The sequence below is a fragment of the Ochrobactrum teleogrylli genome (assembly GCF_037482325.1).
Taxonomy (GTDB): Bacteria; Pseudomonadota; Alphaproteobacteria; order Rhizobiales; family Rhizobiaceae; genus Brucella; species Brucella teleogrylli.
The window spans coordinates 1,326,521-1,375,000 of record NZ_JBBHKQ010000001.1; the positions used below are offsets into that span (position 1 = coordinate 1,326,521).

The window sequence follows — 48,480 nt, forward strand, 5'->3', positions numbered from 1 at the left end:
TTGGCAAAAGCCTGCTTGAACATGCGCCCCGGCAGGGCAATGGAAATATACTGATCGGACGTGACGACATTCGACAGGACAGCGGTTCCTGCGACGGTCGAGATCAGACTGGCATCGGATTTCGCGCGATGGATCAACGGGTCGATCAGGCGATTGAGAATGCCTGCATGCTCGATCACCGCGCCAAAGGCGAGTGCTGTGATGATGAGCCAGATGGTCGTCATCATGCTCGCCATGCCACCCCGGCTGAGAATCATGTCGATATCGGGATCGCCGACGGAGCTCGTATAGCCGGTGGCAAGCGCCAGCCATGCGCCTTTCAATAGGGCGAGCGCACTGGGAAGTGCTGCATCATTGGCAAATGCGATCACCCGTTGTGGGTCCATGATGACGCCCTGGATAGCGCCTGCCAAAGCGCCGCTGAATATCGCCACGACCGGAGATACCCGCGCTACCGACAGCACGAAGACCAGCAGCAGGGGCAGGAAAGCCCAGAGCGAAACCTGAATCTGGCTGTCGATCTTTGTGAGAAGCGAGCTTGCGTCAAAATCGTTTTGCTCACCAAGAAAGCCGAACAGCACAATGGACAAAAGCAAAGCGGGGATCGAGGTCCAGAGGGATTCCCGGATGTGGTCGAATATTTCCGAACCGGCGGAGGCGGCCGCCAGATTGACCGTGTCGGAAAGCGGCGATGCCTTGTCGCCAAAATAAGCGCCGGAAATGACGGCGCCCGCTGTGATTGCGGGGGAAAGGTCCATATGAGCCGCGACACCCATAAGCCCGATGCCGATAGTGCCCGCGACGGTCCATGAACTGCCGATGCTGAAGGCCACCACCGCGCAGACAATGGTGGTCGTCGCGTAGAAATAATCGGGGTTGAGAAGCTTCAGCCCGTAATAGACCATGGACATGATCGTGCCGCTGAGCGCCCATGTGCCAATCAACGCGCCAACCGCCATCAGGATGAGAATGGCGGGCAAGCCGGTCGCGATCCCGTCAACAACGGCGGCGCGGACCGCGGCCCAGCTCGATCCGTTCTTATAGGCAACACCGGCGGCGATCAGCCCGCAGACCGCAAGGGCGATCTGGTTGGGGCCGGACGAGGCCGCATCACCAAACAGATAATAGGAAAGGGCGAGGAAAACGATAAGCGCAATACATGGAACAAGTGCATCCAGCATGGATGGAATATGACCGCCAGTGGTCGGCGCCGGTTCGTTTTCGCTCACCTTGTGGTCTCCCCTGATAGCGACTTTAGTAGATTAAACGCTGAAAACTCCGGTCTTCCCTCAAAGACCGGAGCTTCCAATATTTCATTCAATGCCAGGTCAGTTTTGAAAAGCCTGTACTGACAATGGTTCCTTTTTTGCCATCGACAATGCCGGGAATGTCGGCCAGCGCGCCGATGGCGGCGGATTTTCCGGTCGCCTTGGCAAAATTGCAGGCGGCATCCACCTTCGGTCCCATCGAACCTGCCGGAAACTGATAGTGCGAAAGGGATTCCGGCGTCGCTTCGTGGATGCCCTTTTGCGTCGGCTTACCCCAGTCGGTAAAGACCGCTTCGGCGTCGGTCGCCATGATGAAGAGGTCGGCGCCAAGTTCACGTGCGAGAAGCTCGCTCGCCAGATCCTTGTCGATGACGGCCTCCACGCCGCCAAGCGAGCGTTCCTTGCCTTTCTCATACATGGTGGGAATGCCGCCGCCGCCCGCGCAGATGAGAATGGTGTTCTTTTCAAGCAGCCATTTCAACGGGCGAATTTCGAAAATCCGCTTCGGAAGCGGCGAGGGCACAACCCGTCGCCACTTGTCGCCGTCCTGCTTGAAGGTCCAGCCTTTTTCGCCACGGATACGGTCGGCATCGTCCTTGGAATAGACCGGGCCGACGAACTTGGTCGGGTTTTGGAAGCCGGGATCATCGCCATCCACCTCAACCATGGTAAGGACGGTTGCGATGGGAATGTCGAATGGCAGAACATTGCCAAGTTCCTGTTCCAGCATATAGCCGATCATGCCTTCCGTCTGGGCGCCAAGCACGTCCAGCGGATAGGCTTCGTCGGGCTTGTAGGCGGCGCCCTGCAAGGCAAGCAACCCCACCTGCGGGCCATTGCCATGGGTGATAATGACCTGATGGTCTTTGGTGACCGGCGCGATGGCTTCGACAGCGGTGCGGATATTCCTGCGTTGCACTTCGGCTGTCATCGGCTCGCCGCGCCGCAAAAGGGCGTTGCCGCCCAATGCGATGACGATGCGCATTCTCAATCTCCAATCGTTGCCACAAGCAGGGCCTTGATGGTGTGCAGACGGTTCTCCGCCTGTTCGAATGCGATATTGGCGTGGGATTCGAACACTTCGTCAGTCACTTCAAGACCGTCCGTAATGCCAAACTGATCGGCAATCTGCTTGCCGACCACGGTTTCGGTATCGTGGAAGGCTGGCAGGCAATGCATGAACTTCACCTGCGGATTGCCTGCGGCTTTCATCAGCGCAGCATTGACCTGATAGGGCTTCAGCAGCTTGATGCGTTCGGCCCAGACTTCCTTCGCTTCGCCCATCGAGACCCAGACATCGGTGTGGATGAAGTCCACGTCCTTGACCGCCGCCTTGACGTCATCGGTGATGGTGACCTTTGCGCCCGATGCTGCGGCGAGGTCTTCTGCAATCTTGCGATATTCGTCAGCGGGCCACAGTTCCTTCGGCCCGCAGATGCGGACATCCATGCCCATCAGGCTGCCGACGATCAGAAGAGAATGACCCATATTGGACCGCGTGTCGCCCACATAGGCATATTTGATCTGGGGGATCGGCTTGTCGCTGTGTTCCCACATGGTCAGCACGTCGGCCAGCATCTGGGTTGGGTGATATTCATCGGTCAGGCCGTTATAGACCGGCACACCGGCATATTTGGCCAGCGTTTCAACACCGCTCTGCGATGAGCCGCGATATTCGATGGCGTCATACATACGCCCCAGCACACGCGCCGTGTCCTTGAAGGATTCCTTGTGGCCGATCTGCGATCCGGCGGGGTCAAGATAGGTGACATTGGCGCCCTGATCCGAACAGGCGACCTCGAAGGCGCAGCGGGTGCGTGTGGAGGTCTTTTCAAAGATGAGGCAGATTTCCTTGCCTGACAGGTGCTTTTGCTCGGTGCGGGCATATTTGGCGCGCTTCAGATCGCGCGCTAGATCGAGCAGGAAGCGGAATTCGCGTGGCGTGTAATCCTGCACCGTGAGGAGGGAACGATTGCGCAGATTAAAGCTCATGATACGTCTCCAAAACTATATTATGTTGCGATGGAAGTCCGGTTCTCAGACCGGATCGCGCCATATGGGGCAGGTCATGCAATGCCCGCCGCCCCGACCACGGCCAAGCTCGGAACCGCGAATGGTGATGACTTCAACGCCCGCCTTGCGCAGCAGCGTGTTTGTGTAGGTGTTGCGGTCGTAGGAAACCACCACGCCGGGCTCCAGCGCGACGACATTGTTGCCGTCGTCCCACTGTTCGCGCTCGGCTTCGTAGGCGTTGCCGCCAGTTGCCACCGAGCGCAGTTTCTTCAGTCCCAGCGCTTCCGCCGTCACTTCCAGCAGGTGCTTTGTTTCGGGACGAACGGCTATTTTTCCGTCGTCGCCCGGATAAATGCTGAAGCAGCGAATCTGGTCCACGACTTCGCCAAAAATCGTAACGAGGTCGCGGTCGCAGAAACTAAACACCGTATCGAGATGCATGGCCGCACGGCTTTTCGGCATCACACAGGCGATGACGCGGGTGGCGGCATTGGCGGCAAACAGCGCTTCCGCCACCTGACCGACAGCCTGATAAGTTGTGCGTTCGCCCATGCCGATCAGCACAACGCCATTGCCGATGGGCATGACATCGCCGCCTTCCATCGTGGCGTTGCCGTGGTCGGTGTCGAAATCGCCCCACCAGATTTTGAAATCGCCGTCCTTGAATTCCGGATGATATTTGTAGATGGCGCGCTGGATCAGCGTTTCCGGCTGACGGGCTGGCCAGAACATCGGGTTCACGGTCACGCCGCCGTAAATCCAGCAGGATGAGTCGCGCTGGAACAACGTGTTGGGGATCGGCGGAATAATGAATTCCGTACCGCCCAGCACGTCCAGCATCAGTTCCTTGCCCCATATGTCCGGCAGGTCGGAAACGGCCACGCCGCCGATGAGAAACTGGGCCAGGTTTTTCGATGGCAGTTCATCCAGCCAGGGGCGCATGGAATTGGCGACATTGCGCCCGATCTGATTAGGCAGAATACGCCGGTCGAGAACGAATTGGCGTGCTTCCTTGTCGTCCAGCGTTTCGGCGAGCAGGTCCTGCATTTCCAGAACCTCAACGCCGCGCTCCCGCATTTTGAGCACGAAATCGAAATGGTCCTTCTGGGCCTCGTGCACCCAGATCACGTCATCGAACAGAAGGTCATGGCAATTGGCTGGCGTCAGTCGTTGATGGGCGAGCGATGGGCTGCAAACCATCACTGTGCGTAGCTTGCCGACTTCCGAATGCACTCCAAATTGTCTCATCTCGATGCTCCTGTTTGAAAGGGTGATCTGGGCGGGAAGATTTTCCGGTAGCCGGCAAAAGATCGTTCCCGTGGATGAATGCGTTAGAATGGGGTGATAACTCCCGTCCACATCAGATAGATGGCGACGAGGGCGAGCAGGGTTATGCCTGCCGCGATCCAAACTTCATGTCCCTCAAAGATCGGTTCTCCATGTTCCTTGCGGGCTTTCGCGTAAACCAGAATGCCGGGTGCGAAGAGCACCGTGCACATCAGGAGAAAGCTTAGTCCCGCCGCGTAGACGAGCCAGACGCCGTAGAGCGTCGCTATCAGGCTCACCCACAGGTCTCGCCGTCGCGACTTGCTGTTGGCGCCATATGTCTCGCCGCTGAGCGCGAGTTTCAGTGCAAAAGCGCCGGAAAACACATAAGGCGGCAGAATGGCGACCGATGCGATGAAGTAGAAGAACTGGTAGGCGCTTTCGGAAAAATAGGTCAGCAGCAGGAAGAACTGAATCGCGAGGTTCGTTGCCCAGAGCGCATTGGCTGGCGACCCGTTCTTGTTCTCGACCGCAAACCACTTTGGAAATGTGCCGTCGCGACCGCAGGAAAATGGGATTTCCGCGCAGAGCAGGGTCCAGGACAGGAAAGCCCCACCCACTGAAATCAGAAGGCCGATATTGATGAGCAGCGCGCCCCAATGACCGACAAGCGGCTCGAAGACGCCTGCCATGGAGGGCACTTTCAACCCGGCGAGTTCCGGCTGGCTCATCAGCCCGGTCGAGAGCAGCGATACCAGCACATAGATGCCGAGTGCGCCGAGAAAGCCGATCACGGTCGCGCGGCCCACATCCTTGCGGTTGGCGGCGCGGGCCGAATAGACGCTGGCGCCTTCAATGCCGATGAACACCCACAGCGTCACCAGCATCGTGCTTTTGATCTGGTGCGTAATGCTGCCAAGTGTGGCTTCCTCACCACGGCCCCAGAAATTGAAGGTGAACTTGTCCCAATGGAAAGCAACGATGGCGATCAGGATGAACAGCATCAGCGGCACAAGTTTGGCTATCGTCGTGACGATATTGACGAATGACGCCTGCTTGATGCCGTAGAGGACAAGCGTATGGATCAGCCAAAGGCAGATTGACGCGCCGATGATTGATGGCAGGTTGGAACCGTCGCCGAAAACTGGGAAAAAGAACGACAAGGCCGAGAAGATCGCCACCGCATAGGCAACATTGCCGAGAAAGGCGCTGAGCCAGTATCCCCAGGCGCTGTTGAAGCCGATAAACGATCCGAAACCGGCCTTAGCATAGGCGTAAGGTCCGGCATCGAGATCGGGACGACGATTGGCGAGCGACTGATAGACGCGCGCCAGCATCAACATGCCGATGCCGGTGATGATCCAGCCGATAATGATTGCGCCCGGCGATGCCGCGCGAGACATATCCGATGGCAGATTGAAGACGCCGCCGCCGATCATCGATCCCAACACAAGCGCAATCAAAGGAAACAATGTCAGTTTGTGCGGCTCTTTTTCTGCCGTGACTTGCCCACTCTGCGTATCGGCCATGCAATTCTCCAATCGTGCGCGATTATGAGCATGAAACGAAATTTCACAGACAATGATGTGATCGCTAATCTCACGTCATTGATCAAGATCAATGGTATAATTATTATTTATCAAATGCATAGATGCGGGTTTAGTAAGTGATATTAGCGTAAATAAAATAAAGTCAATAATTTTTTAAATTAAAATAGATCGAATAGACCTAGTTTTGCTGTTAATCAGTTAAACATATTCAAAAATATTTCTCGTACTGCGCAGGATGCTTGATATATATTTAAATTACGCAAAACTCCTTGGACGCCAATGGCAGTTAAGCCATGCGCCGGTTGTGGTGGATCAATCTCTCTTTTTTAAAGAGCCGATGAGCCGCGAAGCGGTCCCGGCTCATTCTTCAATAAGGTTTGTTTTTCATGCGATCCCCGCGATACGCATTTGATCTACACCGCGACCAGATCCAAAGTTCGCTATTAAGCAAACGATAAATCAGGCCAAGCTAACGGAGAGCTATGGCAGAGCTGGATTTTATCAATATGGTTTTCTTTAAAAAATTCCGGTGGTGCCGCGTTTCAAGGCCGGCCGCGCAAATGGGTTGCGCAGAGCGCCCACATTGCGGGGATGGCCGCCAGCGCAAGGGCGCCGACGATGGAAAAGAAGACGCCATAGCCGAAATACTGGGCGGCATAACCCGCCGCCACACCGCCCGCCATGCTGATCAGCGCATCCATGCATTGGAACAGCGTGAAATCCACTCCTGCCTGGCGCGGGTCAGACCACAGCATAAATTGCGCATAAAGCGCAACGAAACCCAGCGCTACCACACCGGATGAGCTGATAATCGCAACCGCGATCAATTGCACGCTGGCGGTCTTGTCGCCGGCATGTATGGCGAAAAACAGGAAGCACAGAGCCTGAAGCAAGAGCGCTACAGCCAGTATCTTGCGCATGCCGAAGGCGCGCACCAGACCGCCACCGGCAAGTGCTGCGGCAAGGCCGACAAACATGCTTCCGGCGCCGTTCAGCAATCCGACGGTGGTGAGGTCGAGACCGCTATCGATCAGGAAGGGTCCAAGCATTGCGAGCCCCGCCTTCTGTGCGATGACATAGACCGCTGCCGCCGCCAGTCCGCGCCGGATATCACGCCGCCGCAGTGCTGCCGCCAGCGACGGCACATGCGGGCGTGTTTCCGCGACAGAACCTTTGCGGGCGAAAAGCGCGAAGGGCAGGCCGAGCAGCACGAGGATCAGCGCCATTGTCCAGATGGCGATACGCCAGCCGAATGCACCGACGAGAACGAGAAACAATCCGGCGCCGATCGCCGAACCGAGATAGGCGCCGCCGACCTGTGCGGCATTGCCCCAACCGTAATTGTCTTCCGACAGGCTTTGCACGGCATAACCGTCGCAGGCGATATCGACGGTGGCCGTTGCAAAGGCGATCAGCATCAATATGCCGAGAAGCGGATAGATCTGTGATGGGTCGATAAGCCCGATGATCAGGAGGCCGATGACCGAGACAGCGCCGCCGCCCAGAATGATGGTTGCCGTTCGGGCGGCGCCGCTATGCGGCAGCCGGAAACGTTCCACTGCGGGCGCCCAGAGAAATTTGAGCGCCCATGGCAGTATGATCAGCGAAACGAGGCCGATGCGGTCGAGCGGCACGCCGCTGTCGCGCATGATGGCAGGCAAGCCTGACCAAGTGATGCCGCCAATGACGCTTTGCGCCACATAGAGCCCGCTGATCGTCAGGAACACGCGGGCTGGCGCGACGGTCGGTGACGGCTGGTCGGCCTGTTTCTGCATCGACGTCATCAGAAGCGATAGCGCAGGCTGCCGAATATCTGGCGGCCTTCCTGCTGGTAGCAATAGCCAGCGGTGCAGACCGGATCGCGATTGTCGAAGATGTTCTTCGCATTCACTTGCAGCTGCATGCCGTCGAGCTTCGGATTGCGATAGCTGAAGTCATAGGACAGCGCCGCATCCACCATGACACGCGAGTCGTTCTTGAAGGTGTTTTCGTCATCGCCATAGCTGGAGCTGACATAGCGCACACCGGAGCCAAAACCGAGGCCAGCCAGCACGCCGTTCTCGATCTTGTAATTGCCCCACAGCGACAGCACGTCATTGGGCGTGCCGGAAAGCTCGTTGCCTTCCGTACCTTCGGTGCCGCCTTCGATCTTCACGCGCAGATGGGTGTAGGACGCGATGATGCCGAGACCGTTATCGAGCGTGGCATTGGCTTCCAGTTCGAAGCCACGCGAGTTGAGATCGAGCTGGCGCTGCTTATTGCGATCTGCCGAGGCGACGAGGACGACACCGTCTTCCTGATCGATATCGAAGAAAGCGGCGCTCACTACGGCATTATAGCCGGGGATTTCGTATTTGACGCCGATTTCCTTTTGCGTGGCGATGGTCGGCTTGGCGACATGTTTGTCGTCGCTGGCGATATCGTCATAGACGAAGCCGATATTGGGCGAGAACGAGGTGGAATAGTTCACATAGGGGATGAAGCCCCATTCCGTCTTGTAGGCTGCGCCGACGCGACCGGAGAAGGCGCTGTCCTTCTGTTCGCTTTCCGAATAATCCACATCGGTGGTGTTGGTTTTCACCCAGTCATAACGGCCGCTGCCGAACAGGGTGAAATTATCCCATTCGATCTGGTCATGGGCATAAATGCCGACCTGATTCATCTTCTGCCCGCCATAATAGGGCACGTCCTGGGCCCGCATGTCCTCGACGGACACATAGGACAGGCCGCTATAGGCGTTATAATCCGACCAGCCATAATCGATGCCAGCAATGGCCTTATGGGTCATCGGGCCGGTGTCGAAATCGAACTGCGCCATCGTATCGACGACAAAATTCTTCATCCGCTCGGTGTAATGGCCCCAGTAGCGTGACAGGTCTGTGCTGCCTGCTGTCGTGTAATGGCCGCTATATTCGAGATCGGCATCGACATCGCTGTAACGCAGGTTCTGGCGGATGGTCAGCAGGTCGTTGAAGCGATGTTCGAACTCATAGCCGATGCGGCCCTGGTTCTGAACGAAGTCGTTATAGGCAGGGTCGCCCTCATAAATATCCGAAACCTCGCCATAGGACGGATTGTAGAAGGCCGCCGTTCCACCGGTCTTGGAGCGGGAAAACTCGCTTAGAACCGTGAATTTCGTGTCTTCGTCCGGCTTCAGCGTGAAGGCTGGCGCGATGTAATATTTGTCGTCGGGATAGCCGGGCAGTTCGGTATCGCTTATGCGGCCAAGGCCGGTGATGCGATAGAGGAAGGTCTTCTCGTCATTGGCGGGGCCGGATACGTCGAAGGCAGCCTGATACCGATTATGGTTGCCGAACAGCAGTTCCACTTCGCGGAAATCTTCGTCCTTCGGGCGCTTGGTGACGACATTGACGATGCCGCCGGGGCCGCTGACGCCATAGAGCGACGAGGCCGGGCCTTTCAGCACCGTGATACCTTCAATGCCGTAAGGTTCCGCCTTCAGCCATGCGGAAGGGCCGTTCATGACGCGGAGGCCGTCGCGGAACATGCCGTTATAATAAGCGGGAAAGCCGCGCAGGTAGAACGCGTCATAGCGCGTATCGAAACCGTAATTGTTCGGATTGGCGCTTGCCGTATAGCTCAGCGCATCGTTGAGCGTGTTCGGCTTCTGGTCTTCCATCTGGCGCTGCGTGATGACGGAAATCGACTGCGGAATCCGGGCGATTTCCGTGTCGATCTTGGTGCCGTCGCGATCCTTCTTGGCGACATAGCCATCCTGCACCAGCGTATCGTTGCTCTGCGACTCGATGGTCACGGTGTTGAGCACCAGAGGCTGCGAGGCGTCCTGCGCAAAAACGATGGCGGTGGAGGCGAGAAGGGTGGAACTGGCGAGTGCAAAGCGTAGCGGGAGGCGGAGAGCAGGAGTCGGCATGGATGTCCCTCGAACAACGATCTTGCGTCGCTCGGCTCCCCCGATCCGGCGATGCAAATTTGAGTATGAGACTCCACTATAAAATTGACTCTAAAAGTCAACTATAAGCAGTTCATTAAATTAGCCCTCAATGATATTGCGCTGCGGCTTGCGATTTTTCTGCAACAGAGGGGCGCAGCGGCGCACCCTTTGGCGTCAGCGATTGCGGAATTGCGGCGGGGCGCTTTTCGGCACTGGGAGTGATGCTGATGAAGCTGACTGCCCCGGAACAGCGGGTTTGTGTATCAGGCTGAAAGCGCTTTGAGGGCAGGTTGAGCCCTCAAAGCATGAGCGGGACGCTTATCGCGCCAGACCTGCATCCTTCAGGAACTTGACCGATGGCATGATCTTGTTCTTGTCGCGCAGTTCGAGGATCAGGCGCGGATTGCTTTCGAGTTCAGCCAGAGCCGCGAAAACGCCATGCCAGCGGATGGTGCCTTCGCCGATGCCCCAATGACGATCCGCATGGCCGTCCGCGTCCTGCAAATGAACATGCTGCAGGCGGTTGCTCGCACGACGGATGAAGTAATCGACCGGATGCGCGCCCAGCGAACCATAGGTGAAATGGGCATGGCCGGTATCGACCGAAACCGCAACCGACGACGACTGGAAGCTATCTGCAAGCAGGCAGCGGGCATCGGTGTCGATATCCTCGATATTTTCGATCACCAGCGTGCAGCCGATTTCTTCGGCGCGGTTGACGACCGGCGCCAGCGTTTCATGGGCGTAGTCGATGATCTGCTGGCCGCTTTCGACAAAATTGTCGAGATTGTTATAGGTCCAGAAATTATAAGGGCTGTGGATCACCATCTGCGTGGCGCCGATGAATTCGCAAACCTCCAGTCCCTGAAGATAGCGCTGGGTGACGATCTTGCGAATGTCTTCGTCCTGATTGGAGAAGTTGAGACCCCAGAATGGACCATGAATGCCAAGACGGCCCTTATAGCCGTCGAGCAGGGTCTTGATGCGGCTTGCAGGCGTCTTCCAGTCGGCTTTCAGGAGAGCGACATGGACAAAATCCTGTATCTCCAGATCGCGGTTTTCCGACAGGATGAAATCGAGATTTTCTTCGAGATAGGACAGCGGCACGGCTGCGCCGAGAAGCGGCAGGTCGGACATAATAAATTTCCTGGATTGACCGGATGGCATGGGATGAAAAGCGGTTCTGCCTCGCCTCCGGACTAAAGTGCAGGCAGAACCGTTATTGTATCGACTTTCAGGCTGCGGCTTCAGCCAGCGCCAGACGCGACGCGATCACCAGATCGGGGCTGTCGGAGGTGATGTAGGCAACATCGCGCTCCATCCAGCGGTCGATCAGCGCGCGGTCGTTGAGCGTCCAGACGCCAAGGCGGTCATTGGGAAACAGCGACGTGATGCGGTCGAATTCGGCTTCGAACAATTCGTGATGCACGCCGACATAACGGACCAGAGGTTCCACGCTGCGGAAGAAATTTTCCAGCCCGCCATTGCGTTCCACCCATTGCGCGTTGAGCGAAATCAGCCGGTCGATTTCTGGCGCAACTTCCGCACAGCGTTCGACGACACTGCGGTCGAAGGAGTGCAGCACCACATGGTCGCCAATATTGCGGGCGCGGATGATTTCGACGGCCTTTTCCACGAGACCTTCATAGGGCTTACCGTCGGCATCGGATTTTAGCTCGATATAGAGATGCACGTCCGGGCGCGTTGCGAGAACGTCCAGCACTTCCTCAAAGGTCGGGATGTGATCGCTTGTGACGGTGCCCTGTTCGTTTTTCAGTCGGACAGCACGGCGACCGGCATCGTCGAGCGCGCGCACATTGCCGGAACCGGTGGTGGTGCGGTCGAGCGATGCGTCATGAATGACGAGTATCTGCCCCGCATCGCTCAGGTGAAGATCGAACTCGACGCTGTCGATTTCGAGAGCCAGAACGTTGCGAAAGCCGGTGAGCGAGTTTTCCGCCCACAGATTGCGCGCGCCGCGATGGGCCATGATCTTTTTCATGTCTGTATGTCCTATTGAACGGTTGGGTCGAGCTTGTCGCGAAGCCAGTCCCCGAGAAGAGAAATCGAAAGTGTGGTGAGAACGATCACCAGCGCCGGAGCCAGCATTATCCATGGCGCGCGTGTCAGATATTCGCGCGCGAACCCGACCATGTTGCCGAGCGATGATTCCGGCGGCTGAACGCCGAGACCAAGGAAGGAAAGGCCGGATTCCATCAGGATGATTTCCGGGAATGTCAGCGTCATGGACACGATCAGCGTCGAGGCGACATTGGGCAGGATGTGGCGGAAATAAACGCGCAACGGCGTTGCGCCAAGCTGCACCACGGCGCTGGCATAGCCCTGCGCTCCGGCGGAAATGGCAAGGCCGCGCGCGATGCGGGCATAACGTTCCCAGCCGTAGAAACCCATCAGACCGATCAGCAGCGGCATGGAATTGCCGAAGAAGGCGAGCACTGCAAGTGCCAGAACCATAAAGGGCAGGGCGGCCTGAAAATCGGCCAGCATCAACACGATATGTTCGACCCAGCCGCGAAAGCGGGCGGCAAGAAAACCCAGCAAGGTGCCGAAGACGGCAGAAAGGATCGTCGCACCAAAGGCGATAACCAGCGACACGCGGATCGACTGGATCAGCCGCGAATAGACATCGCGGCCCAACTCGTCGGTGCCGAGCCAGTGTCCCGGTGATCCCACCGGAACAAGCCGCGCCATCAGGTCCATCTTGGTGATGGAATAGGGCCGCAGATAATCCGCGAAGATCACGACGAACAGCATCAGCGCGAGCCAGAAACAGGCAAAGGCGACGCTCATCGGCATGGAGGTGCGTAGGCGAGTGATGAGCGCGGGCGCCTTGACGGCGGGGGCAGGGATAAGGGCGGTATCGGTCATGGCCTTCCTCAATGCGCGGCTTTGGTGCGCAGGCGCGGGTCGAGAACGCCATAGAGCACATCGACAACGAGATTGGAGATCACCATGCAGCTCGCGATAATCAGCAGCAGGCATTGCACCACGGCGAGGTCGCGATTGGCGACTGAGACCACCAGAAGGCGACCAATGCCGGGCCATGAGAAGATGGTTTCGACCACCACCGCCCCGGCGATGAGCGCGCCCACCATGAAGCCCACGATGGTGACAATCGGCACGGACGCATTGGGCAAAGCGTGTTTCCACACCACATCGCTCCAGCTGATGCCTTTGGCCGATGCCGTGCGGATATAAGGCTGTCCCAGCACTTCGATCATGGCCGAGCGTGAGAAGCGTGCCAGAACGGCCGTCCCGCCAATGGCGATGGTGAGGGTTGGCAGAATACCGTGAACCCACGTATCGCTGCCGCCGGACGGCAATACGCCGAGCTGTACCGAGAAGATCAGCACCAGCACGAGGCCAAGCACGAAAGATGGCACGGTGAAGCCGAGGATCGACAGGGTGATGACGCCACGGTCAGCGATGCCCTGACGGTGCAGCGCGGCATAGACACCTGCCGGAATGCCGAGGCAAAGCTTGATGATCAGCGCCGGAATGGTGATCTGGAGCGTGGCAGGCACACGTTGCAGCACGAGATCGATAGCCGGTGCCTTGTCGCGCATCGAGATGCCGAAATCGAAGCTCAATATGCCTTTGAGATAGGACAGATATTGCAGCCAGATGGGATCATCGAGGCCCCAAGCCTTGCGGAAGGCATCGATGGATTCCTGCGGCGCATCGGGACCAAGCATGATCTGCGCCGGATCGCCAGACAGGCGCAGCACCACGAAGGCAAAGGTCATCACCAGAAAGACGGTGATCAGCGCACGGATGAGGCGGGAGGCGATGAAAGTAAGCATGGGTGCCTCACGCAGCACTTTTTGCTGGCTCAACGAAGTGACAAGCCGTGCGCCGGTCAAAGCCGGTCGATTCCAGATCGGGCATCGTTGTCGGGCATTGAAAGCCCGCCACCGGACACCGGGGATGAAACACGCAGCCGCTCGGGCGGTTTGCGGGGTTTGGCGGTTCACCTTTGAGGATCATGCGCTGGTTGAATTTCTTGCCCGGAATGGGAACCGAAGACACCAGCGCCTTCGTATAGGGGTGCTGCGGTGTTTCGAAAATCACGCCCGAGCTGGCCTCTTCAACGATCTTGCCAAGATACATGACGGCGACGCGGTCGCAGATGTTGCGCACGACTTTCAGGTCGTGGCTGATGAACACCATGGCGATGCCGTGTTTTTCTTGCAGGTCGCGCAGCAGATTGACCACCTGCGCCTGAATGGAAACATCAAGTGCGGAAACCGGCTCGTCGCAGACAAGCAGCCTTGGGCTGGTCGCAAGGGCGCGGGCGATGATGACGCGCTGGCGCTGGCCGCCGGATAGTTCATGCGGATAGCGTTCGCCCTGATCGCGGCGCAGTCCAACGGATTGCATCAGCTCGCCGACACGTTCTTTGAGTTCCGCGCCGGAGGCGATCCCGTGAATTTGCAGCGGTTCGCCGATCTGTGTCGCGATCGGCAGGCGGCGATCTAGTGCCGCCAGCGGGTCCTGAAAAACAAGCTGCATTTGCGCGCGAAGTTTGCGCCAGTCGGCTGTGTGACGGCGGGGCAATGGCTTGCCGTCGAACAGAACCTGACCTTCGGTGGCGTCGTCTATGCCGAGCAGCATGCGTCCAAGCGTGGACTTGCCGCAGCCGGATTCGCCGACAATGCCAAGCGTTTCGCCCGGCTGGACACGCAGGCTGACACCATCCACCGCCTTGACCGGATCGGCCTTTTTGAAAAGGCCGTCGCTTCGGTAAACCCGAACCAGATTGTTTGCTTCAAGCAGGAAACTCATGCCAAAGCCCCTTCCGTCGGGATAGTACGGCTGTAATAGAGATGCGATGTCGCGCTTTCGCTATGGGGGTGGAAACAGGCCACCTTCTGGCCGTTGCGCATCTGCAAATCGGGAATTGCGCTCGTGCATGCTTCGCTGGTTTGCGAACAGCGGGGCGCGAAGGCGCAGCCTATCGGCAGATTGCGCGGGTCGGGTACAGTGCCGGGAATGGCGCGTAGGCGCTCACGTCCGCCGTCGAGGCGCGGGATGGCTTCGAACAAGCCGCGCGTATAGGGATGCTGCGGCCTGTCGAACAATTCGACGGTCGGGCCGCTTTCAACGATGCGCCCGGCATACATGACGCAGACGCGTTCGCAAATCTGGCTGACCGCGCCGAGATCATGGCTGATGAAAACCACCGCCATGCCGGTTTCGCGGCGAATCTGATCCAGAAGATCAAGGATCTGCGCCTGAATGGTCACATCGAGCGCGGTGGTCGGCTCGTCGGCGATGAGTACATCGGGCTGACCAGCCAGCGCGATGGCGATCATCAGCCGCTGGCACTGCCCGCCGGAAAATTCGTGCGGATAGAGATTGAAGCGACGGGCCGCATCGGGAATGCCGACGCGTTCCATCAGCTGGATGGCTTCGCTGCGCGCTGCCGTGTCTTTCAGTCCGCGATGTAGCGCCAGCGATTCAACGATCTGATGGCCGACTTTCTTAACGGGATTGAGTGACGAACTCGGGTCCTGAAAGATCATGGCGATGCGCCCGCCGCGAACGCTTTCCTTGACGGAGCGGGCGGAGCCGACCAGTTCCTGACCGTCGACCTTAACCGAACCTGACACAGAAGCCTTGCCGGGGAGAAGCCCAAGCGCGGCAAGCCAGGTTACGGATTTTCCGCAGCCGGATTCTCCGACGAGGCCGAGCGTCTCGCCACGGTCTACATCGAGATCGATCCCGTGCAGAACCTGCACGCCGCTGAAAGAGACCTTCAAGTCCCGGATGGAGACGAATGCCACGGGCGGCACCTTTTCATTGAGAGTAAGAAGGCTGGCATAGTGAAATGCCAGCCTTGGTCAGTGGATCAGACGTTCCAGTTGGTGGAACGGAAATCCATCGCGAATGCCGGTGCGGCTTTCCAGTTCAGTTCCTTCTTCATGCCGGTGAAGACGGCATTCTGATGCAGAATATTGTAGGCCGGGTCTTCCCGCTCGCAGATTTCCAGTATGCGCTTGATAGCCTTCTTGCGCTGGTCGCGGTCGGTGGATGTTTCCATGATGACCGACAGCTTGTTGACCTCGTCGTTCGACCAGTCCTTCTTCTGCTGCGCTTCGCCATTCGGGCCGAACTGGACCACCAACGGGGTGATCGGATCGTTGATGTTGTTGGATGCCGACCAGTCGCGAACGCCCTTGACGCCTTCCGGGTCGTGAACCTGCGCCCAGTTTTCCTTCATCTCGATTTCGACGTTGAGGCCCACCTGCTTCCACATTTCCACCAGAACCTGCGCCGTCGGAGTCTGGTTGGTGTAGTAGTTGTTCAGCAGACGGTAGGGGATGGCGTCGCCCTTATAGTTGGCCTGCTTCAGCAGATCGCGTGCCAGTTCCGGGTCGAATTTCGGCGGCTGCCAGTCGTCGATGAACATATCGGAGGTGCGGAAGCTCTCAAACTGCATGCCAGCCGGTACGACCGTCTGTCCGGCCCACAGCGCATCCACAATCGCCTGACGATCGATCGAATGGGTCATGGCGCGGCGCACGAGCGGATTGCGCAGGATTTCGTTCTGCGTGTTGAAAACCGTGATGCGGTGGTTCCAGATGGTCGAGCTCTGGATTTCGAGGCCCGGATTGGCAGTAACCGTGCTGATCTGGTCTGGCGGCAGGTCGCAGGCAAAATCATACTGGCCGGAGATAAGGCCGTTCACGCGGCTTGCAACTTCCGGCACTTCGACAAAGCGGATCTGCTGCAGCGGCGGCTGGCCACCCCAATATTCGTCATGGGCTTCAAGAACGAGTTCTACATCCGGCTTATAATCGGCAACCTTGTAAGGGCCGGTGGTGACCGGCTTGCGCGCCCATTCGGCATAAGACTTGGATTCATCCCAGGCGCGCTTGTTGGCGATCTGCGAGCCGAAGGCATAGAGGCGGCCTTCCAGCGTCACATCCGGCGTCGCATTGTGGAAACGGACGGTATATTTGTCGACCGCTTCGACACCGCGCAGCGCAGGCCAGAGACGGCGCGAAATGCCCGGAATGGCGGCGGGCAATTCCTTAGCCGTCTGCGGTTTGAAATTGGCTTCGTAAAGCGTCTTGCCGCCAGCAGGCTCGGTGCCTGCAAAAAGGCGCTCGTCGGAGAAGGAGAAGACCACGTCTTCGGCGGTCAGCTCATCGCCATTGTGAAATTTCACGCCCTGACGCAGCTTCAGTTCGATGGTCTTGTCGTCCAGACGCTTCCATTCCGTGGCAAGGCCCGGAACCGGACCCTGATTGCCCATCCAGTCGCGCAAGATCAGGCCTTCCCACAGGTTCGGGAAGAACACGCGCTCGCCGACATTCGATTGTTCATTCCAGATATCGAGCGTGTTGTTGTTGGTGATCTTCTGAACCGCGACGGTGACCGAGCGGCGCTGATTGGCGCGGACGATCCCCGGCATGATGAACGTGCCAGCGGCAGCGCCCATGAGACCCAAAGCGTGACGACGGTTGATAAGCATGTTTTCCCCGTTCCGTAGCGGCCACGGAAATCCGCTGGCCAGACTAAAACTGAGGGCGGGGAATAGGCCTCAAATGTAACAGGCTTTTCTCAGTTTATTGAAGCTTTCTTGACGCTGTTGTGTGTATGTCAATACAAAAGCATATATATCTAGTTGTATATCGAATTTATTGCTTATTTATACGTGTGAAATCTTTTGTTGCAGGATAGCGATTTATCGGGCCGCACATGGCCATGCTAAATTTTTTTCATCCCCGCTTTCCGCCGATCATGACCTGCCGTACCTTTCGCCTGCAATCTGATTTGATCCGCGGGGTGTGCAAGCAGTGTTGACGTCCATCGATACCGGCAATCTGGAAAAACTCGCCTCGCAGCGCGTCAATGGCGTTGGCGGGCTGACCGTCCATTTCAAGGATGGGCGGTCCCGCATTTCCCGGCTTTATCAGGAAGGCGCGGCCAAAATCCGCATGCCGCAAGTGGCGCGTGACCCGCTGGAAGCGATCCTGATCAACACCTCCGGCGGACTGACCGGCGGAGACCGGCTGCGCTGGGATGTGGAATTGCAGGAAGGTGCTTCCGCCGTCATCACAACGCAGGCCTGCGAGCGCATTTATCGCTCCGGCGGCGGCGATGCGCGCATCGCTACACGCATCAAGGCTGCAAAAGGCACGCGTCTTGCATGGCTCCCGCAGGAAACCATTTTGTTCAACCGTTCCGCGCTGTCGCGGGGGCTGGATGTCGAGATGGAGGAAGGCGCGGACGTGCTGCTGGTGGAGGCGACTGTTTTCGGGCGGCTCGCCATGGGTGAGGCGGTCGAACAGGCATCGTTCAGTGATCGCTGGCGGGTGCGGCTTGGCGGGCGTCTGGTTCATGCGGAAGAGTTCCGCCTTGGGCCTGATATTGCCGCTGAATTGCGGGCGAGAGCGGTTGCCGATGGCGGGCTTGCCGTTGCCACGGTGCTGCTGGTTTCGGATCAGGCCGAACGGCAACTGGGGGCCGCACGCGCGATCATCGGCGAAGAGGGCGGCGCCAGCATCTGGCAGGTCGGCGGCGCCTCGAAGCTCATGGCGCGGCTTTATGCGCCGGACAGTTATGCCTTGCGCAAGCGCCTTGTTCCTTTGCTGGCGCTGCTCAATGGAAAGGCAGGACTGCCCAAAGTTTGGTCAATTTGAATTCGCGGCCATCGTGTCGCTTTTGGTGAGAAGGGTCGAAACAAGTCATGAATTTGACGCCCAGAGAAAAAGACAAGCTGTTGATTGCCATGGCGGCGATGGTTGCCCGCCGCCGTCTGGAACGCGGTGTGAAGCTCAATCATCCGGAAGCCATCGCCTTGATCAGCGATTTTGTTGTTGAAGGCGCGCGTGACGGACGCACCGTCGCCGATCTGATGGAAGCAGGCGCGCATGTCATCAGCCGCGAACAGGTGATGGCGGGCGTTGCCGAGATGATCCACGACATTCAGGTCGAAGCGACATTTCCCGATGGCACCAAGCTTGTCACGGTACATGAGCCGATCCGCTGATTTTGAAATCTAATTTTTGAAAAGGTGCACGATGAAGAAGATGACGGTCCTGATGGCAGCAGCGTTTGCGCTTATCGCAAACCCTGCCTTTGCCCACCTCAATCCCGCCGAACACGGCTCGTTTGCCGCCGGTTTCTCGCATCCGTTTTTCGGTGCGGATCATATTCTGGCGATGGTCGCCATCGGTCTCTGGGCGGCGATGCTGGGCGGGCGCGCGCTTTTCATCGTGCCTGCGGCTTTTGTCGGCGTCATGCTTCTGGGCTTCATGGCGGCGCTTCTCGGTATGCCGCTGCCATTCGTCGAGCCGGTCATTCTGGCCTCGGTGGTCGTGCTTGGTTTTCTCGTTGCACTGGCGCTGCCGGTCTCGCCGCTTGTCGGCGCGGTGATTGCGGGCTTCTTCGCTTTTTTTCATGGTCATGCGCATGGCGGTGAAATCGGCGCTGCGACCTTCTTCAGTTATGCGGCAGGCTTTGCGCTGGCGACGGCTCTGCTCCACGCAGCGGGTATCGCGTTTGGTCTTGGCATCGGGCGTCTGGAGTCGGGCCCGAGCGGACGCCTCGCCCTGCGGGTTGCCGGTGGCGCGACCGCGCTCGGCGGACTGATGCTGATCGCTGGTTGAGGTGCACCATGATACCCGGCGAAATCTTCACAGTTGATGGCGAAATAGAGCTCAATGCGGGGCAGCCCACGATCACGATCAAGGTTGCCAATACCGGCGACCGGCCGATCCAGGTTGGCAGCCATTATCATTTCTACGAGGCGAATGCGGCACTTGCATTCGACCGCGAGAAGGCACGCGGTTGCAGGCTCGATATAGCGGCGGGAACCGCCGTGCGTTTCGAGCCGGGACAGGAACGCGACGTGACGCTGGTTCCGCTTGGCGGCAAGCGTGAGGTCTATGGGTTCCGCCAGAAAATCATGGGTAAGCTTTAATTCAGAGCCCGAGCACATCCCGAAAAGTGTGAAACGGTTTTCGGACGAGATGTGCGTCAAAACAAAGAGCGCCGACGGAGAATTTCATGCCAGCTAAAATCAGTCGCGCCACCTATGCGCAGATGTTCGGCCCCACCACCGGCGACAAGCTTCGCCTTGCCGATACGGAACTTATCATCGAGGTCGAACACGATCTCACCACCTATGGCGAGGAGGTCAAGTTCGGCGGCGGCAAGGTTATCCGTGACGGGATGGGCCAGAGCCAGCTCCCGCGGGCGCAAGGGGCGGTCGACACGGTCATCACCAATGCGCTCATTCTGGATCACACCGGCATCTACAAGGCAGATATCGGGTTGCGCGACGGGCGCATTGCAGGCATCGGCAAAGCAGGCAATCCTGATACGCAGCCGGGTGTCACGATCATTATCGGCCCGGGCACCGAAATCATTGCGGGCGAGGGCAAGATCGTCACGGCGGGCGGCATCGATTCGCATATTCACTTTATCTCGCCGCAACAGGTGGATGAGGCGCTGAATGCCGGCATCACCTGTATGGTGGGCGGCGGCACCGGCCCCGCGCATGGCACGCTGGCGACAACCTGCACGCCCGGACCGTGGCATATTGCGCGGCTGATCGAGTCCTTCGACGGCATGGCGATGAATTTCGGCGTCTTCGGCAAAGGCAATGCCTCATTGCCGGGCGCGCTGGAGGAAATGGTGCTGGCAGGGGCTTGCGGCCTCAAGCTGCATGAAGATTGGGGCACGACGCCTGCGGCTATCGACAATTGCCTTTCCGTGGCCGACCATTTCGACGTGCAGGTGGCGATCCACACCGATACGCTCAATGAAAGCGGCTTTGTGGAAGACACGCTGAATGCTTTCAAGGGACGCACCATCCACTCCTTCCACACCGAAGGTGCGGGCGGCGGCCACGCGCCGGATATTATCCGCGTCTGCCAATATCCCAATGTTCTGCCCGCATCGACCAACCCGACGCGGCCTTATACGATCAATACGGTGGCCGAGCATCTCGACATGCTGATGGTCTGTCATCACCTCTCCCCCGCCATTCCCGAAGATATCGCCTTTGCCGAAAGCCGCATCCGCAAGGAGACCATCGCGGCGGAAGATATTCTGCACGACATGGGCGCGTTTTCGATCATCTCGTCCGACAGTCAGGCCATGGGCCGGGTGGGCGAAATGATCATCCGCTGTTGGCAGACGGCGGACAAGATGAAGCGCCAGCGCGGCAGTCTGCCCGATGACAGACCGGGCAATGACAATTACCGCGCCCGACGCTATGTGGCGAAATATACCATCAATCCGGCCATCGCCCATGGCATGTCGCATGAGATCGGCTCGATTGAAGTTGGAAAGCGCGCCGATCTGGTGTTGTGGAACCCGGCTTTCTTCGGCGTAAAGCCGGATATGGTGCTGCTGGGCGGCTGGATCGCAACGGCTCCGATGGGCGATCCCAATGGGTCTATCCCCACGCCGCAGCCGATGCATTATCGCCCGATGTTCGGTTCTTTTGGCAAGGCGCGCACCAATACCTCGATCACCTTTGTTTCGCAGGCGGCAATCGACGGTGGGCTGCGTGAGAAAATTGGAGTGGACAAGCAGATGGCTGCGGTCATCAATACGCGTGGCGGCATTGGCAAGCAGTCGATGATCCTCAACAATGCGATGCCGCAAATGGAAGTCGACCCGGAAACCTATGAAGTGCGCGCCGATGGCGAGCTTCTGACATGCGAACCGGTTGACGTGGTGCCGATGGCGCAGCGCTATTTCCTGTTCTGAGATTTGAGGTGGAACATGTTTCGAGCAACAAACATCATCCGCGCGCATGAAGTGATCGACGCTGTTCCGGCGGCGCATGCCGTGCTGGAGCGTGACGAACGCCATCTGCGCCGCAAGGCTATCACGCTCGATAGCGGCGAGAAGGTGCTTGCCGATTTTCCAGAGCCGGTGGTGCTGGAACATGGCGACCGGATTGTTCTCGACGACGGGCGGGAGATCGAGATCCGCGCCGCCAGCGAAGAGCTTTACGAAATCCACGGTCGCGACCAGCTCCATATCGCTGAGCTTGCATGGCATATCGGCAACCGGCATTTGGCGGCGCAGATTGATGCGGACCGCATCTTCATTCTGCGTGACCATGTGATCAAGGCGATGCTGGAAGGTCTGGGCGCAACCGTGACCGATGTGGTGGCGATTTTCAGCCCGTTGCGCGGCGCTTATTCAGGTGGCCATTCGCATCATGACCTCGGCGGGCATAGTCACGGACATGACCACGCACATGGTCACGATCACGGCCACGATCATGACCATCACCACCACCATCACGACTGACCCCAACACCGCCCTCCTGCGGCTGATGGCGTGGCTGTCGCCGGTGTTCCCGGTCGGCTCGTTCAGCTATAGCCACGGGCTGGAGCAGGCGGTGCATGATGGCTTCGTCACCGATGCGGACGCATTGAAGGACTGGCTGCGCTGGCTCGTTACACGCGGTTCCGGCTGGAATGATGCGGTCTTATGCGCTGAAAGCTGGCGGCGGGCGATGGCGGGCGAGAATTTGCGCGAAGTGGCCGATCTGGCGGAGGCGCTGGCCGGTTCGCGGGAACGGCACATGGAAACCACGTTACAAGGCGGTGCCTTCCTGTCGGCGGCGCGCAGCTGGCCATCTCCAGTCTTCGATCAACTGCCGGGCGATAGCGCCTATCCTGTGGCCGTCGGGGCCGTGGCCGCCGCGCATGGCGTTCCGCTCGGCTCGACGCTTGCAGCCTTCTTGCAGGCTTTCTGCATCAATCTGTTGCAGGCATCGATCCGCCTGTCGGTAACAGGGCAAAGCGGCGTGACCACCACCATGGCGGCGCTGGAAACCACGCTTGCGGAAACCGCCAAGCGCGCCGGACAGTCTGGTCTGGACGGTCTTGGCTCGGCGACATTTATCGCCGACATTATGGCCATGAAACACGAAACACAGCATTCGAGGCTTTTTCGCTCATGACACAGAAAAACGGACCACTCAGAATTGGTATCGGTGGGCCGGTTGGCTCCGGCAAGACGACGCTGACCGAAAAGCTCTGCAAGGCGCTGCGCGACAGATATTCGGTCGCCGTCATCACCAACGATATCTACACGCAGGAAGACGCCTATATTCTGGCGCGCCACCAGGCGCTGTCCGAGGACCGCATCATGGGCGTGGAAACCGGCGGTTGTCCTCATACGGCAATTCGTGAGGATGCGTCGATCAACCTGCAGGCCATCGCCGAAATGAACCGGCGCTTCCCTGATCTGGATATCGTGTTCATCGAATCCGGCGGCGATAATCTGGCGGCGACCTTCTCGCCCGATCTGGCTGATTTGACGCTCTATGTGATCTCGGTCTGTCAGGGTGAGGAAATCCCCCGCAAGGGTGGGCCGGGCATCACGCGGTCGGATTTTCTGGTCATCAACAAGAGCGACCTTGCACCCTATGTCCGCGTCGATTTGGAGGTGATGGAAGGTGACGCGGCACGCATGCGCGGCAAGCGTCCGTTCGGCTTTACCGATCTGCATCGCGGCGAGGGTGTGCAGGCGGTGATCGATTTCATCGTCGAAAATGGCGGGCTGGATATTCGCGCCGCCTGATAAACGGCGTTTCGTTAATTCCGAACCAGCGGCGTATCCTCATCGAACAGGTCGGAGAGGTTGTGCAGCGGGTCGTTGAGCGACCGCTTGCGGATGGTCAGCAACGTATTCAGCCCGTTTGCAATGCGCCTTGCATAGCCGAGATCGTTGAGAAGCGAGCTCAGCTGCAAGCCGCTGACTTTTTCCTGCCTGTTCGCTTCGAAAAGCTTCGCGCCGAAATCCCGCTCGAAGTCTTTGACCTTCTCGGTAAAAGTCTGCTGGTGGATATCCCAATTGTCGCTTGCTGCGTCGGCGCGGCTCAAAACGCGCACTTCATGCAGCACATTGACCAGATGTTCGCGCAGCTCGACATAGGCGTCGCGCACGGGTGAATTGGTCTGCCGGAGATAGAAACCGAGATTCTTCTGGAGATGCTTGGCATCCTTGACGATTTCCGCCATTTGCAGCGCGATGATCTGGGCGGTCATCCAGAAATTCTGCTGGTCCTTGTCATTCCCCGGATCGACCTTGCCGATGAAACTCAAAATGTCACCATAGACGCCTTTGATGTAGAGCCGGTAGAGCAGGTCGGCATCGACATAATCGGCATCGGGCGCGGCGCGCATAACGGCGTCGTCATGCTTGGCACGGTTGATCTCGCTGATCGGCAGATAAAGCGCGTGGCAGATCACCTCCACACTCAAGCGTCCGAGATGCTGCAATTCATGCACAAGCGCCAGAGCCGCCGTTTCCGGCGAGCTGAGCGCCGTCTTGTCGAGATAACGGGCGCGCAGCGCATTGTCCGGCAGGTCCGGTGTGCCCGCCGGGATGAGAACGCGCGGTTCCGGCCTGTCGGGCAGCATACGTTCGAGAAACCGCGTGAAGGGAACCAGTGCGGGCCAGAAGATCAACACGCCTAGAATGTTGAATTCGCTGTTGAAGATCGCAAGCTGGATGAGCTGGTTGTCGCCGACGCCCATTGCCTCCGACAGCCACACGGCAAGGCGAACAAGCACCCCCATCAGGACAAGTGAAATGCACGCGGTGACGACATTGAAAATCACATGCGCCAGCGCCAGCCTTTGGCCGCTGCGGTTGCCACCGAGCGCACCGGCAATGCCGGTGGTGACACTGCTGCCGACATTGGCCCCGATGGCAATCGCCGCCGATTGCCAGAGATCGACCTGCCCGAGACCAAGTGCTGCCAGCGTCAGCATCAGGGTCGCATGGGTTGATTGCAGCAGCAGGGTCAACACAAGGCCGATGCCAGCGAAAATGACCTGACCAAGCCAGCCATCGATCCTGTATTGCGCGAGATCGAAATTCTCGGTGACAACGGAAAAGCCCTGCTTGATGCCGTCAATGCCGAGAAAGATGAAGGCGATGCCGAGCAGAATGCGCCCGATGGCCTTGATCTTCGGCCCGAAGAAACTCGCCAACACGCCGAACACCATCAGCGGCAGCGCCAGCGACGACAGGCTGAAATTCTGCCCGGCCAGCGACAGCAGCCATATGCCGGTTGCGGAACCAAGATTTGCGCCGAAGATGATGGATATGCCCGCGGCCAGTGAAATCAGGCCGGTGGTGATGAAGGCGATGGTCATCAGCGAAACGAGCGTGCTCGATTGCATCACCGTCGCGCCGACCAGCCCGACCAGCAGACTTTTCCACGAGGTCGAGGTGCCGCGCGCCAGCATGCGCTCCAGTGCGCTGCCTGCCAGATTGCGCAAGCCGTCTTCAAGGCACTGCATCCCAAACAGGAAGATTGCAAGTCCGGCGCAGAGCGTCAACCAGCTTTCGTTGAGCCAGAAACTATAGCCGAGGACGGCGACCAGTATCAGGCCAAGAAAGCGCGCCGCCTTCTGCCCCATTCCATTCTCCGACGACACAAGCGCTGCCATGGTTGCTGTCTTTGTTTCCTTCGTGCGGGGGATGTTTTGGGATTGCAATCAGTCGGTCAGATTTTTCGCGCCTTCGGATGAAGTATTGCTTGATGATAAGCAGCTCGTTCTGAAAGCGCTATCCGGAAATTTCGATCCGGGAAATCTGTTTGCTATGGGCACCCTGCCGGAGTGAAATTCGTTTCACCTGAATTAATTTGAATTGCAAAGCAAATTAATTCGTGCTTTATTGTCCCTATGCAATCCAGTTCGTCTTCTCCTCGGTCCCAATTCGGGATTCGCTTCTCGTTGCTTGCCCGACGCTGGCGGCGCGCGCTTGATACGCGCCTTGCTGAAGCGGGGCTTTCCGATGCCACCTGGGTTCCGTTAATCCATCTTCAGACCACCGGCGGCGGCGTGACGCAGAAGGAACTCGCCGCTCTGGTCGGGATCGACGGATCAAGCCTTGTGCGGCTTCTGGATATTCTGTCCCGTCAGGAACTGGTCGAGCGCCGGGTCGATGAAAACGACAACCGCGCGCGGTTGATCTTCCTTACGCCCAAAGGTGAGCAGCGCGTGGCCGAAATCCGGCGCGAACTGGCCAAAGGCGAGGAAGATATGCTGGCGGACATTTCCGATGCGGATCTGGCCACCATGCTTGACCATTTTGACTCTATCGAGCAGCGCCTCGCGGCCAAGCCGCTGAAACGCGCACAGGAAACCGGAGAATGAGTACCGAAACGTCTACGATGACATCGGCCCGCAGGCTGGATGCCGCGCGCCAGCTTTTGAAGCCGCAACAGTTTCGGGAAAGCGTCGCGCTTTCGCGGCAGCCTTCCATTCGCAATTCGTCGCTCGCTGGCCTTCAGTCAGCGGCCACGGCAGTCATCGCTTTGCCGCTGGTCTATCTTTCGCCCTGGTCGCATCTGATCGGCTTTGCTTCGCTTGGCGCTCTGGTCGCCCTGTTTGGGCGCTTCGCACCACAGGCAAGTCGCAACCGCGTTGTGCTTCTGTGCGCCATCTGCCAGACGCTGGCCGTGCTCAGCATGTCGCTTGTCGCCGCAGCGGGCGCGCCGCTGGCTGTACAGCTTACGCTGCTCGCCGTTCTGTGTGGCGTGTTCTGTTTTGTGACCACCACCGGAAAATTCGGCCCTCCCGGAGCGTTGATCTTCATTTTTGCCGCCGGGGCGTCGATGAGCCAGTCGGTTACGGTACATCAGACGGCGGAACGCACCGCCGCCACTGCGCTGGTCGCGATACTGGCCTTTCTGGTCTGTGTGCTGACGGAGTATTTCCGCCATCAGGCAAGCCCAGAAAAGCCTTTCCCTTCGGAAGCGTTGCGACCAATTCGTCACCGGCTGATCGCTGCGGTGCGCGTCGCTTTTGGCGCGGGTGTAGCGGCGTTTGCCGCCTATGCGATGGACGTCGCGCACCCTGCCTGGGCGGCAATGGGCGCTGTTGCCGTAATGCAGGGCGCGCATCTGCATATCAATATGAACCGTGCCTTGCAGCGCATGGTGGGCACCCTTTTGGGTGCGGTCGTCGCGTGGATGATCCTGACGCAAGCACCGTCCATTTGGACGCTGATCGCGATACTGGGGCTCCTGCAATTTGCAACCGAAGTGATTATCGGTTCCAATTATGCGCTGGGGCAAATCCTCGTGACGCCGATGGCGCTGCTGATGACCTATATCGCTGCGCCGGGTCTGAATGGGGCCGATATGGTGTCGGAACGGGTTCTCGACACATTGCTCGGGGCTGCTATCGGCATTGTCTTTTCCGTGTTGTTTTCAACGCAGGACGACCGCGTCTATCTGGCCGAACATCACATAAAAAGAACGCAGCGCTGACGGCGCTGCGAGCGGATTAATTCCATTCGTTTTATAGAAAATAGAAAATGCTTTCTCTATTTGCGATGAGAAGGCAGTCAGCACCTTTGAACGCCAGTGCGTAGCGTGACACCATTCCGTTACGTTTGATCCGGTCGACCGGAGAGGCGATGACGGCAATAAACGATGGTGACAAGCATGGCGAAAAAGCGTTGAGATTGGTGGAAGATACGGCGGATATCGCTGTTTCACCCGATGAGCTGAAAGCTGCAATGCGGCAGCTCGCTGGCGGCGTCAGCGTTGTCACCGCAGGCTTCGGCGACGGGCGCACTGGCGCGACGGTCACCTCGGCGACCGCGCTTTCGGTCGATCCGCCAACGATCATCGTCAACATCAATCGCGGTTCGTCGGTCTGGCCCGCCATCAGCCGCCACAATCATTTCTGCGTCAATGTGCTGTCGGCGGCCCAACAAACGGTTGCGGATCGGTTTGCCGGTAAGGACGGTATCAAGGGTGTTGCGCGCTATGCCGGTGCCGAATGGTACACGCTGGAAAGCGGCGCGCTGGCGCTGACGGGCGCACTGGCCGCAGTCGATTGTGCCGTGGAAGACGTCATCGAGCGGCACACCCATGCCATCATTATCGGTCGTGTTTTGAAAATCGTAGCGGGCGGCGGCGAGCCGCTTGTCTATCACAATGGTGGCTACCGGCTGCTGGACCTGTTGTCAGGCGCTTAACCTGGCCCATTCTGGCGCTGTGCTGTCATCTTCGAGGCCACCGTTACGCGCGAATTGTTCCAGCGTCATGGTGTCGAGAACGCCAGCGATGGCTTCGCGCACGAGCAGCATCGAACGGCGCACCTGACAGGCGCGGTGGTCTTCACAGTCTTCGCATGGCTGATAGGCCATGCGGCTTGCGCAGCGAATGGGGGCTAACGGGCCGTCGAGAACGCGGACAACCTGACCAATCGTGACCTCGGTTGCTGGTTTGGAAAGGCTGTAGCCGCCGCCGGGGCCCTTCTTGGAACGCAATATGCCGTCATTGCGCAGTTCCAGAAGAATGGCGTCGAGAAATTTCTTGGAGATATTGTTCTTGGAAGCAATCTCGGCGACGAACGCGCTTTCGCCGGGTTCAAGCAAGGCAAGATGCGCCAGTGCTTTCAAACCATATTTGCCCTTCTTCGTCAGCATGGACACTCCACCGATAATCGCCAATGGTTGGTTGCGCATGCTTTTGCATGAAATCGAGCGAATAGATAGTCTATTTACAGGTAATAGACCCCGATCCGTTTGCCGCCGATAATCTCAACCGAGATATCCATATCGTAAATGTCGCTCAGGATTTCCGGATGGATCAGCGCGTCCGGCGTGCCCTGATGCGCGACCTTGCCGTTGCGCATGGCGACGATGTGGTCGGAATAGCAGGAGGCGAAGTTGATGTCGTGCAACACCAGCACGACCGTCTTGCCAAGCTCATCGGCAGCGCGGCGCAACAACTTCATCATCGATGCCGCATGCTTCATATCCAGATTGTTCAATGGCTCATCAAGAAGCACATAGTCCGTATCCTGACAAAGCACCATGGCCACGAAGGCGCGCTGGCGCTGGCCGCCGGACAATTCATCGAGAAAGCGATCGCTCAAGCATTCAAGGCCAAGATACTGGATCGCCTGTTCGATATGCTTGCGGTCTTCCCTGTTCGGTCGCCCCTGGGAATAGGGATAGCGCCCGAATGCCACCAGATCCCGCACGGTCAGTCGTGAATTGATGGCGTTTTCCTGCCGTAGGATGGAGAGGCACTTTGCTAGCACATCGCCCGAGGTGGTGGTGACATCCAGACCGTCCACGGTCACGCGGCCTTTGTCCATCGGCAAAAGGCGGCTGACCATGGAAAGCAGCGTTGATTTGCCCGCGCCATTGGGGCCGATGATCGATGTTACGCCGCCCGCGGGCAGGTGCAGGGACACGTCATCGACGACAAGAGCGCCGCCATAGGATTTGCTGACTTGGCTTATTTCGATCAACGTGCATTTCCCCTGACAAGAAGGATAATGAAGACGAGACCGCCCAGGAATTCGATGATGACGCTGAGCGCGGTATTGAAGGCAAAGACCCGTTCGAGAATGGTCTGGCCACCGACAATGCAGATGATGGCCAGCAGGACGGCAATCGGCAGGACGACGCGATGTTTCCCCGAGCCTGCAAGCATGTAGGCGAGATTGGCGACCAAAAGGCCGAAGAAGGTGATCGGTCCGACGAGGGCGGTCGAAACGGCGACAAGCACCGTTACCATCAGCAGGATGAGCCGCACCACGCGGCGGTGATCGACACCGAGATTGATGGCAGGCTCGCGTCCAAGCGCCAGTACGTCAAAGACATGCATCAGCCGCCAGCCATAGAGCGACACAGCCGCGACGATAATTGCCGAGAGCGTCAGAATATCGGCGTTGATCGTGTTGAAGCTGGCAAAAAAACGATCCTGCAACACCGCGAAGAGATCGGGATCGAGCATACGCTGCATGAGATTGGACAGGCTGCGGAAGAACACGCCGCAAATAATGCCGACCAGCATCACCAGATGCAGGCTGCGCGCCGCGCCCGAAAACAGCCAGTAATAGAGTGAACCTGCAAACAGCACCATCACCAGCGTTTCGGTGACAAAGCGCATGTTCGGTCCAATCCAGTCGACCTGCACCGCGCCGAAGAAGAACACCACAACGGTCTGGATCAGAATATAGAGCGCATCGAAGCCCATGATGGAGGGCGTGAGGATGCGATTATTGGTGACGGTTTGAAACAGCACGGTCGATACCGCGATTGAATAGGCCACCAGCACCATGGCGGCGAGTTTGGTGCCGCGGAAGGACAGGATGAACGACCAGCTGCCCTTCGCACCGATTGTCATGAAGGCAATGGCGGCGAGTAGCGCGATCGCGCCGAGAAGCGGAATGAGGGTAGCGGGGCGTTTAAGCAAGGCGTGAACCCCGCCGCAACAGGAGGTAAAGGAAGATGACGCTGCCCACGACGCCCATCATCGTGCCGATGGGGATTTCATAGGGAAAGCGGATCAGACGCCCGGCAATATCGCAGGCGAGCACCAAACCCGCGCCGAGAACGGCGATCCATGGCAAGGCGCGGCGCATATTGTCGCCGACGAACATGCTGACGACATTGGGCACGATCAGGCCGAGAAACGGGATCATGCCGACGGTGACGACGACCGACGCGCTGACCATCGAAACGATGATGAGGCCGAGTGTCACCACACGGCGATAATTGAGACCGAGATTGGTGGTGAAATCCTCGCCCAGCCCTGCGACGGTAAACCGGTCGGCGGCGATATAGGCGACGACGGTGAGCGCGAAGGCGATCCACAGCAATTCGTAGCGTCCGCGCAGCACGCCGGAAAAGTCGCCGGTCGTCCACGAATTCAGCGATTGCAACAGATCGAAGCGGTAGGCGATGAAAGTCGTGATGGCGCTGACAACGCCACCGAGCATGATGCCGACCAGAGGAACAACCAGCACGGAGCGAAGCGGGATGCTGCGCAGGATACGCAGAAACAGCGCCGTTCCCGCCACTGCGGTGACGGAGGCAACCAGCATCTTGACGAAGACGGGCGCTTCCGGCGCAAAGAGAATAACCAGAAGAATGCCGAGACTGGCGGATTCGACCGTTCCCGCCGTCGAAGGCTCGACGAAACGGTTGCGGGTCAGCATCTGCATGATCATGCCGGCAACGGCCATCGACATGCCCGCCAGCACAATGGCGATGGTGCGCGGAATGCGGCTGACAAGCAGCAGTTCAAGCGCGCTGCCGGGGCTGCCATCCACGCTTTCACGGGAATAGAAAAGCGCATGCAGTGAGACGTCGCCGACCCCGATAAACAGGCTGATGACAGCCATCACGGCGACAACAACTATAGCTGCAGCTAATCCCTTCACGCTTTATCCTGTTCTCTTGCCTTGTCATGCATCGGGCTGTCCGGCATGGCGGACAGCCCGGGTGACTGGGTCAGAAAGTGCCTGACTTTTACTTTGCCTTGTCGAAGACTTCCGACAATTGATCGATAGTGCCGTGCAGGCCATTGAGACCGCCACCGACGAGATACCAGTTCTGCGACTTCAGATAGACGATCTGGTCTTTCTTCGCCGCCGTGGTCTGGCGAACGAGATCATTGTCGAGAATCTGCTTGGCGGAATTGCCCTCGCGACCGATGGCGGCGTCGCGGTCGATCACGAACAGCCAGTCAGGATTGGTCTTCAGAATGAATTCCTGGCTGATCGGTTGGCCGTGATTGCCCTTGGTGGTCAGGTCTTTGGCGGCAGGCGTCACGCCATAGGCGTCATGCAGCATGCCAAAGCGCGAACCCGGGCCATAGGCGCTCATCTTGCCGCCGGTGGTGAGGATCAGAAGACCCGTGCCCTTGTCTGCGGCTTTCTGCTTCAGCGTGGCAACATCGGCGTTGAGCTTTTCGATTTCTGCCTTGGCTTCCGCTTGCTTGCCAAAAATCTGGCCAAGCTTTTCAACATTGGCTTCTGTGCCGCCGATGAGGTCCTTCGAGGAGACCGTCAGATCAATGGTGGGCGCGATCTTTGCAAGTTCCGGATATTTGGCTGCCGAACGACCGCCAACAATGATGAGATCCGGCTCGGCGGCATTGATGGCTTCATAATCCGGCTCGAACAGCGTGCCGACTTTCGGATAATCGTCGGACTGGTACTTCTTGAGGAAGTCCGGGGCAGTGACCAGCGTTGGCACGCCGGAAACCTTGACGCCGAGGCGGTCGAGATTGTCGAGCGTCGCCAGATCGAGCACGATTACCTTGGCTGGCGAAGCAGGCACTGCCGTTTCACCCTGCGCATGCTTGATGGTGATGTCTGCGGCGCTGGCGGCGGAGGTCAGAGAAAGCGCCACGACGGCTGCGCCACAGAGGCGGGCGACATGTTGGCCGAAATTCAGCATGGTGCACAATCCTTTCGTCAATCCTGTGCTTTATAGTCCAGTTTTCCGCAGGTCAAAGCCCGACGGACAAAAAACGCTCAATTGTCTGTGTGTTCGGGCTTCCTGCCGAGCAGAATGAAGTTCAGGCTGTCCGCCACTGTCAGCGGGATCATCGAACCATGCCCCTCGTTGGCGAAACGGTGAAAAGCCGTTTCCAGCTGCGGCAGCGGTTCCAGTTCCTTGTACACATCCGTGCCCGATGGCCCGCCGCGCAGCTTGCGCATGCGCTGGATATCCGCAGGCGATTGACCGGGGCGGGAACCGCGCTTGCCGGAGGTTTCCATCAGCAGACGCAAAGGGTGGGGAGCCGATTTGAACGAGGCGATGAAACGATCCTTGTCCGACAGGATCGAATGATTATCCCACCATATCGAAGGGTCGGCAGCGCTGTAGGTCTGGAAGGAATTCGTGTGATTGAACAGCGCATAGAGCGTGAAAAGCCCGCCCAGGGAATGGCCGAACAGCGCCTGCCTGCTTTTGTCGATGGAGAACCGCTTTTCGATTTCAGACTTCACCTCTCGTTCGATGAAAGCAAAGAACGCATCGCGACCGCCGGTTTTCGGTTGATCGGCGGGGTCTGGCGTCAGCTGTTCACTAGTCGCCGACGTCAGATCGAAATAGCGCAGGCGCACGATTTCATCAGCATCGTCGGTCGGGTAACCAATACCCACCAGAACGGCCTTGAGGTCATCGTTCTTCGCCATTTCAGCAGCGGCAAGCGGCAGCATGCGATTGCCGTCGACCATATAAATGACAGGATAGCCGCCTTCGGGAGCGGCTTCAGCGGGCGCTGCGGTGAAAATGCGATAGGAAATGCCGTTGGCTTCCATGTCGAAGGAAGCGCGCACCTGTTCTGCTGCCTGAACCGTGGAGGCAAAAATTATGCTGCCGACCATTAGCCACAAGGTCTTCTTTATGTTCTTCAGAGCGCTCATTGAGCATCCATTCAATCGAAAAAATGACGCCAGCCAAACGAAAGGCTGGCGTCACACTGCGTCAGATCAGAAGCGCGACGTCATGCTGACCCAAAGGCGACGACCATCGACAACCGTGTTGAACTCATCGACATCGATTTGCTTGTCGAAGATGTTGTAGATGGCTGCGTTGAACGTCACGTTCTCGCTGAAGTCATAGGAACCGCCGAGATCGACCGTCGCGTAGGGCTTGTACTTGCGCGCCAGAACGGTCTTTCCGTCCGCTGCATAGACCGGCGTACCTGCTGTTCCGATACGCGCGCCGGCATTGGTTTCCTCGCCATGATAATTGGCGGCGGCCCATGCCTTCAGCCCCTCGACGGGGGTGATCCAGTCGCCGCGCAGGCTCGCCATATGCTTCGGCGTGCGGGCCAGCGGAAGGCCCGCATAGGTGCCGGTCTTTTGTTCGGAATCCGTATAGGTGTAGTTGCCGCGAAGGGTGATCGTGTCAGTTGCTTCCCAGTTGAAGGTCAGCTCCACGCCCTGCATGACAGCTTCATCGATATTGAAGGCATACCAGAGACGGTAGTTCGGATCTTCGCTCCAGCGGACGGGATCGCCGTTACTGTCGGTGACAAGCGCGTTGGAAATCTTGTCCTTGAAGTCCGTGTAGAAGTAGGTGGCACCCAGACGAAGGCCGGTCTGGTTGTCCCACAACACGCTGGCTTCGTAGCTGGTGCTCTTTTCCGGTTCCAGATTTGGGTCGCCGATGATGACGCCGCACGTGCCGGTCGGGCCGTAGGAACAGCCGCCGCCGCCCGTCGTATAAGCATAACCCGGTGCGATGGTGCGGATATCGGGGGCCTTGAAGCCGGTCGAAATGCCGCCCTTGAAGGTGATCTCATCGGTCGCGTGCCACACCGCATAGCCGCGCGGGCTGAGTTGCGAACCATAGACCTCGTGATCGTCCATGCGCAGACCGCCGGTCAGCGAGAAGTCGGGCGTCAGCCACCATTCGTCTTCGGCAAAGAGCGCCCATTGGCGTACGCTGAATTCTTCGTCCAGTCCGGTGCGGCGTCCCGGATTCTGGTCGGTGAGAACCGTCTCCATGAACTGGCCGCCGGTGACGAGCGTGTGATTGCCGTACAGTTCGAACGGCGTGGTGAACTTGCCGTCGAGCACCGAGTTCTTCACATGCGGAGAGCGAAGGTTCTCGACATAGCTCTTCGATGCGTTGTTCCAGTTGAAGTTGGTCCGCTCGGACCATTCCTGCATGAAGGAGAATTCCGATGTGGTCGGGCCCCAGCGGCCAGTATGGCTGATCGACCAATGGTCGCGGTCGTTGTAATTGTAGGAATCGACAGCCGACGCGGTTTTTTCCGTCGTGTTGCCAACGGTGCTGTCGCGGCGCAGGCGCGTCTTGCCCAGTTCAAGCTGGATATCGTGGTCTTTGTTCGGGGTCCAGGTGATGCGACCCGTGATGTCGACATCCTGCTGCTCGGGCGAGCCGCTGACGATCTTGTCTTCCTGACGCTTCAGGCCGCGTCCCCAAAGCTGCACGCCGATAAGGTCCGGCACCAGCGGTCCCGTGATATAATAGGAACCCTGAAGGGAATTGCCGTATTTGGAATGCTGCTGAGCAATGCCGTCCACGGTGAACGAGCCGCTCCACTTGTCCGACACTTTCTTGGTGATGACGTTGATGACGCCGCCCATCGCATCCGAGCCATAGAGCGAAGACATTGGACCGCGAATGACTTCGATACGCTCAATGGCGTTCGCAGGCGGAAGGAAGCTCTGTTCGAAGCCGGAATTGCCGTTGGTGCGGGCATCGCGGGTGCTCTGGCGCTTGCCGTCCACGAGCAGCAGCGTATAGGAGCCGGGGAGGCCGCGAATAAAAATATCGCGTTCGGCGGCAGGGCCGGTCACGGCCACACCCTGCACGTCCTTCAAGGCGTCGGTCAGGTCGCGATAAGCACCTTTTTCAAGCTCTTCGCCCGGCACGACGGTGATGCTGGCAGGCGCATCGGTGATGTTCTGCTCAAAGCCCGTCGCCGTCACCACGATCTGGTTCAGCTTGACCGTGCCATCGGATGCAGTGTCGGCAGCCTGTTCGCCTTCTGCAGCCTTTTTCTTCTGGGCTTCGGTTTCTTCAGCGGTGGCGCTGGTCGCACTATTTGCTGCTTGCGCGAAGGCGCCCGTTTCGCTTAACAAAAGGGCGGTTGAAAGACATGTCCCTGCAAGGATCGCTCTGGAAACAAGCTTTCCTCTGGTCATCTGCCTGCCTTGCGCGCCACTGGCACACAAGCCCCAAAACAAGCTGGTCATTTTCACCACCGTCTAAAGTTGAGTTTTCTACTCTCCTTATGTATGGCTATAAGATGACGTCAATCATCATGTTTTAGAAACTTTCCAAGTTTCAAAAAACGCAACTGACGAGGCAGGCATCGGAAATGGCGGATAAGCGGGCGAAGAGCGCAAAACCGGCGGAAAAGGCCGAAAGCGATGGCGCCAATCCTCGTCTGGGGCAGTTGCGGCTGCTGATTGCGCTTGATGCACTTCTTGTGGAAGGCAGTGTCGGTGGCGCGGCCAAGCAGATGGGCTTGAGCATTCCGGCCATGAGCCGTCTGCTGGGGCAGATCCGCGACCATTTTGACGATCCGATCTTTGTCCGCTCCGGTCGCGCCATGATCGCGACGCCAAAGGCGGAAGCATTGCGCGGTCGCTTGCGGCGTTTGGCGAATGAAGCCGATGCCTTGATGAAGCCCGATGCAGAAAACGCGCATGTGTCGGCCTGCACCGGACATCATGGATGGAACCGCAGCGCTATCGTTACGCCGCCGCCACTGACCATCCGCAAGGTGACGGATCTGGAGAACCACCCATCGGCGGAATATACCGCCGCGCAGTTCGCCGATATCCAGAGCGAGAACGATCCGACGCGGCGGCTGGCCAAATATATTGCCGTCGTTGGCCGCAAGGTGGGGCACACCCGTCCGCTGGAACTGCATGAGGCGGAAGATGCCTTCACGACCATTTTCGCGGGCGAAGCGGACCCGATGCAGATCAGCGCGCTGTTGCGCCTGATCCATTATCGCGGGCTGACCGCGCCGGAGCTTGCAGGCATGGCGCGCGCATCCGCGCGGTTTTATGCGGCGGGAACGAGTATCAACACGCCTGCGCTGGATTGGCCCGCCTATCTGTCTCCCAATTCTTCGCAGTCGCCATGGTTCATGCTGTCTGCACTGCTCGTCGCGCGCGCCGGTTACCCGGTGTTGATGCATGGCAGTTGCGGTGTCGGCGAACTGTCCGGCAAACTGGAGATTGCGGCGGAAGCGATCAACCTGCCGATTGCCACATCGCATGAACTGGCGGAAAGTGCGCTCAGAGCGCATGGCATATGCTTCATGCCGATGGCGGGTTTTGCGCCGCAGGTGCAGGCGCTGCTGGCGCTTTATCCGCTGTTCGAGTCCCGTTCGCCGGTGAACAGTCTTGTCCACCTCCTGAACCCTTTGGGGCTGAAATCGTCATTTCTCGGCGTGTCGCAACCCGCTTATCGCGAGTTGCACCGCGATGCTGCCGTGCTGCTCGACATGCAGTCGGTTTCGGTCGTCTCGACCAGCCGCGATGTGGCGGAACTGGTCCCGCACCGCAAACACACCATATATCGCCACGTGCAGGGGCATTCCAGCGCCTTGCAGCTGCCGACGCTTTCGAAAGCCAGCAGCGACAAGCATTCCAGCCTCAGCTCTTTTGAATATTGGCACGGTGTTTGGAGTGGCACCGCCACCGACGAGCGCGCCGAAAGCATAGTCATCGCAACGGCAGCCATGGCCATGATGACGGTATCCGCCGCTGAGAATAACAGCTATGATGCGTTCCACCAGAAAGCCGCAGCCATGTGGCGCAACCGTCATTCGGCTAATACACAAGTCGAAAATCGGTAGGGGTTAACCCCAATATCTAGACCGCATCCTCCGTCCTATTATCCCCCTGTCAAGCAAATGGGGAGGATTTGCCGGAGGAGCGATACGTGCGAACTGATGGGCCAGGTTCTGGCACCCGTTCTGCCACGACCCACCCATCCAGCGTCCTTTCAAGCTGACTCACCACACCACCGCTTCAAGGCGTGCAGTGCGCGTATCCGCGCCGGTCAAGCCTCCCCATTTGGCGTCTGGTGCGGCGACCTGAGGAAGATCAGAAAGGACCCACTATGTCCAAGAAGAAATGCGCGATCATCGGTTCCGGCAATATTGGCACGGATTTGATGATCAAGGTGATGCGCACATCGAAGAATATCGAGATGGGCGCAATGGTCGGCATCGATCCGAATTCGGATGGTCTGGCACGCGCCGCACGGCTCGGCGTGCCGGTGACCCATGACGGCATCGACGGCCTGATGCGTATGCCCGAATATCGCGATATCGATATCGTGTTCGATGCAACTTCGGCCAAGGCGCATCTCCATAATGACGCGCTCTTGCAGAAGGACGGCAAGAAGGTCATCGACCTGACGCCTGCCGCCATCGGCCCCTTCACCATTCCCGCCATCAATGGCGACGCCAATATCGACGAGCCGAACGTCAACATGGTCACATGCGGCGGTCAGGCGACGATCCCGATGGTCTATGCCGTCAAGCGCGCCACCGACCGCGTGGTCTATGGCGAAATCGTCGCTTCGATCTCGTCGCGTTCGGCTGGTCCCGGCACCCGCGCGAATATCGATGAGTTCACCGAAACCACGTCGAAGGCAATCCGTGAACTGGGCGGCGCTGAACGCGGCAAGGCGCTGATCATTCTCAACCCGGCAGAACCGCCGCTCATCATGCGCGATACGGTGTTTGTTCTGTCGCAGGGTGGCAGCCGCGAAGCCATCGAGGCTTCGATTGCCGAAATGGTCAAGACGGTACAAGCCTATGTGCCGGGCTATCGCCTGAAGCAGAAGGTTCAGTTCGAAGTGATCGGCGACAATGCGCCGGTTCGCGTACCGGGCATCGGGCTCGTATCGGGTCTCAAGACGACCATCCTGCTCGAGGTCGAAGGCGCTGCACATTATCTGCCTGCCTATGCCGGCAATCTCGACATCATGACATCCGCTGCATTGGTCACCGCTGATCATTGGGCAGCAAAAGCGCTTGCCAAGGAGGCTGCATAATGGCCCGCTCCAATCCCGATAAGCTCTATGTTCAGGATGTCACGCTGCGCGACGGCATGCATTCGATCCGCCATCAATACACGCTGAAGGATGTCGTCGCGATTGCGAAGGCGCTGGATGCCGCCAAGGTGGACGCGATTGAAATCACCCATGGCGACGGCCTTGCCGGTTCGACCTTCAATTACGGTTTTGGCCTGCATGACGATGTTGAATGGATCGGCGCTGTTGCCGACGCCTGCGAGCATGCCCGCGTCACCGTGCTGCTCATTCCGGGCATTGGCACGGTGCATGACCTGAAGGAAGCGTATAACGCCGGTGCGCGTTCGGTTCGCGTTGCGACCCATTGCACCGAGGCCGATGTATCACGCCAGCATATCGAGGCTGCACGTGAACTGGGCATGGACACTATCGGCTTTCTGATGATGTCGCATATGGCCGAGCCGGAAAAGCTGGTCGAACAGGCGAAGCTGATGGAAAGCTATGGCGCGGAATGCGTCTATGTCACCGATTCGGCAGGCGCGCTGTTGCCCGAACAATATACGCTTCGCGTGAAGGCGCTGCGTGATGCGCTGCAGCCTGAAACCGAAATCGGCGTTCACACCCACCACAATCTGACGCTCGGTGTTGCCAATGCCGTTGCCGGTATCGAAGCGGGCGCTGTTCGCGTCGATGCATCGCTGGCAGGCATGGGCGCTGGCGCTGGCAATGCGCCGCTTGAAGGTCTGATCGCCGTTCTCAACCGCAAGGGTATCGAAACGGGCTGCGATCTTTATGGCCTGATGGATGCCGCCGACGATCTGGTGCGTCCGTTGCAGGACCGTCCGGTGCGGGTGGATCGTGAAAGCCTCTCGCTCGGCTATGCGGGCGTCTATTCGAGCTTTTTGCGTCATGCGGAAAACGCCTCGAAACTCTATGGCGTCGATACGCGCGAAATCCTCATCGAACTTGGCAAGCGCCGCATGGTCGGCGGCCAGGAAGACATGATCATCGACGTCGCGCTCGACATTCTCAAAAACAAGGCCGCATAAGCGGCCCACTCAGGAGGAAATGCTATGACCGTCTTGGAGGGCGCGGCTTCTGCACGCGTAGAAAAAGACACTTTGATTACCGATGGCGATCGCCGTCGCGCGCTGATTGGCAGCGCGGTTGGCAGCACCATCGAATGGTATGATTACTTCCTTTATGGCACCATGTCGGCCATCGTGTTCGGAAAGCTGTTCTTTCCGTCCGATGATCCGGTGACCAGCCAGCTTCTGGCGCTTGCCTCTTTCGCGCTGGCTTTCCTAATCCGCCCCATCGGCGGCATCGTGTTCAGCCATATCGGCGATCGTATCGGACGCAAGAAAACGCTCGTCATCACTCTGTCCATCATGGGCATTTCAACGGTGTTGATCGGCCTGATGCCGACCTATGCCACCATCGGCGTCTGGGCACCGATCATCCTGACGCTGCTGCGTCTGTTGCAGGGCCTCGCGCTCGGCGGCGAATGGGGCGGCGGCGTGCTTCTGGCGGTGGAATATTCCCCGCGTAACAGGCGCGGCTTCTATGGCGCTGTGCCGCAGACGGGCGCATTGTTCGGTCTGGCGCTCGGCAATCTGGTGACGTCCGGCCTTGCGCTCGGCTTTTCGGAAGAAGCGTTCCTGTCCTATGGCTGGCGCATTCCGTTCGTGCTGTCCATCGTGCTGGTCGCCATCGGTATGTGGATCCGCAACACGGTTGATGAAACCCCGTCCTTCAAGCGCGTGGCTGCGGCCAATACCGCCAAGAAAGTGCCGTTGGTCGAAACACTGACCAAGCACTGGCGCGCGGTTCTGATCGTCATCGGCGCAAAGTTCATCGAAACCTCGACCTTCTTTCTGTTTGCAACCTTCACGGTCTCCTATCTCGTGGGCCTTGGTTTCGAGCGCGTCCATGCTCTCAATTCGGTGCTGATCGCCGCATTGATCGCCGTTCCGGTCATGCTCTATTTCGGCAGCCTGTCCGACCGTATCGGCCGCAAGAAGGTCTTCCTGCTCGGCACTGTCGCCATGGTCATCTATACGGTGCCTTACTTCTGGCTGCTCAATCAGGGTTCGTGGGTTGTGGCAACGCTTGCCGTCGTGATCGGTTTTGCCATCATCTGGTCGACCTATGGTTCCGTGCTCGGCACGTTCTTCGCCGAAAGCTTCCCGGCAGATGTCCGATATACCGGCGTCTCGCTCGGCTATCAGGTGGGCGCAGCCATTGTCGGCGGTCCGCTGCCGCTGATCGCAACGGCTCTGCTTGCCAAATATAATGGCAGCTATCTGCCGATTGCTGTGTTCATCGCGGCTTGCGGTGTGATCTCTCTGGTCGCGGTAGCCTGCACCACCGACAGAAGCGGCCAGCATCTGGACGACTGATCCTGATCTGCAAAATTGAAGAAGCCGGCTTATGCCGGCTTCTTTTTTGCGCCTTCGCTGAAGGACAGTTTCTGGCGCACCAGCTCCGCCACATTCGTCACCTGCATCTTTTCCATCACGCGGCTGCGATGCACTTCGACCGTCTTGATGCTGATATCCATCAGATCGGCGATCTGCTTGTTGAGCTTTCCCGCCACGATATATTCCAGCACTTCTTTTTCGCGTTGCGTCAGGCTTTCATAGCGGCGGGCAAAATCATCCGCCTGCTGGCGCAGCCTTGCGTTCTCCCGCGCCTTGGCGAGACAGAACTCGATCCGCTCCAGCACATACTTGTCGTCGAGAGGCTTTTCGATGAAATCCACCACACCGTCGCGGAAGGCCGTGACGGCCATCGGCACGTCACCATGACCGGTGACGATGATTGTCGGCAGATCGACGCCAAGCGTTCGCAGGCGCCGGTGCAGTTCAAGACCGGTTATGCCCGACATGCGCACATCGGCGATTACACAGCCGGACATGTCCGGGGATGCGGCATCCAGAAAAGCTTCCGCCGAATCGAAAGCGCGGACGGTGTACTGGCTCGATTCCAGCAGCCAGACGAGCGAATCCCGAAAAGCCTCGTCGTCATCGATGACATAGACCGCTTCGCTCATACGGCTTTTTCCTCAAGCGTGCCGCTGACAGGCAGCGTGAAATGAAAGGCTGTACCGCCGTCCGGATTTGGCTCCGCCCAGAGCCTGCCGCGGTGGAATTCCATGATCGAGCGGCAAATATTGAGCCCAACGCCCATGCCTTCGGCCTTGGTCGTGTAGAACGGGTCGAATATCTTGCGCATCTCGTCTTCCGCAATGCCTTGCCCGAAATCCAGCACAGTTGTTTCCACCTCCTGCCTGTCAGGACTGATTCTGGCCGAAACGACGATATCGCGCCGTGGCGCTGGCAAGGCTGACGTGGCCTCGGTGGCGTTTCGCAACAGATTGAACACAACCTGTTCGATCATAACGCGGTCGGCCAGTACGGTCGGCAGGTCTTTCGCTATATCGACCTTGATCTTGAAACCGCGCCTGCGCGATTCAATCTCGGCGATGGATGCGGTCTCCTCGACAATCTCCCGCAATATTTGCGGCTGCGGGGTCGGCTCGCTGCGGCGCAGAAAATCGCGGATGCGCGACACGATACCGGATGCGCGGCTTGCCTGCCGTGACGCTTTCTTCATGGCGTCAAGCAGTGCTGCTCGGTCATCGGTGCCAGCCTCCAGCCGCCGCACCGATCCCATGCAATAGTTACTGACCGCAGCCAGCGGCTGGTTCAGCTCATGGGCAAGGCTGACAGCCATTTCGCCCATCGAAATCAGCCTCGCCGTCTGTTCGAGCCGAAGGGCGCTGTCGCGCTCGAAGGCAAGTGCGGCTTCCCGCTCGGCCTGCACTTTTGCTTCCTGCTCGCGCATCTTCGCCTGCAAAACCTCGAATTCCTGGCCGGTTTTCTTGAAGATTTCCACGGCGCGCGCAATATCGCCAATTTCGTCGCGGCGATCCTGATCCTTGACGGTCAGATCGTATTTGCGGCGGGTCAGTTGCCCGATTACCGCTGTCAGTCGCCCGAGCGGTCGCGTGATGCTGCGCGACAGGAGAATCAGAAGCGCCGTGGTGACAACGGCGATGGTGGCGAGAATCCCGCCTGCGCGCAGCAGCACGGCCTTGGTTTCACTATCCACATCTTCCAGATAAATGCCCGTCGCGATAAACCACCGCCACGGCTCGAACGGCATGACATAGGCCATTTTCTCGCCGCTCACATTCGTATTGGGCTTGGTGAATTCATAATGCACCACGCCGCCGCCGGACTTGGCGGTGTCGATCTGCATCTGCACGTAATGACGGCCTTCGGAATCGACCAAGGCGGAGGCGTCGGTGCCTTCAAGATCGGGCCGGATCGGCAAAAGCACGGAATTGCCGTCGAAATCATCGATGAAGAAATATTCGTCATTGGCATAGCGCAGTTTGCGCAGCGTCTCGACGGCATTTTGCTTGGCGGCAGCTTCGCTGATTTCGCCGCTTTGGAAACGATCATATTCTTCCTGAATGATCTTGCGACCGATTTCCGTCAGGTTGCGAACCATGGTGACACGGTCATCGATCATCTGTTCGCGCAGCGCATGCACCGTCACGGCGGCCATGACCAACAAGCCGATCAGGCTGACAAGGCTCGACAGAAGAAGTTTGGAACCGATACCCAGTTTGATTCTCATCACGCCCATTCGCAGCAGCCGACGGGGCAATCTGCCCGCAATTCCCGTTTCCACGCACTGTTGCAGCAGCGCGGCGCTGTTGGCAACCGGCAGTGCACGCGGATTTTTCCGATGCCGGGGTCTATCAACTTTGTATCATTTGCCCTAGATCATCCAGGAATACGATACAGATTATCAGCCGTTGTCGTCGGAATAGTGCGACAACCAAATATGCCGGGTTCCAGCCTGTTTGCAGTGCATGCCTCCCAATGCCACGCGACAGGCCAGCTGGTTGCATTTCTGAAGGGCCTAAAATGGAAAAAGCAGATATCGGAATGGTCGGTCTTGGCGTGATGGGTTCCAACCTGGCGCTGAACATAGCCGAGAAAGGCTACACGGTGGCTGTCTATGATCGTGACGAGCCGGTGCTGAAAGCTTTCCTCGATAAAGCCGGTCCGCTGCGCGACAAGATCATCCCCTGCGCCACTTTCGAAGAATTGGCGGAAAACACGCGCAAGCCGCGCCCGTTCATCTTCCTCATCAAGGCGGGTGCGCCTGTCGATGCCGAAACGACCCGGCTCAAGGCTCTTCTGGAGAAGGGCGATATCATGATCGATGCGGGCAATTCCGATTATCGCGATACGGTCCGCCGCCTCAAGGCCCTTGGCCCGAACGATCCGACTTTTGTGGGCATGGGCGTTTCCGGCGGCGCGGAAGGCGCACGCCATGGCCCGTCGATGATGGTGGGCGGAACGCCGGAAGCTTATGAGCGCATCGCGCCTATTCTTCTCGCCGCCGCCGCGAAATATAAGGGCGAGCCATGCTGTGCGCTGGTCGGTCCAGATGGCGCGGGCCATTTCGTCAAGACGATCCACAACGGCATTGAATATGCCGACATGCAGATGATCGCCGAAATCTACGGCATCCTGCGCGACGGTCTCCGCCTTTCGGCTCCGGCCATCGGCGATGTGTTCGAAAAATGGAATTCAGGTCCGCTCGATTCCTATCTGATCGAGATCACCGCAAAGGTTTTGAAAACCACCGATCCGGAAAGCGGCAAGGCGATGGTCGATATGATCCTCGACGAAGCCGGACAGAAGGGCACCGGACGCTGGGCCGCCATTGAAGCCCAAATGATGGGCGTTCCGGCAACGGCGATTGAAGCTGCGGTCGCCGCGCGTTCGCTTTCGTCGTTGAAAAGCGAGCGTGAGGAAGCCGCGAACATCTACAAGCCTGCGCCGCGCACGCTCGACGTCGCGGATCACACCAAGTTCCTTGCCGATCTGGAGCAGGCATTGCTTGCTGGCAAGATCGCTGCCTATGCACAGGGCTTTGCCGTGATGGAAGCCGCCTCGAAGGAGCATGGCTGGAACATTCCGCTGGCCACAACGGCCCGCATCTGGCGCGCTGGTTGCATCATCCGTTCGGAACTGCTGGACGATATCGCACAGGCATTCGAGGGCAATGAAAGCCGCAACCTTCTGCTGGCTCCGGCTTTCGTGGAGCGCATGCAGAAGGCGTCGAAGGGCCTGCGGAATATCGTTTCCAAGGCTGCGATTGCTGGTTTGCCGGTTCCCGCACTTGCATCAGCGCTCAACTATTTCGACAGCTATACGCAGTCGCTTGGTACGGCGAATCTCATTCAGGGCCAGCGCGATTTCTTCGGTTCGCATGGCTTCAAGCGCATCGACAAGGATGGCGATTTCCACGGCCCTTGGGGCGAATAATCGCTTCCAACTCCTACTGCTTAAAAAAAGCCGCCCAACTGGGCGGCCTCAGGCTGCTGACAAACCCGCCGATATTTTTCGGCGGGTTTTGTTTTTGAGAGGGGCGCGTTTTGTGACTGCCTTAGTAAGGAGTTGCAAGCGGCTGCAGCCGCTCATACGCTGGCTGCCTTTGGGGTCTTTGTCAGGACCATGGCGATCTTCTTGATGTTCTGTGCGGCGGCTTGCAGCAGGCATTGGCAGGCGACGCGGACAAGGCCTCGAAAGCGGGCGTAGCGGTGGCCGTGCAGTTGCTTGGCGTCGGCAAAGGAGCATTCCACCGTTTCCTTGCGCCGCTTGTAGATCGCTTTTCCCCAAGCTGTGAGCCGGTGGGCGTCAGTGCGTTCGCGGGCGTCCTGCCAGACATGGCGGGTGATGGTACGGATGGACTTGGCGTTGGCCGTGCAGGATGCGAGCAGCGGGCAGGTCCGGCAGATGGCCGGATCAGATACATAATGCTTGTAACCGTTGCGGTCGGTCGTGGCATAGGGGAGCAATTGGCCCTCAGGGCAGCGATAGCCATCGGCATCCGCTTCGAATGCGAACTTCGACTTGCGCATCATGCCGTCCCTGGGCGGCGTTGGAGTGCGGTAGCCGGTAACGCCGAGGATATGGCGATCTTCCAAACCCCGGGCAATGGCCGCTGTCGCAAAGCCAGCATCCAGCCCGACCGCGCCAACCTCGAAGTCAAAGCGCCGGCGTTGCCGATCCAGACGGTCGAGATAGACGCGACTGTCATGCAAATTGGCCGGCGTGACGTGGATATCGGTGATGATGGCCAGCTTTCCATCCACCGTGCGGTGGTCGAGATAGTAGAAGCCCTTCGGCTTGCCGTCGCGCACCATATAGCCGCTTTCCGGATCGGTGCGGCTGACCTTGGTTTCCTTCACCTCCCGCTCACGCGGCTTGTCCCTCATCGGCTTCTGGCCGTGCAGTGCCCGTTCCGCATCAATGGCCCGATCAAGATCAGCCCAATAGTCGGCCCGGGATCTGGCGATCATCTCAAGGTCGTATTTGCCCTTGTTGGCATTGGCTTTCAGATGTGTGCTGTCGGTATAAAGCACTGTCCCATCGACCAGTCCGTGCCGGATCGCCTGTTCGACGATATGGTCGAAAATGTCCTGGGCGACCGAGGTGTCGTTAAAGCGCCGCCGCCGGTTCTGGCTCAGTGTCGAGGCGTCGAACACCGCATCGCTCAGCTTCAGGCGCAGGAACCAGCGATAGGCGACATTGACCTCGATCTCGCGCACCAGCTGACGCTCCGAGCGCACGCCGAACAGGTAGTCGATGAACAGCGCCTTGAACATCAAGGTCGGATCGAGCGGAGGACGGCCGTTGTCGGGGCAATAAAGCCCGGCAACCCGGTCATGGATGAAAGAGAAGTCGATCACCGCATCGATCTTGCGAAGCAGATGATCTTTCGGGACCAGTTGATCGAGCGTCACCATCTCGAGCGCGGTCTGTTCTGCGGCTGGTTTCTTCAACATGACCCAGAGAATCACAACCCCCCCGGCATAGCCAGGGGTTTGTCAGCAGGCTGAAGCCGCCCAACTGGGCGGCTTTTTTTATGTCGCATCCAGATATGGCTTTAAAGGCATATCGTCATGGGTAGGAACAGTTTGGCGTTCGATCATGTGATGGATGCGGGGAGGGCTGTCGCCACGATGCAACTCATCAAGATGTTTTGCAATCTCGGCATCGGCATGGGTCAGCCGCTGGCTGTGGCGGATATATTCGATCCAGGTCGGCACATGATAGCTTTCCGTCCAGATGCTCGGGTTTTCGAGATCACGCAATAACACCCATTGCTTGGCTCCGTCGCGAATTCTGGTGCGCCGCCGCAGCGCCATTGTGGCGAGAAATTCCGGCACGTCTTTCTGGTCGATGGAATAATCGACCATCACCATGATCGGGCCGCTGCGGGCGCGCAGGTCGAGTTGCAGTTGCGGCTCGCTGAAGGCGTTCGTCGGATCAAGGTTCAGCGATTCGAAATTGGGCTGGCGCAAAATGAAGCCGAGCAGCCCGCCGACAATTAGCACGGCGCTCGCGATGAACAGCGCGCCCGATACGCTGTGCAGGTCGGCCAGTTGCCCCCAGACCCAGCTTCCCAAGGCCATGCCGCCGAAGGTTGCCGTCTGGTATAATGACAACGCACGACCGACGACCCAGCGCGGGGTCGAAAGCTGCACAGTCACATTGAACAGCGAGAAAGCCTGCACCCATGCCATGCCAGCTGGCATCAACAGAAGGCAGCTCAACCACACCCGGTTGCTCATGGCGAGGAAGAAACAACTGACCGCGAGTGCGAAGAACGCGCCGCGGATAACCCATTCGTTGCTGAGAATATCGCGCACTCGCCCGATCAAAAGCGCGCCACAGATCGCGCCGAAGCCGAAAAAGCCGAGCATGATGCCATAGGTTATGGCGGTGCCCTGCACCTGATCGCGAGCAACGAGTGGCAGGAGTGCCAGAATCACCACAGCGCTAAAGCCGAAAGCGAATGAACGCACCATCACCTTCAATAGATTGGGCGACATGGTGACATAACGAAAGCCCGCCGACATGGCGCTTCCGAAGGATTCACGTGGCAGCGGGCTGCGCGGCGTCACTTTCTTCCAGCGGAAAAGCGCGAAGATCAGGGCGAAATAGCAAAACACGTTAAAGAGAAAGGCAAAGGCCGCACCCGCCGTCGCGACAATGATGCCGCCAATGGCCGGACCGATACTGCGCATGAGATTATAGCTCATGCTGTTGAGCGCCACTGCGCCCGGCAGATGTTCGCGGGGAACAATGTCGCCCATAGAAGCCTGCCAGGAAGGATTATAGAGCGCGCCGCCACATCCGATCAAAAAGGTGAGGCTCAGCAACAGCCATGGTGTCAGTGCATTACTATAAGAGAGCAGCGCCAGCATCGCCGAAAAGCATAGCATCATCATCTGCGCGATAAGCATGATGCGTCGGCGGTCGTAATTGTCAGCCAGCGCCCCGGCGGCGAGCGAGAAAATCATCACCGGCAGCGTCATCGATGCCTGGACCAGTGCCACCATCCCATGAGATGTGGTCAGACTGGTCATCAACCAACCGGCGGCGACGCCTTCGATCAGTCCCCCCAGATTCGATACCAGCGTGGCAGACCACAGCGAGCGGAACGTCCGGGACTGAAAGGATTCGAGCGGAGAGGCGCTTTTGGGCATGGCGTTTTCTGCATCTACGGGCTTGTCTTCGATCCCCTGGAAAAGAGCACGAAGAAAGCGCATCGGCGGGATGCAAACCACGGTATAATGAATTGCCCGCTACGGGAATAAGCTAGTGCGGTTCCGCCATCACTGAACAAAACAGGATGAAATATCCCGTCGTTCTGGCTCTGGCCCGGTGAAGTGGGCCAGCGCTGGCGTATTCGAGACGCTCTTCCTTACTATGGCGCTATGAACGACGCTGTCCGCGCTTTGCAGAATCGGGTGTCCATGCAGCTTAATAAGGAGTAAATTTCGATCCTTATCCCTGTGGAAAAGAAAATCGCATTTTTATCGAAAGCCGTGTTGACAGTTTTGGTGTGCGGGGCCTATATAGCGCCACAACGAGGGCGGCGACGCTGCTAGCGGCAGATTGCTTCGTCCTTGAGTTCTGGTGAAAGTGGTTGACAGGTTGTTGGCTGACGAGTAGGTGGGGCGGCCAAGATTGGGTGGAAATCTGGTTTTGGATTTGAGGAAGTTGCGGTTGATAAGATTGTGATTTTCTTGAAAAAAACGGGT

Annotated in this window: 43 protein-coding genes (1 of these 43 running past the window's edge); 17 read left to right on the forward strand and 26 right to left on the reverse strand. The window is 58.4% G+C overall.

Features of this window, described 5'->3' with window-relative positions:
* The 14 genes from WIX40_RS06120 to WIX40_RS06185 form a co-directional block, all read right to left on the reverse strand.
* Positions 1-1,229: the 5' portion of a Na+/H+ antiporter NhaC family protein gene (locus tag WIX40_RS06120; RefSeq protein WP_209446017.1), read on the reverse strand. 235 nt of this gene lie to the left of the window's left edge; the window shows 1,229 of its 1,464 coding nt (coding positions 1-1,229); the start codon lies at positions 1,227-1,229; the stop codon falls past the left edge of the window.
* Positions 1,230-1,317: 88 nt separating this feature from the next.
* Positions 1,318-2,253: a carbamate kinase gene (arcC, locus tag WIX40_RS06125; protein ID WP_109366956.1), complete on the reverse strand. Its 936-nt coding sequence runs from the start codon at positions 2,251-2,253 to the stop codon at positions 1,318-1,320.
* Positions 2,254-2,255: 2 nt separating this feature from the next.
* Entirely contained in the window at positions 2,256-3,260 is a 1,005-nt protein-coding gene (locus WIX40_RS06130) for an ornithine carbamoyltransferase (protein ID WP_140024722.1), read from the reverse strand.
* A gap of 45 nt (positions 3,261-3,305) precedes the next feature.
* Positions 3,306-4,529 (reverse strand): arginine deiminase, encoded by a 1,224-nt coding sequence (arcA, locus tag WIX40_RS06135; protein ID WP_109366958.1) that lies wholly within the window; start codon positions 4,527-4,529, stop codon positions 3,306-3,308.
* An 83-nt stretch (positions 4,530-4,612) separates the two neighbouring features.
* Positions 4,613-6,076, reverse strand: a complete 1,464-nt coding sequence (gene arcD / locus WIX40_RS06140; RefSeq protein ID WP_109366959.1) for an arginine-ornithine antiporter — start codon at positions 6,074-6,076, stop codon at positions 4,613-4,615.
* 563 nt (positions 6,077-6,639) lie between these two features.
* Positions 6,640-7,881, reverse strand: a complete 1,242-nt coding sequence (locus WIX40_RS06145; protein WP_371831099.1) for an MFS transporter — start codon at positions 7,879-7,881, stop codon at positions 6,640-6,642.
* A complete protein-coding gene (locus WIX40_RS06150; protein WP_339439226.1) occupies positions 7,881-9,989 on the reverse strand; it encodes a TonB-dependent siderophore receptor in 2,109 nt (702 codons plus the stop codon). The genes WIX40_RS06145 and WIX40_RS06150 overlap by 1 nt, the downstream gene beginning before the upstream one ends.
* Before the next feature lie 339 nt (positions 9,990-10,328).
* Positions 10,329-11,147, reverse strand: a complete 819-nt coding sequence (locus tag WIX40_RS06155; RefSeq protein WP_339439228.1) for a sugar phosphate isomerase/epimerase family protein — start codon at positions 11,145-11,147, stop codon at positions 10,329-10,331.
* A 97-nt stretch (positions 11,148-11,244) separates the two neighbouring features.
* Positions 11,245-12,012, reverse strand: coding sequence for a glycerophosphodiester phosphodiesterase family protein (locus tag WIX40_RS06160; RefSeq protein WP_140024724.1), 768 nt, complete (start codon positions 12,010-12,012; stop codon positions 11,245-11,247).
* A gap of 11 nt (positions 12,013-12,023) precedes the next feature.
* Positions 12,024-12,899 carry an ABC transporter permease gene (locus WIX40_RS06165; protein ID WP_171318032.1) on the reverse strand — a complete coding sequence of 292 codons (876 nt, stop codon included), beginning with the start codon at positions 12,897-12,899 and terminating at the stop codon, positions 12,024-12,026.
* Between the two features lie 8 nt (positions 12,900-12,907).
* On the reverse strand, positions 12,908-13,834 hold the full coding sequence (locus tag WIX40_RS06170; protein WP_339439232.1) for an ABC transporter permease: 927 nt from the start codon (positions 13,832-13,834) through the stop codon (positions 12,908-12,910).
* A 7-nt stretch (positions 13,835-13,841) separates the two neighbouring features.
* Positions 13,842-14,816 (reverse strand): ABC transporter ATP-binding protein, encoded by a 975-nt coding sequence (locus tag WIX40_RS06175; protein ID WP_339439234.1) that lies wholly within the window; start codon positions 14,814-14,816, stop codon positions 13,842-13,844.
* A complete protein-coding gene (locus WIX40_RS06180; RefSeq protein WP_339439236.1) occupies positions 14,813-15,817 on the reverse strand; it encodes an ABC transporter ATP-binding protein in 1,005 nt (334 codons plus the stop codon). The genes WIX40_RS06175 and WIX40_RS06180 overlap by 4 nt, the downstream gene beginning before the upstream one ends.
* Positions 15,818-15,882: 65 nt before the next feature.
* Positions 15,883-17,511 (reverse strand): ABC transporter substrate-binding protein, encoded by a 1,629-nt coding sequence (locus WIX40_RS06185; protein ID WP_339439238.1) that lies wholly within the window; start codon positions 17,509-17,511, stop codon positions 15,883-15,885.
* Positions 17,512-17,839: 328 nt separating this feature from the next.
* Between WIX40_RS06185 and WIX40_RS06190 the strand changes: the two genes are divergently transcribed.
* The 8 genes from WIX40_RS06190 to ureG all read left to right on the forward strand — a co-directional run bounded on the left by WIX40_RS06190 (position 17,840) and on the right by ureG (position 23,597).
* A complete protein-coding gene (locus WIX40_RS06190) occupies positions 17,840-18,682 on the forward strand; it encodes an urease accessory protein UreD (protein WP_339440956.1) in 843 nt (280 codons plus the stop codon).
* A 47-nt stretch (positions 18,683-18,729) separates the two neighbouring features.
* Positions 18,730-19,032 carry an urease subunit gamma gene (locus WIX40_RS06195; RefSeq protein ID WP_109366969.1) on the forward strand — a complete coding sequence of 101 codons (303 nt, stop codon included), beginning with the start codon at positions 18,730-18,732 and terminating at the stop codon, positions 19,030-19,032.
* A 31-nt stretch (positions 19,033-19,063) separates the two neighbouring features.
* Positions 19,064-19,651 (forward strand): HupE/UreJ family protein, encoded by a 588-nt coding sequence (locus WIX40_RS06200; RefSeq protein ID WP_339439240.1) that lies wholly within the window; start codon positions 19,064-19,066, stop codon positions 19,649-19,651.
* Between the two features lie 8 nt (positions 19,652-19,659).
* Positions 19,660-19,965, forward strand: coding sequence for an urease subunit beta (locus tag WIX40_RS06205; protein WP_109366971.1), 306 nt, complete (start codon positions 19,660-19,662; stop codon positions 19,963-19,965).
* 86 nt (positions 19,966-20,051) lie between these two features.
* Positions 20,052-21,764: an urease subunit alpha gene (gene ureC / locus WIX40_RS06210; protein WP_109366972.1), complete on the forward strand. Its 1,713-nt coding sequence runs from the start codon at positions 20,052-20,054 to the stop codon at positions 21,762-21,764.
* A gap of 15 nt (positions 21,765-21,779) precedes the next feature.
* The gene (gene ureE / locus WIX40_RS06215) at positions 21,780-22,316 is read left to right on the forward strand and encodes an urease accessory protein UreE (protein WP_339439242.1); all 537 of its coding nucleotides are present in this window, start codon (positions 21,780-21,782) and stop codon (positions 22,314-22,316) included.
* On the forward strand, positions 22,288-22,974 hold the full coding sequence (locus WIX40_RS06220) for an urease accessory protein UreF (RefSeq protein ID WP_339440958.1): 687 nt from the start codon (positions 22,288-22,290) through the stop codon (positions 22,972-22,974). Before ureE ends, WIX40_RS06220 begins: the two co-directional genes overlap by 29 nt.
* Entirely contained in the window at positions 22,971-23,597 is a 627-nt protein-coding gene (gene ureG / locus WIX40_RS06225; protein WP_339439243.1) for an urease accessory protein UreG, read from the forward strand. Before WIX40_RS06220 ends, ureG begins: the two co-directional genes overlap by 4 nt.
* Before the next feature lie 14 nt (positions 23,598-23,611).
* Here the strand turns inward: ureG and WIX40_RS06230 are convergent, their stop codons facing one another.
* The gene (locus WIX40_RS06230) at positions 23,612-25,447 is read right to left on the reverse strand and encodes a Na/Pi cotransporter family protein (RefSeq protein ID WP_339439244.1); all 1,836 of its coding nucleotides are present in this window, start codon (positions 25,445-25,447) and stop codon (positions 23,612-23,614) included.
* A gap of 28 nt (positions 25,448-25,475) precedes the next feature.
* On the opposite strand from WIX40_RS06230, the gene WIX40_RS06235 reads away from it, so the two are divergent.
* From WIX40_RS06235 to WIX40_RS06250, 4 genes are all read left to right on the forward strand, one after another.
* Entirely contained in the window at positions 25,476-25,652 is a 177-nt protein-coding gene (locus WIX40_RS06235) for a hypothetical protein (RefSeq protein WP_171318042.1), read from the forward strand.
* A 113-nt stretch (positions 25,653-25,765) separates the two neighbouring features.
* Complete coding sequence (locus tag WIX40_RS06240) at positions 25,766-26,188, forward strand: MarR family winged helix-turn-helix transcriptional regulator (protein WP_339439247.1); 423 nt, start codon at positions 25,766-25,768, stop codon at positions 26,186-26,188.
* Positions 26,185-27,306 (forward strand): FUSC family protein, encoded by a 1,122-nt coding sequence (locus tag WIX40_RS06245; protein WP_339439249.1) that lies wholly within the window; start codon positions 26,185-26,187, stop codon positions 27,304-27,306. The genes WIX40_RS06240 and WIX40_RS06245 overlap by 4 nt, the downstream gene beginning before the upstream one ends.
* Before the next feature lie 149 nt (positions 27,307-27,455).
* Positions 27,456-28,022, forward strand: coding sequence for a flavin reductase family protein (locus tag WIX40_RS06250; RefSeq protein ID WP_339439251.1), 567 nt, complete (start codon positions 27,456-27,458; stop codon positions 28,020-28,022).
* Here the strand turns inward: WIX40_RS06250 and WIX40_RS06255 are convergent.
* The 7 genes from WIX40_RS06255 to WIX40_RS06285 form a co-directional block, all read right to left on the reverse strand.
* The gene (locus WIX40_RS06255; protein WP_109367947.1) at positions 28,011-28,475 is read right to left on the reverse strand and encodes an Rrf2 family transcriptional regulator; all 465 of its coding nucleotides are present in this window, start codon (positions 28,473-28,475) and stop codon (positions 28,011-28,013) included. The genes WIX40_RS06250 and WIX40_RS06255 overlap by 12 nt on opposite strands.
* A gap of 74 nt (positions 28,476-28,549) precedes the next feature.
* Positions 28,550-29,308 (reverse strand): iron ABC transporter ATP-binding protein, encoded by a 759-nt coding sequence (locus WIX40_RS06260; protein WP_339439253.1) that lies wholly within the window; start codon positions 29,306-29,308, stop codon positions 28,550-28,552.
* Positions 29,305-30,258 (reverse strand): iron chelate uptake ABC transporter family permease subunit, encoded by a 954-nt coding sequence (locus tag WIX40_RS06265; RefSeq protein ID WP_339439255.1) that lies wholly within the window; start codon positions 30,256-30,258, stop codon positions 29,305-29,307. The genes WIX40_RS06260 and WIX40_RS06265 overlap by 4 nt, the downstream gene beginning before the upstream one ends.
* Positions 30,251-31,228, reverse strand: a complete 978-nt coding sequence (locus WIX40_RS06270) for an ABC transporter permease (protein ID WP_339439257.1) — start codon at positions 31,226-31,228, stop codon at positions 30,251-30,253. Before WIX40_RS06270 ends, WIX40_RS06265 begins: the two co-directional genes overlap by 8 nt.
* A gap of 88 nt (positions 31,229-31,316) precedes the next feature.
* The gene (locus WIX40_RS06275; RefSeq protein WP_339439259.1) at positions 31,317-32,249 is read right to left on the reverse strand and encodes a siderophore ABC transporter substrate-binding protein; all 933 of its coding nucleotides are present in this window, start codon (positions 32,247-32,249) and stop codon (positions 31,317-31,319) included.
* 77 nt (positions 32,250-32,326) lie between these two features.
* Positions 32,327-33,223: an alpha/beta hydrolase gene (locus WIX40_RS06280; protein ID WP_339439260.1), complete on the reverse strand. Its 897-nt coding sequence runs from the start codon at positions 33,221-33,223 to the stop codon at positions 32,327-32,329.
* 66 nt (positions 33,224-33,289) lie between these two features.
* Entirely contained in the window at positions 33,290-35,479 is a 2,190-nt protein-coding gene (locus tag WIX40_RS06285) for a TonB-dependent receptor domain-containing protein (protein WP_371834145.1), read from the reverse strand.
* Between the two features lie 176 nt (positions 35,480-35,655).
* Between WIX40_RS06285 and WIX40_RS06290 the strand changes: the two genes are divergently transcribed.
* From WIX40_RS06290 to WIX40_RS06305, 4 genes are all read left to right on the forward strand, one after another.
* Entirely contained in the window at positions 35,656-37,149 is a 1,494-nt protein-coding gene (locus WIX40_RS06290) for a glycosyl transferase family protein (protein WP_339439264.1), read from the forward strand.
* A 266-nt stretch (positions 37,150-37,415) separates the two neighbouring features.
* Positions 37,416-38,357, forward strand: coding sequence for an acetaldehyde dehydrogenase (acetylating) (locus WIX40_RS06295; protein WP_109366985.1), 942 nt, complete (start codon positions 37,416-37,418; stop codon positions 38,355-38,357).
* Positions 38,357-39,385 carry a 4-hydroxy-2-oxovalerate aldolase gene (dmpG, locus tag WIX40_RS06300; RefSeq protein WP_171318776.1) on the forward strand — a complete coding sequence of 343 codons (1,029 nt, stop codon included), beginning with the start codon at positions 38,357-38,359 and terminating at the stop codon, positions 39,383-39,385. Before WIX40_RS06295 ends, dmpG begins: the two co-directional genes overlap by 1 nt.
* Positions 39,386-39,409: 24 nt before the next feature.
* Positions 39,410-40,738, forward strand: a complete 1,329-nt coding sequence (locus WIX40_RS06305) for an MFS transporter (protein WP_140024744.1) — start codon at positions 39,410-39,412, stop codon at positions 40,736-40,738.
* A 29-nt stretch (positions 40,739-40,767) separates the two neighbouring features.
* Here the strand turns inward: WIX40_RS06305 and WIX40_RS06310 are convergent, their stop codons facing one another.
* On the reverse strand, positions 40,768-41,391 hold the full coding sequence (locus WIX40_RS06310) for a response regulator transcription factor (RefSeq protein ID WP_109366988.1): 624 nt from the start codon (positions 41,389-41,391) through the stop codon (positions 40,768-40,770).
* A complete protein-coding gene (locus tag WIX40_RS06315) occupies positions 41,388-42,986 on the reverse strand; it encodes a cache domain-containing protein (protein ID WP_339439269.1) in 1,599 nt (532 codons plus the stop codon). The genes WIX40_RS06310 and WIX40_RS06315 overlap by 4 nt, the downstream gene beginning before the upstream one ends.
* A gap of 293 nt (positions 42,987-43,279) precedes the next feature.
* On the opposite strand from WIX40_RS06315, the gene gnd reads away from it, so the two are divergent.
* Complete coding sequence (gene gnd / locus WIX40_RS06320; RefSeq protein WP_109366990.1) at positions 43,280-44,692, forward strand: NADP-dependent phosphogluconate dehydrogenase; 1,413 nt, start codon at positions 43,280-43,282, stop codon at positions 44,690-44,692.
* 152 nt (positions 44,693-44,844) lie between these two features.
* On the opposite strand, the gene WIX40_RS06325 is transcribed toward gnd, so the two are convergent.
* Positions 44,845-46,215: an IS1182 family transposase gene (locus WIX40_RS06325; RefSeq protein ID WP_339439271.1), complete on the reverse strand. Its 1,371-nt coding sequence runs from the start codon at positions 46,213-46,215 to the stop codon at positions 44,845-44,847.
* A 78-nt stretch (positions 46,216-46,293) separates the two neighbouring features.
* On the reverse strand, positions 46,294-47,922 hold the full coding sequence (locus WIX40_RS06330; RefSeq protein WP_339440960.1) for an MFS transporter: 1,629 nt from the start codon (positions 47,920-47,922) through the stop codon (positions 46,294-46,296).
* Positions 47,923-48,480 lie beyond the last annotated feature (558 nt).

Bases quoted from the DNA above. Each gene is read 5' to 3' on its own strand.
- arcC (WP_109366956.1), bottom strand. From the start codon at position 2,253: ATGCGCATCGTCATCGCATTGGGCGGCAACGCCCTTTTGCGGCGCGGC.
- WIX40_RS06130 (WP_140024722.1), bottom strand. From the start codon at position 3,260: ATGAGCTTTAATCTGCGCAATCGTTCCCTCCTCACGGTGCAGGATTAC.
- arcA (WP_109366958.1), bottom strand. From the start codon at position 4,529: ATGAGACAATTTGGAGTGCATTCGGAAGTCGGCAAGCTACGCACAGTG.
- arcD (WP_109366959.1), bottom strand. From the start codon at position 6,076: ATGGCCGATACGCAGAGTGGGCAAGTCACGGCAGAAAAAGAGCCGCAC.
- WIX40_RS06145 (WP_371831099.1), bottom strand. From the start codon at position 7,881: ATGACGTCGATGCAGAAACAGGCCGACCAGCCGTCACCGACCGTCGCG.
- WIX40_RS06150 (WP_339439226.1), bottom strand. From the start codon at position 9,989: ATGCCGACTCCTGCTCTCCGCCTCCCGCTACGCTTTGCACTCGCCAGT.
- WIX40_RS06155 (WP_339439228.1), bottom strand. From the start codon at position 11,147: ATGTCCGACCTGCCGCTTCTCGGCGCAGCCGTGCCGCTGTCCTATCTC.
- WIX40_RS06160 (WP_140024724.1), bottom strand. From the start codon at position 12,012: ATGAAAAAGATCATGGCCCATCGCGGCGCGCGCAATCTGTGGGCGGAA.
- WIX40_RS06165 (WP_171318032.1), bottom strand. From the start codon at position 12,899: ATGACCGATACCGCCCTTATCCCTGCCCCCGCCGTCAAGGCGCCCGCG.
- WIX40_RS06170 (WP_339439232.1), bottom strand. From the start codon at position 13,834: ATGCTTACTTTCATCGCCTCCCGCCTCATCCGTGCGCTGATCACCGTC.
- WIX40_RS06175 (WP_339439234.1), bottom strand. From the start codon at position 14,816: ATGAGTTTCCTGCTTGAAGCAAACAATCTGGTTCGGGTTTACCGAAGC.
- WIX40_RS06185 (WP_339439238.1), bottom strand. From the start codon at position 17,511: ATGCTTATCAACCGTCGTCACGCTTTGGGTCTCATGGGCGCTGCCGCT.
- WIX40_RS06195 (WP_109366969.1), top strand. From the start codon at position 18,730: ATGAATTTGACGCCCAGAGAAAAAGACAAGCTGTTGATTGCCATGGCG.
- WIX40_RS06200 (WP_339439240.1), top strand. From the start codon at position 19,064: ATGAAGAAGATGACGGTCCTGATGGCAGCAGCGTTTGCGCTTATCGCA.
- WIX40_RS06205 (WP_109366971.1), top strand. From the start codon at position 19,660: ATGATACCCGGCGAAATCTTCACAGTTGATGGCGAAATAGAGCTCAAT.
- ureC (WP_109366972.1), top strand. From the start codon at position 20,052: ATGCCAGCTAAAATCAGTCGCGCCACCTATGCGCAGATGTTCGGCCCC.
- ureE (WP_339439242.1), top strand. From the start codon at position 21,780: ATGTTTCGAGCAACAAACATCATCCGCGCGCATGAAGTGATCGACGCT.
- WIX40_RS06220 (WP_339440958.1), top strand. From the start codon at position 22,288: ATGACCATCACCACCACCATCACGACTGACCCCAACACCGCCCTCCTG.
- ureG (WP_339439243.1), top strand. From the start codon at position 22,971: ATGACACAGAAAAACGGACCACTCAGAATTGGTATCGGTGGGCCGGTT.
- WIX40_RS06230 (WP_339439244.1), bottom strand. From the start codon at position 25,447: ATGGGGCAGAAGGCGGCGCGCTTTCTTGGCCTGATACTGGTCGCCGTC.
- WIX40_RS06235 (WP_171318042.1), top strand. From the start codon at position 25,476: ATGGTTGCTGTCTTTGTTTCCTTCGTGCGGGGGATGTTTTGGGATTGC.
- WIX40_RS06245 (WP_339439249.1), top strand. From the start codon at position 26,185: ATGAGTACCGAAACGTCTACGATGACATCGGCCCGCAGGCTGGATGCC.
- WIX40_RS06250 (WP_339439251.1), top strand. From the start codon at position 27,456: ATGACGGCAATAAACGATGGTGACAAGCATGGCGAAAAAGCGTTGAGA.
- WIX40_RS06255 (WP_109367947.1), bottom strand. From the start codon at position 28,475: ATGCTGACGAAGAAGGGCAAATATGGTTTGAAAGCACTGGCGCATCTT.
- WIX40_RS06275 (WP_339439259.1), bottom strand. From the start codon at position 32,249: ATGCTGAATTTCGGCCAACATGTCGCCCGCCTCTGTGGCGCAGCCGTC.
- WIX40_RS06280 (WP_339439260.1), bottom strand. From the start codon at position 33,223: ATGAGCGCTCTGAAGAACATAAAGAAGACCTTGTGGCTAATGGTCGGC.
- WIX40_RS06285 (WP_371834145.1), bottom strand. From the start codon at position 35,479: ATGACCAGAGGAAAGCTTGTTTCCAGAGCGATCCTTGCAGGGACATGT.
- WIX40_RS06290 (WP_339439264.1), top strand. From the start codon at position 35,656: ATGGCGGATAAGCGGGCGAAGAGCGCAAAACCGGCGGAAAAGGCCGAA.
- WIX40_RS06295 (WP_109366985.1), top strand. From the start codon at position 37,416: ATGTCCAAGAAGAAATGCGCGATCATCGGTTCCGGCAATATTGGCACG.
- dmpG (WP_171318776.1), top strand. From the start codon at position 38,357: ATGGCCCGCTCCAATCCCGATAAGCTCTATGTTCAGGATGTCACGCTG.
- WIX40_RS06305 (WP_140024744.1), top strand. From the start codon at position 39,410: ATGACCGTCTTGGAGGGCGCGGCTTCTGCACGCGTAGAAAAAGACACT.
- WIX40_RS06310 (WP_109366988.1), bottom strand. From the start codon at position 41,391: ATGAGCGAAGCGGTCTATGTCATCGATGACGACGAGGCTTTTCGGGAT.
- WIX40_RS06315 (WP_339439269.1), bottom strand. From the start codon at position 42,986: ATGAGAATCAAACTGGGTATCGGTTCCAAACTTCTTCTGTCGAGCCTT.
- gnd (WP_109366990.1), top strand. From the start codon at position 43,280: ATGGAAAAAGCAGATATCGGAATGGTCGGTCTTGGCGTGATGGGTTCC.
- WIX40_RS06325 (WP_339439271.1), bottom strand. From the start codon at position 46,215: ATGTTGAAGAAACCAGCCGCAGAACAGACCGCGCTCGAGATGGTGACG.
- WIX40_RS06330 (WP_339440960.1), bottom strand. From the start codon at position 47,922: ATGCCCAAAAGCGCCTCTCCGCTCGAATCCTTTCAGTCCCGGACGTTC.